Raw genomic sequence first — 57,671 nt, 5'->3', positions numbered from 1 at the left:
AAAGACCGAAGACGCCGCCTGGCGCAAGATGCTCGCTCAGCCTGGCAAGACCCGCCGTTGAATAAAACGCCGCATGCGAGGGGCTGAGAAGCTTGTCAGGCGCGTGATCGATATCGACCAGAATGGCGTCGACGCGTTCGCGCCCGTCCGGCGAGGAAAAGATCCCGGCTGGTTCGCCCGCGAGCGTGAAGAAATCGCCATGCAGCAGGCGGCAACGGGGATCGTCGACGAGCGCCGCGCCGAGCGGCAGGATTCCCTGTCTGTGCCAGTCGATGACGGCGTCAAGCGCCTCGATCACCGTCAGGCTTCGCACCGCCTCGTTCTTCAGGGCGGCGTGCGCCGTATACCCCAGGCCGAGGCCGCCCGCGACGACGGCGAGGGCGTCCCGGCCGGCCAGCGCCGCCAGGGCCAAATCGGCGAGCGCGACTTCCGAAGCCGTGTGCAGGCTCGTCATCAGGAATTCGTCGCCGAGCTTGATCTCGTAAACGTCGACCCCTCGCGACAGGTCCCGCCGCCGGCGCAGGCTCAACGCCCCCATCGGCGTCGGCCGATAATCGAGTTCTTCAAAAAGCCGTCCCATCGGGCGCGGTATAACGCGGCTGAGCGGAAAAACCACCTCTCGGCGCTGGCCATGTCGCGGGCATGCTCCCGCCGGGGAGAACAGGATGCCTGGAGCGCGCCCCTGCGGGATTTTGCTCAGTTTACGGAGCCGGGTCGTTCCGGCGCGCGCCAGCCCCGCGCGATCAGCTCGCTTTCCTCGGCGCGGCTCAGCGGTTCTCCGGCGATGGCCGCGTCGATATAGGCTTCGATGACAGGATCGCGCGCCCCGGACGCGGCGGCGTATGTTCCTTCGGGCGCGGTTGCGAGAGCCGGCGAAAAACTCGACGCGGCGAGGCGCCAGCCGTCTTCTCCCGTCCTGCAGGCGACGTTCCGCGCGCGGGCGCGCGCGGTTTCAAGATCGAAGACCCGGCACAATGCGCCTTCTTCGGTGCGGAAGGAAAGCCGGGCCACGAACGTCGCGCGCGCGTTCACCGCGGCCGGTTCGCCGCTCAGGCGGGTCTCAAGCGCGCGCGCGAGCTGACTCCGGGAGACGATTCGTCCGTCCTCAGACCATATAGCCGGCGCCGCCGGCGCGGAAAGGAAATGCGCAAGGCTGAAACCGGCCGCCAGAGCGGCGACGCTCGCCGCGAAGGCGCGATGCTCCGTCGCAAAGCGCCTGGCGCGTCGCCAAAGCGGAAACGCAACCACGTTCGATGAGGCGAGCTTCCCGCCGGCCTCGCCCTCCAGCCTATGCAACAAGGAGGCGAGAGGCCGGGACATGGGCTGCGCGTCGATGCGCGCCGCCTCCGCGCGCGCGCGCTCGTCGGCGTCGCGCAGCGCCTCGAGTCGCGCGGCGAAAGCCGGCTCTTCGGCCAGGCGGTTTTCGACCGTCCGCGCCAGCTCCGGCGAAAGAGCGCGGTCGATATAGGCGCTCAACAGTTCGTCGTCCGTCGATCTACAATCCTTGCTCGCCATATTTCACCTCTTCGGCCAGCGCCGCGCGCGCGCGCGCGAGCCGGCTCATGATCGTGCCGACCGGCAGATCGAAAGCGCGCGCCGCCTCCTGATAGCTGGCCCCGCCGATGACGATCATCGCCAGCACCTCGCGATGAATTTCGGGAAGGGCGTCGATCGCCCGCGCGGTCCGCTCCAGCATCATCCTGTCTTCGATTTGCTTCTCGGCGGGCGGCGCCGACTCGCTCATGGCTGCGACGGACGGTTCGGCTTCTCGCCGGATCTTGCGCGCGCGCACCGTGTCGATCCAGAGATTGCGGCATATGCGATACATCCACTTTATCATCTCGACATCCGCCGGCGCGCCTTTGGCCAAGACCCTTTCAATCGTCGATTGCACGAGGTCGTCCGCGTCCGCAGGGTCGCGGGCCAGCGAATAGGCGAAGCGCCTCAGTCGGGGCGCGGCTTCTACGATTTCGCGCCGCAAGCGCGCTTCGTCCCTCGTCATGCGCCTTCTTCACGGTTGGGGACGGGAAATATTCCCGGCGTCATGGACTTTTTTTACCCCTCGGCCGTAAATTCTTAAGAAACCGGCCTTCGGAAGGATCATGGATTCGACTCGGCGCAGGAAGAGATCGATGCGGAGGGGCGGGCGCGGCGCGCGCCAGGGACGGCTGCAGGCGGTCGCCGGCGCGCTGATCCTGGCGGCGGCGTTCGCTGTATCGGCGCGCGCTCAGCCGCCTGGCGGGCTGCCGGACCTTGACGATATGATTGACGCCGCCATCGAGGACAGGGTGGAAGAGGCCGTCGCCGAGAGCATCGAGGCGCAGGTCGAAGAGACGGTCGTCAATTCCGTCGAGCGGAATGTCGCAAGAAACGTCGAGCAGGCCGTCGAGCGAAGCGTCGCAGCCGGCGTCGAGCAGACCGTCGAACAGGCCGTCGAAGCCGCGGTGGAAGGCGACGTCGCCGGAATGATCGAAACCGCCGTGGAATCCCGCGTCGTCGACAGGCTTGAACTTGACGCTGCGCGCGCGGTGGAAACCGGGCTGGCGGTCGCAGCGGAAAATGCGTCCATTCCCCGAGAGATCGCGGAGGAAGCGACCGCGCCCTCCCGCGCGCTCCTCGGCGGAGAAGAGGCGGAAGGCCGCCGGCGAGAGCCGATCATCGAAATCGTCGATGGCTGGCCTGCGATCCGCCATGAATGGGTCGCGGTGGTCGCGGAAGCGGACGCTCAGGCCATTGAAGCGCTCGGCGTGGAAATCCTTGCGCGAGAGCCGCTCGCCGCTTCGGGCGAGGTGATGTTCGTGCTTCGCGTATCGGACGCGGATTCGAAGGCCGGCGCGATCGAAACGGCGCTCGCCCGGCTCGGCCGCGGCAGGCTCGACCGCAACCATATCTACGATCCAGCTTTCGCGCCGCGGCCCGGCATCGTGCGCGGCATGGAAACGCCGGCAGAGGAAGCGCGCGCGGATGCGGCAGGCGCCGGCCGCGCCGTCAGGATCGGATTGATCGACACCGCGATTGACGAGACCCACCCCGCGCTGGCCGGAAGCGAGATCGTCGCGCGCGATTTCGTCGCCCTCGGAAGCGTTCGCCCGCGCGCGCACGGCACCGCGGTGGCGTCGCTTATGGCCGGAGCGATCGGTCATTACACGGAGCCTTCCGCGCGTCTTGAGATTTCCGCCGCCTCCGTCTTCTTTGAGACGCGGGAGGGGCGGCGCGGCGCGACCACGGCGGCGCTCGTCCGGGCCGTCGACTGGCTTCGCGGGCGAAACGTCAAGGTCGCCAATGTCAGCCTCGCCGGCCCGCCCAACCGGGCGCTGGAGGCCGCGATCGCATCGGCGCGGGAAGCCGGCATGGTTTTCGTCGCCGCCGTCGGCAATGAAGGCCCTGCGGCGCGGCCGCTGTATCCGGCCGCCTATGAAGGCGTCGTCGGCGTCACCGCCGTCGACGGCGAGGGCGCGCTGTTCCGTTGGGCGCTGCGCGGGCCTCAGGTCGACATCGCCGCCCTTGGCGTCGACGTCGCCGTCGCCGCGCCGGGAGGCGGCATGAGAAGGGATTCGGGCACGTCTTTCGCCGCGCCGCTGGTGAGCGTCTTTCTGGCGGACCGGCTGGAGCCCGCCGCGTCGCCGAACGCCGCGCGCGCGGCGCTGCGCGCGGCGGCGGTTTCGCCGCCGGCCTGTCCGGCCGGTTGCAAGGATCTTTATGGGCTGGGGCTTCTGCTTCCCCTGAAAGCCGCCCGGCAGGCGACTAAAAGCTGAGCGCCAGCTTCATCTCCGCGACATGCTCCGTGAAGTCGGCGCTCGGCAGATTCGAGTCCCGATCGCGATAATCATAGCCGAGATGGATCGCCGCCGGGCCGGCGACGGGAAGCTCCAGGCGGGCCGCGGCGGAGAAGATCTCGTCCTTGCGCTTTTCGCCGATGGACGCCGTCACGTTCGTGAAATCCCTGCGTTCGAAGTCGGCGCCGGCGCGCAGCTTGGCTTCTCTGGCGAAAAGCCTGACGCGCTGGACGTAGCGCGCCTTGAAGCCCGCCATGTCGAGATCGAACTCGTCGTCGCGCGCGTTTTCCCCGCCGACCTTTCCGCCGACGATGAGATAGCGTTTCAGGCCGTTAAGAAAGACGAAGGCGTCTATCTGGCCTGAATGGCCTGTGCTGTCGCGACGATCGTCGGTCTTGAAGTTCTTGTCCGTGTACGCATAGGCGCCGCGCAAAAAAAGCTTCGCGCCGAACAGGCGCGAGACGTAGGGCGAAATCTGCTGGTAGTCGAGATAGGGATCCTCGTCCAGACGGGCGTGTACGAAGTTATAGAGCGCGCCGAGCTTGAACGCCTTGAAGTCGCGCTCCGCCTCGCCTGAGAGGCGGTGGGTCTGAAGATCGAAATCGCCGAAGTCCTGATAGAGAATCTGTGAGAACTCATACCCCGCGCGCAGAAGAAATGTCTCGCCTGGTTTGACTTCCGCGTTCAGCTTCGCGCCCAGGACTGCGGCCGCGTCTCCTTCGCCGGTGTTCTGGTCCAGATCCGAGACGTTGACGTTGCTGTCGACCAGCACGCCCGCGCTCGCTTCAAGGTCGATCTTCACCGGCCCGGCCGGCGATTGTCCGAAGGCGGCGTGCGGCCCTGCCGCCGCGATCGTCGCCGTCACGAACAGGAAAGCTTTCAAGCGCATGATTCCACTCCGCTGATGAACAAGCGCGGCCGGCGATGGATACGCCGGCCGCCGGTAAAGCATGGTTAACGCCCGAACGCGCCGGCGATGTCGCCGGCGATTTCCGCGCCCAGCTCGCCCGCCACTTCGCCGGCGATCTCAGAGCCGATTTCGCTGGCGATTTCCTGGCCTATTTCATTGGCGATCTCGCCGCCGATCTCCTGAGCGGCCGCGCCCGCGATCTCGCGGCCGACCTCGGCGGCGATTTCGCCGCTGACGGCGCTGGCGACCGCCTCGCGCGCTTCCGCGCCGATCTCGCCGGAAACGGCGTCGCCGGCCTCGCTCGCGACGATGTCGCCGACCGCTGCGCCGACGGTCGCCCTGATCTCGCCCGCCAGCGCGCCGGAGACGGCGGCGTCGACCGTATCGGAAATCTCGCTCGAGACCGCGCCGGTTGCGATGGCGCGCACGTCGCCGCCGATATCCAGCGCCGCGCCCGGCCGCGCGAGGTCGTCAGTCTCGTCGCGCGCGCGCGTTTTTCTGACCGCCGCCGCCGCGCGCTTGCGGGTCTCGGCGGCTTTCTCCGCGCCGGCTTGCGCGCCTTCGTCGGCCTTTTCTTTCGTCCGGGCCTTGCGCTCTTCTGCGCGCGCGGCCGCGTCATCAAGGCGCGTTTTCGCGCTGGCGAGGCCTTGGCCGGCGAGCGTCGCCGCCGCATCGAGATTTTCGTGGGCGATCGCATCCGCCCCGGCGGCGGCGTTCGCGGCCGCGGCCAAGGCCGTCTCGACGCGGGCGCCCGCGTCATCGACGCGCGCGCCGGCAGTCGCAAGGGCGTCCGTTTCGGCCCCGGCGCCGGCGCTGGCCTGCGCCCGGGCTTCGCGCCCGTCGGCCTGCGCCGAAACCGTCGCCGAGCCGGACGCGCGCGCGCCCGTCTGCGGCGAGTCCGTTTCCTGGGCGGCGAGCCCGGTCCATCCCAGCGCCGCCGCCGCGGCGAGCGCGGAGATGTTCAGTTGAATCGTTTTCATGCGAACCTCCTCTCGTGATCGAGACGTCGGTTTCACGGATGGGGCCCGTCTTTATTCCCATGAACGTTTCGTCATGGACGGCGCGCGCGCCGCCTCGCAAGCCGCTCGGCGATCGAGCCGAAGATCGGTTCCGCGGCAGCGACGCTGCGCCTCTGGACGCGGCGGGTCGGGCGGAACGACGGGCTATAGGCCCGGCCCGACGCGCGCGGAGGCGGCCCGGATCAAGGAACTGGAGCGCGAAAACCGCGCGCTTCGCCATGCCGATGAGATCCTGAAGAAAGCATGCGCCCGTTTCGCGAGGGGCGCACACTGCGCTGGGGCAAGCGCGATCAGGCATTGGAAAAAAGGAGGTCAGCCGTCTGTTCGATGAGAACTTGCGCGCCTGCAGCGTGCGCAAGGCGCGGCGGCAATTATTGCAGCGGGAGGGCTTCGATGTCGCATGCGAACGGGCTGTGGTTCGCCGACTTCACTTACTCGGCAGCTTGGGCCGGCAATGTCTATGCCGCCTTTGTCGCTGACGTTTTCGCCTGCGTTCAGCGGGAAATGGGTCTCCATCCCATTTCTTATCCGCCTCGCCGTCGACTGGCGCGACGCACGCTCGATAGAGACGCAGTCCGTTCCCGACGCGCTTGAGCAGGCCGCCGCGCAAAGATCGCCGGAAAGCGGGCTCATACGCCACAGCGACCATGGCGTGCAATATGTGTCGATTAAATATTCTGGGCGCCTCACCGGCGCCGGCATGCGCTTTCCGTCGGGTCGTTTGTTATTCCGTAGGCGGCTCAAAGTGTGACGCACACGTCGTCTCCTGAGGCTGATCAGGTAAGGCCGCGAATGTGAAGAATGAGTTCTTCGGAATCGAAAAGGAGCGTATTTCATATATCGCTTGATAGCGCTTCATCAATTAAGACATATCGCCGGCGATGTTGCTGGCCAAGAAGGCGCAAAACCGCATTTGTCGACGCAAGGGAGGCGGGTTGTCGGATTACAATGCGGAGCAGACCGGCAAGAAAGGAAGGCCTGCCGACCTCTGATGAGCTGGTCGCCCGCGTTTGTCTCACGACCCGTCAATCCGCCCGCGAATGGTTGAAGAAGAAACGAATTATCGGGTGGCAAGGCGTCAGGCGCGGTTACGTCTTTCCGGCGGCATGGCTTGATGAGCGCGGGCAGCCACTTGAAGGATTTGATCGCATCGTCGCGTCTTTTGAAGACGGATATGCGGGGTGGGCGTGGCTGACGGCGCCACGCGCGGGCCTTGAGGGCGCAACGCCCCTTGTCCTGCTTCGCTGTGGAGAAACAGAACGCGCGTTCGCGTCCGTCGCAGGAGGTGCGCACGGCGACTTTGCATGAGCGGCGCCTATGGTCTGGCGCGCACTTGCGGGCAGTTTCGCGCGTTGTGCGTCGAAGGATGTTCCGCCTGGCCCATAGAAATCATTGTCGCCATCCGCCATATTCGTGGGGCGGCTCGTTTCAGCGGCTTCTCGCAGCCGCAGGAATCGAGGCGAAGCCTCAGCGCGGCTCGAAACCCAAAATCATCCTATTCCAAGAATAATGACGCATCGCCGCCATTGGTCAAACCGGGGCGCGGAGCCATTATCGGAAATAGCAATAAATCAATTATATTGACTGCGCCAGCGTCGCGCCGTCCGGGCCAGCATTCTCGACGCGGGGGGGGGCCGGCAGCGGCTCCCCTCAAGCGGCGCGGGCTCGTTTTCTTCGACGATAGCGATCTATCAAAGCGCATTGGCGACCCCGTCAGCCGCCTTGACCGCAGGGTCAGGGCCGGGGAAGGGCGGCGAGGAGATGCTCGATATCGTCCATATCGTTGAACACCGACGGGGAGATTCGGAAGCGGTTTCTGGAGAGCGTGACGCTCGTGCGGGCCTGCTTGAGACTGGGGCCGAGCGTCCCGCGAGCGTCCGCCAGCGCGAATGCGACGAGAGGCGTTCTCGATTCGCGCGGAGTCATTAGATCATATCCGCGTCGCGGCAGTTCTTCCTTCAGGCGGTCGATCATCGGCTGCACATATGCCTGTATGGTCGTCGGCTCAAGCGCAAGAATATAATCGAGAGATTTATTGAGCGCAGCGATCACCGCGTGGGCGCGCGTGCCGATGGCGAACAGACCGGTAGCGTCGTCGCGGAAAGCGTACTCGACGATTCTTTCGCCGGGCGGATCGAGCGGATAAATATGGGACTGAAAGGCGCCGAGTCCATAATAGCCGGAATTCACCCGTTTGAGCGCCGGCTGGACGTCCTTGCGCGCATAGAGGAATCCGAGTCCGAACTCGCCCATCAGCCATTTGTAGGTCGCGCAAGCGGCGAAATCGACGCCGCTTGCGCGAAGATCGACTGGAATGCACCCGGCGGCGTGAACGATATCGGCGTACACATATGCGCCATGTTCGTGAGCGATGTCGCAGACGGCTTTCAAATCATGTTCGAAACCGTTGATCGTCGAGACCAGCGAAAGCGATACGAGCCGGGTGTCGGGCGTGATCGCTTTGCGAATGTCCTCAAGCGGAATACGCCCCTCGCGGGCGCGCACCCAGGCGACTGTCGCGCCGCGGCGGGCCATTTCTTCGTAAAGCGGCAGCGAGCCGAAAAAATGCAGCGTGTCCACGACGATGCGCCCGCCCGATTCGGGAAGGCCGAGAGATTTGACGACGATATGCTCGCCCGCTGTCGTGCTTTGCACATAGGCTATTTCCGCCGGGTCCGCATTCACGAGACGCGCGAATTTTTCGATGGGGCCGCGCTCGTCTAGTTCGTACTCGGCCGCCGCCGGATCGAGCATCCGCTTGGCGAAGTAGGCGTCGATCTCGGTTTTCGCAGCAAGGCTGATCGGATGCTGCGAACCCGAGTCGAGATAAACGACGTCGGAAAGCGCAAAGGAATCCTTGTCCGGCAGCGCGCGCGGCGGCTGCGCGCGCGCCGTGCGGGCAAGGCCTGAAAGGGGCGCGGTTCCAGCCGCGGCGAGCAGGTTTCGTCTGGTCAAACGCATCGGCGGCTCCTTCGTGCTCGGCTAATGTATCAGGGCGCGCGCAAAAGTCGTTTTCATGCGGCCCGGCGGGCGGTAAAAGGCGCATAGAATTGCGCGGCTGTTCTCTGCGCCGTGCATTATCAATCCAATAAAGCCGTCGCGCCTCTCCATACAGGCATGAATTGTTCCTCCGCGCGCGATATTACATCCCTGACGCAATGAGGCTGGCTCGCGATGATCAAGTCGTCGGTTTGCGCGCTCGCGGCAACGATTCTCGTCGCGGGGCTGTCGCCCGCCCCGGATACGAAGGCGGCGTCTGCCGCGCCGCGTCCGGAACCGACGCTGGTCGCGGAATCGCTGGTTCCGCCTGGCTCGGCTCGACACAGCCTGCGCCTGAAAGACAAGGAGATCGTCTATACGGCGCGATGGGCGGAGGCCGTTCTGAAAGACGAGATGGGAACCGCGCAGGCGACCATCTCCGCGACCAGCTATGTGCGTGAGGGCGTAGGCGATAGGACGACGCGCCCGGTGATTTTCCTGTTCAACGGCGGGCCCGGCGCGTCCTCCTCTCCCTTGCATTTCGACGCCTTCGGCCCGCGCCTGCGTTCGCGCGAAGGAACCGGGTCTACGCGAATAAAGGACAATCCGCATAGCCCTATAGACGTCGCCGATCTCGTCTTCATCGATCCTGTCGGAACGGGCTTCAGCCGGCCGTTGCGCGAGGGCGGCGGCGAGCCCTACTGGAGCGTGGACGGAGACGCGCGCGCAGCGCTGACGCTCATTCGAGAATGGCTGCGCGAGAATGAACGATCAAACGCGCCGGTTATTGTCGTTGGCCAAAGCTACGGCGGCCTCCGTCTCGCGCGGATGGCGAAAGACATGCACGAGCTTAACGTCGTCGGGCTGGTTCTTATTTCTCCAGTGACGGACAGAAGCGCGAATGCGGTCACGCAGGGAAACGACCTGCCTTACATCTTCAGTCTGCCCTCCATGGCGACGACGGCGTGGTTTCATGGGCGATCCGGCGATCCCGGCGTGACGGCGAGCGAGGTCTGGGAGAAGGCGCGCGCCTTCGCGCAAGGCGAGTATGCGTCCGCTCTCCAGGAGGGGGCGGCGCTGCCCGAGCGTCGCCGCAAGCGCATGGCCGAGAAAATTGCGCGGCTGATCGGTCTGCCGACTGCCGTCATCGAATCTGAAAAGCTGCGCGTCGACACGCAGCTTTTTCTGGAAACGCTGTTAGCGGATGAAAACAAGATCGTGGGTCGTCTCGACACGCGCGTGACAGCCGAGAAAGCCGCAGAACCTGACAGATCCGGCCGACCGCCTGCGGCGAATGATCCGGCGCTTGGCCTCGGCGAGAGCAATGTCATCAAGGCGCCGTGGGCGGCCGAGTATTTTCGCGAGGAGCTCGATGTCGAGACCGGTCGCGATTACTATTCGCTCACCCTCGATGTGAATTTCAGCTGGAACTGGCGCCCGGAAGAGACCGGGCCGCAGGCCTATTTCAATCTCACGCCGAATATCGCCGCATTAATGGAAAAAAAACCGCGCCTGCGCGTCTTGTTGGCGAGCGGGTATTACGACTTGGCCACGCCGATGCTCGCGCAACGATACGCTCTGACTCATGGCGGGCTGCCGCTCGACAGGGTGGAAATGGCGGCTTTCGAAGGCGGGCATTCGCCTTACGAGAATGAGAAAGATCGCGCCGCTCTCTCAGCGCGCCTTCGCGACATGGCGTACAGGGCCGCGGCGCAGGCCGACGCGAACTGAACGGCCGGAATCGAAATGCGAAGGGACGATTGAAGATGAATGAGGCTTTGCGCACGGGCGCCCGCATCATGATTGCGACGGCGCTGATTGCGACGATCGCGACCGGAGGTCCAGCGGCCCGAGCCGCGGAGACCCTGCGCTATTCCGTGATCGCGGGCGGGGAAAAAGTGGGTTTTCTTGAAGCCGTAATCGACGGGCGCGCCATCGAAATCGAATACGTCGTCAGAAACAATGGCCGCGGGCCAACCATTAGTGAACGGATCGAACTGAACAGAAAAGGCGTGCCGCTGCGCTGGACGATTCAGGGAAAGACAGCCTTCGGCGGCGCTGTAGACGAACTTTATGAATGGCGCGATGGCAGGGCGCGCTGGCGCAGTCAGGCCGACGCAGGCGAGATTAAGACGTCCGCGCCGGCGTTATACGTCGCCAATGATGCGAGCCCCTGGTCCGCCGGTCTTTATGCGAACGCGCTTTTGGAAAGCGGCGCGCGCGAGCTCGCGACGCTGCCCGGCGGAGCGTTGAGGCTGGAAGAACTCGGCCGCGAATGGCTTGGCGAAGGACTCGCCGCGATTCGCGTGCGGCTGTTTGCGCTCAGCGGCGTCGATCTGCATCCGGCCTTCATAATGATCGACGACGCGGGGCGTCTTGCGGCGGAGCTCGGCGCGCGCAGCATGGTCGTGCGCGAAGGCTTCGAGGATCAGCATGAGCGTCTTGCAGAGCTGTTCGAGACGCTGACCAGGGCGCGAGCAGCGGACTTGCAGCAACGGCTCGCCCGCCGCTTTATGGGGCCCGTGCGTTACGTCAACGCGCGCGTTTTCGATCCGAAGAGCGGCGCGATTAAGGGGCCGGCTGCGATAGTCGTCCACGGCGAGAAGATTACGGTCGTCGATTATGAAGGCGGGCTTGGCGCGCCAGGACCCGACGAGACCGTCATCGACGCGGAAGGAGGAGTCCTCGTGCCCGGCCTTCACGACATGCATTCGCATACGAGTCTGTGGTCGGGCTTGTTCTATCTGGCCGCCGGCGTCACCACGACGCGCGATCAGGGAAACGATCAGGAGAGGCTGCTTGATATCATCGGGCGCACAGAGGCCGGCGCGCTCGCAGGCCCGCGCATCATTCCGAACGGCATGATCGAGGGGCGGAGCGAGCATTCCGTACGCGTCGGCGTAATCGCCGACTCGCTGCAAGCTGCGCTCGATGCAGTGCGCCGGTATGCTGCGCACGGTTATTTTCAGATCAAGATCTACAATTCCATAAAGCCCGAATGGGTAAAGCCGATCGCGGCGGAGGCCAAGCGTCTCGGACTTGGCGTGACCGGCCATGTTCCGGCGTTCATGTCGCCGGACGAGGCGATCCTCGCAGGTTATGACGATATCGCTCATGTCAACCAGCTCATGTTGGGCTGGCTTATTAGAGAAGGCGAGGACACGCGCACGCCGCTAAGACTCACCGCCATGCGGCGCGCGGCCAGTCTCGACCTCGACTCGGCGCCGGTGCGTCGCACGATCGCGCTGATGAAGCAACATGGCGTAGCGCTCGATACGACCGCCGTGATTCTGGAGAGGCTGCTGTTGAGCCGCGCCGGGGAAGTTTCCGAGGCGGACGCCCCTTATCTCGACCACATGCCGATCGGCTATCAGCGTTATCGTAAACGCAGCTTCGTGTCGCTGGATGAACCGGACGTCGATGCGGAATATCGGCGAGCCTTCGCCGCACTGCTCGACACGCTCGCGCTTCTGAATGAGAACGGCGTGCAGCTGCTGCCCGGAACCGACGATGGTTCCGGCGTGAGCGTGCATCGCGAGATCGAGCTTTACGTCAAGGCGGGGCTTTCGAACGCCGAGGCGTTGCGATTGGCGACTCTGGCCTGCGACGAATATCTCGGTCGCGACCAAGCCTTCGGATCTATCGAAAAAGGGAAATATGCAGACTTTTTCCTGATACAGGCTGATCCGCTGGCTGATATAAGCGCGATCCGTCAGGTTCGGCTAGTGTCGCGCGGGGGCATGGTTTATTTCCCGAGCGAGATATATGAAGCGCTCGCAATCAGGCCCTTTGCGTCCCCTCCGCCTGTTGCCTGGCCATAAGCGCGAAAGGAAGCGCATGCTGTTCATCGACGGCGAAGAAGTGCGAAAGCGTCTTACCTTCGAACGGTGCATCCCGCTGATGCGTGAGGCGATGATCGCCTTCTCCATAGGAGAAACCCGTCAGCTTTTGCGCTCGATCCTGCCGCTGGGCGCCGGCCGGCTGCTCGGAATCATGCCCGGCGCGATGGGGGAACACGCCGTGTTCGGGGCCAAGCTCATCAGCATCACGCCGGAGAATTTCGAAAAAGGCCGTTCGTCGCATCAAGGAATTGTCGCATTGTTCGATCCGGAAGACGGCGCGCCGGTCGCGATCGTCGACGCCTCCGCCCTGACCGCGATCAGGACCGCTGCGGCGAGCGCCGCAGCGACAGACGCGCTGGCGCGGCCTGATGCGGGCCGGCTGGCCCTTCTGGGATATGGCGAGCAGGCGCGCGAACATGCCCAGGCGATCGCGCGGGTGAGAAGACTATCCTCCATCACGATCTGGGGGCGGCGTCGCGAGCGAGCCGAGGCGCTTGCGGAGCATCTCTGCGAGACGCTGGACTGCCCGGCGACTCCGGTCGACAGCGCGCGCGCGGCGGCGCGCGGGGCCGACATCGTATGCACCGTGACGTCGGCGCAGGAACCGGTTCTGGAAGGCGCATGGCTTGCGGCGGGCGCTCACGTCAACGTCGTCGGATCGAGCTATGCCGGCCCGACGGAAGTGGACAACGCGCTCGTGGCCATGTCGCGATTCTTCGTTGATTCGCGCGCAGGCGCGCTTGCCCAAGGCGCCGAGTTTCTGCGGGCGAAGGAAGCGGGACTTGTAGACGACGACCACATCGCCGGCGAGATCGGCGAAGTCTTCGCCGGCCGCATCAAAGGCCGTCAAATGCGTGAGGAAATCACGGTCTATAAATCGCTCGGTCATGTGGCGCAGGATCTCGCCGCGGCCTGGGCGATCTACCAGGACATTGCAGGCGAAATGAGCCGGCGTTGATCAGCGTCGGCACGCCGAGTCGGGAACGCCCGCGTCGCGAACCCAGCGATAGCTTCGACGCGCCGCTCCCTCCGGCCTGAAAGCGATTTCGGCGATTTCGCCGCCTCGGTCTATCTTCAATGTCAGCAGTTTCGACGGTTCTCCTTGTACGGCGTCGAGCACCATCGGATTGATAACGACGTCGCCTTCGCGCAAGCCGGCGCGCGCCGCAGGAGAGTCGGGATCAAGCCCTTTTATGACTCTCGGGGGCGTCATCAGGCTTGCAATGTCGAAGCCGAGTTCGAAAGCGGGCGCGTCGAAGGCCGTGCGTCGGAAACACGCGCCGAACGCATCCGAGGGCGGAACGATCATGGCGCCGGACATCATTGCAGCATGATCGGTGCGCGCAGCTTCTCCAAGATCGCGCTCAAGAATCGCGAGATACGTTTCGACATCCATCCTCTCCCCTTGGCGTTTACGCACGAGCATTTCGCGCAGGACGTCGTCGAGGCCGCGTGCGCCGTCGGTCGCCGCTTTGAGCTTGGCGTCGACCGACGCGAAATAAAAGGCGCCGCGATCGTATGGTAGAATGCGCCCACGCGCGTCAGACCAGAACAGGGCTTCGGCCTCCTCCATCGGCAAGCGGTTGCGGACATTGGCGTAGTAGCGCCGCGCCGTATCGTTGACGTCGGCGATGAATTGCTCCGGTCCGATAAGTCCCGCCATGAAGGGAACGCGCCGCTGATAATGAACGGCGAGTCCTTCGTTGAACCATGAGCCGGCGTCAGCAAGCCCCGCAAGAAACACATGCGCAATCTCGTGCGCTATCAGAAAATCCATCTCTTCGAGGGACGTGTCGCGCGACATGGTGGACATCAACGCTTCAGGCGCAGCGCCGCCGCCCGAGCCGCCGAAGGGATTTTCACGAACAAAGATCGTGAATGGCGGTTCGCTCGGCGCGTCGAAAAAATCGAGGAAGGCGTCATAGGTTCGCTTCGACCAGGCGAGTAACGCTTTCTGATCGATCGCGCCTTCAGCAGTCGAGGCCGCGCGGAAGGCTCCGGCCTTTTCGAGATCTTCGGGCCATGTGGTTAGCAGGCCCGCCATGAAAAAGGTCCGGCGCAGACGGTCGAGCGGCTCGGGTCTTCGCCCGCCGGAAGGGGGAAAACTCGTCAGCGCCTGCGCGCCATCAGGCAGGGCGCTCAGATCCCATGTAATTTCAACCGTATAAGGATCTGTCCCGATTGGAAGAACCAGGAAGCCTGCGCCCATGGCGCTTGCGCCTTTTGGCTCTGAGCGCAGCTCCCAGACGGGCCCCGTCGCCGTTTCGCGTGAGACGACGACCGTATATGCGTAAGAAAGCTCGTCTTGCGGCGCGCGTGCGAGGCGCCATCGTCTTTCGCTTATCGGAAAGGGGGTCGTTGCAATCTCGACGGTCTCGCTCGCCAATGCGATAGGCCCACGCGCATCTGCTGCGGAAAGCGCCGAGACGCGTGCGCCGATGCGCTTGAGCGGACCGAATTCGCCATAGATTGCAAGCGTCGGCGGTTCGTCCTGGAGCGCGCCTGCGATTACCGTCTCTATACGAATCGCTTCGATGACGCCGTCTTCGACGAGCGGGCGCAGCAGGAGCGATATGCGGCCTGACTTTTCGGCGCCCAGAGTCGGACCGGCGGCCGCGAGAAGCCAGGTCGCAAAAGCGACTGCAAGGGGTCCTATCGCGTCTACAGTTCGGCGCATCGACGTCCTCCGAGATTTCGTCCCTGTACGCTCCTGGATCTGCGCAAGCCGGCAGATTGTGGCGCGGGAAGCCTGGCATGTTTAGGACCGACCGCTGATGCTTTCCGCATAAATATGCCGGAATGCGTATGCGGGCGGGCGCGTGTGGCATGAAAAATCCTGCCGGAGAGAATAGGCTCGACCCCAGAAAGGCGCCGCGCTCGCCGCGGGGGCAGGGCAGGGAGGATCCCATGCGACCAGCGTATATAATTACGGCGGGTTTCATCGCCGCGCTTGCGATCGTCGCGATAGCGCTGCGGCCGCCGCCGCAGATCTTACAAGTCGCGACGCCGGCCGGAACGCCCGGAGCGCAGGACTCCGCTGCGGTCCGGCAAGCGCCGGCGCCGTTGCCGTTGCGCATCGTCACCGACCATGTCGCCGAGATCGGCGGCGAGCGAATCGACTATCGCGTGATCGCTGGAGAAACCGTCTTGCGCGATTTAGCCGGCGAACCGGTCGCGAGCGTCTTCTCCTTTGCGTACATGAAGACCAATCCGGCCGATCGGGCCCGTCCGGTGCTGTTCGTATTCAATGGAGGGCCGGGCTCGTCATCGCTATGGCTGCATATGGGCGCGATCGGCCCGCGCCGGGTGGCGTTGGACCAGGAGGTGAACCCCGGCAACACCCCGCCTTTTGGCGTGGCGAACAATCCTCACAGTTTGCTCGACGTCGCCGATCTTGTTTTCATCGATCCTGTCGGCACGGGCTTCAGCCGTGCGATCGGGAAGGGAAAGCCTGAAGACTTCTGGGGCGTCGACGAAGATGCGAACGCAGTCGCGCAGTTCATCGAGTTGTGGCTGACCGAGCACGGACGCTGGAACGCCCCAAAATTCATCATGGGCGAAAGCTACGGCAGCGCGCGCGCCGCCATGCTGCCGCGCGCGCTGATGGGCGGCCCGTTCTATACTGGGGTTATGCGGGGAATTACAGTGAACGGCGTCATTCTCCTGGGAACTACGCTGGAAGGGCGCGGCGAGAACGGCGCTCGGCTGGCGGCCGAAGACAAGGCGATGGAGGCGGCGCTCGTCCTGCCGGGACTCGCCGCGACGGCCTGGTTTCATGAAAAGGTCGACCGGCGCGGCCTTTCGCTGCCAGCCTTCTATGAAGAGGCGATGGCCTTTGCGAAAACCCGCTATGCGGAAGCCCTGCGGGCTGCGGAAGCCGGCGCGCTCGACGGCGATGCGCGCGCCGAGGTCGTACGAACGCTGGTATCGTATACAGGTCTTCCCGAAGAAGCTTTTGAGGAGGAACTCGGTCTATCCGCTTCCTCGTTCGCGAAAAAACTGCTCGCGGAGGAAGGGCTCGCAATCGGACTATACGATAGCCGTTATACTTTGCCGTTGGCGAACAGCGGCGGCGATCCGGTAGCGGACGATCCGGCCATGGGCCGCTATGTTCCTGGGTTCATCGCCGCCTTCCATCAAATGCTTCGCGATGATCTGAAAGTGACGCTCGACAGGCCCTATGGCGCCATCGTGTGGAAAGATCTGCTGCAAAAATGGAACTGGAGCCGCGCTGGCGTCGAGAAAGGACAGAGCTTCGCCGTTGATCTTGCTTGGGCGATGCGCCGCACGCCGAAACTGCGCGTATTGATCGCTTCAGGCTATTATGATCTCGTGACGACGCCTGCGGAAGCCCGCAGCGCGCTCGCCGAGGCCGATCTTCCGGCGGATCGAGTCGAATTCAGGATCTATGAGTCCGGCCACATGCTGTATCTGGGCGATACGGCTGAAAGCTTTGCAAACGACGTTCGAAGATTGATCGAGACGGCGCGATGACCGTCCCGTTTCGATCGGCGCCCGGCGTCCGGCCGTAAAAAAACGCTTGCTCGAAGCGACGGGGGAAGACGCTTCAAACAGAGGCGCGACTCAAGTTGGACAGAACGCCGGATCGGTCCGGAACTTCTGTGAAGCCGCCCCGATCCGGTCTTTTATGTTATTCCACGCGCCGCTCTCGTCAGGAAACGGCGCTAGAATCTCGCCGTGGCGCCGAAGAAGAAGCGCCGGCCGAGAATATCGCCATGGGCGAAGTTCGGATAGGACGGCGCCTTGTCGGTCAAGTTGGTCACACCCGCCCGCAACACCACCGGTCCGAAATCGTATTGACCCGAGACGGCGTGCGTGGCGTTCGCTGCGATCACCGGGTTCGGATTGTTCTCGATCGTCGCGTCGGGCCCCGCCAGGACTTTCGACAGATAGTTCGCCTGATAGGTAAGGCGCAGCGGCCCCTTTGAATAAACGGCGTTGAGCCTGCCCACCCAGTCGGGTTGCTGAACGGTGTTGTCCGTGCGCGTGAAGGCGGCGCCCGTAACCGAAGTCGTCAGCAGCGAAGTATGCGTCGCTTCGATGGATACCGAAAGGCGGCCGGGATCGCCCGACGAGAACAGGCGGTCAAGCGGCACGTCGTAATTCAAAAAATAGACTTCGCCGCGGAACTGCACCACGCCGGCGTTGAAAGTGGTCGTGCGCCCACGGATGACCGTTCCGGCGGGCCGCACGCCGTCGGATTCGGCCAGTCGTTCGAACTGGCTGCAGATTTCGGCTGGTTGCGGCGAGGAGTCATAGCAGGTCGCCATGAAATCCGCCGTGGTGAAAGGCGAAAGGCCGTCTGTGAGGTCGATCTCCAGCCGGTCGAAAGAGAAGGTGAGGCCCGGAATGAAGCGCGGCTCGAAAACGAATCCGTAGGTCCACGTATCCGAGATCTCGTTTCGCAGGTCCGGATTGCCGCCCTCCGTCACCTCAGTGTGTACGAAGTTCTCTGCCGGATCCTGAAATGTGGCGAGATCGCCGTACTGAGGATTGGCCGCCCACTCGGCTTCGCAGTTGGCGCGGCGAACCTCCGGATTCGGCCCGCTGTCGATGCGGTCCGCGTCGCAGGGATCGATGCCGGCCTGGGTCAGGATGACGTTGTTGGGCGCGAGCAATTGAGTGAGCGTCGGCGCTCTGAAATTGCGGCTGCGCGTGGCCCGCACGGTGAGGTCGTCTACGACTTGCCAGCGCGCGCCGGCGCTCCACACGCTTTCGCCGCCGGCGATGGAGTTGTCGACATATCGATAGACGCCGTTGAGTTCGATGAGCTGCGCGAAAGGCAGCGTAACGCGATCGCCGATCAACGGCAGCAGCGCTTCGACGGAGATTTCGTCAGTGTTGTAACCGCCCGAGTCCGGCGCGACGGTGTTGCCCGTTCCGGTAAGTCCCAGCTGGTTGGCCGGAAGGGGAACGAACTTCGCCTGCTCGTCGCGGTGCTCGTAGGCGAGAACAGCCTTCACCTCGCCGGTCGGCAGGGTGAAGAGGGTCGCGCCGATCGTCGCAAGCACATCGATCTGCTCGTTGGTGAAATCCTGGCCCGTGTCGACCATTACGTAGTCCCGCGCCGCTTGGCTAGCCCGATTGAAGCCGAAAGGATCGAGCGGCGCGCAGGCGGGATCGTCGTTTGTCGGATCGGCGTCGGCGTTGATCGCGCACACGATCTGCCCGCCGCTATCGACGGCGGCGAGGGCGTTGGAGAAATGGGCGTTATGCACGCCAAATCCGCGCTCCTGACCTTCGACGCGGCCGTAGCTTGCGGAAACGGACCAATATAAGTTCCGGTCGCCGAGATCAAAATCGCCTTCAAGCGCCGCGAGCGCGCGGTAGGTGTCGGTCTTCGCCTCGACGGTGGCGGGGAAGAGGTCGAAATAGAAGTCCTTCGACAGAAAGAGCGGCGCTCCGAATGCGAATCCGGGGCTCGCCGCGGTCAGCGCGTTGATCGCTTCGGGCGTGAGAAAGGGATTGCTGATAGTGAAGGGAATCGCGTTGAGCGGCGCGGGGCTCAATACCGTGCGCGCGAATCCCTGCGGCCGGAAAGAGCCGGTCGTTCGGGCAAACAGAAGCTCGGCGGAGAAGCGAACCCGGTCAGTGATGTCATAACGCCCGATCGCATTGGTCGCGACGCGCTCGACGCCCGTACGCAGCCCGGCGAGATCGCTGAATCTGAACCCGTCGCCGCCCTTAGCGAAGGGGATGCCCATGATGACGCCAGGATCATAGGGAACGACGCTTCCATCCGGAGAGAATTGCAACGGCTGGCCGTCCTGTCGCAGGAAGCATATCTGTCCCCCGCAAGGCGGCAAAGGCGCTGGCGCGGGAATAGTGTAAATCACCCCGTTGCTGTTGAACGGCCAGAAATGCGCCGGCATCACTTCCCGCACGGAGGGAATTCCGTCGTTCGGCCCGGTATCTTCAGGGTTGCCGGTGGTTATTCTCGACAAATTCGTCAGCGGCCGGTCGCGAAATTCGAGAATCGGCGATTCCGACCATTCGGCGTTGAGCGCTGCATTCCCGCGCCCGTCGGCGAAGTTGAGCCCGAACGTGCCGCGCAGGCTCTTCGTCCAGTAGTCGCCGCGATCGGAAACGCTCGTCAGGCCGTCGATCTCGATCCCTTCGAAGTCGTCCTTGAGGATATAATTGACGACGCCGGCGATGGCGTCAGAGCCATAGACGGCGGCTCCGCCCGCCTGCACGACTTCAATCCGTTCGATGAGGCCAACTGGAATGATGTTCGCGTCGACTTGGGCGTCGCCGAGGCCGCTGGACGAGGTGACGAAGCGCCGGCCGTTCACCAGCGTCAGCGTACGCCCTGTTCCGAGACCAAAAAGAGAAGGAAACTGCTGGCCGGGCCCGCTCGACGCGCCGCTGCCGGGCGCCTGGTTGAGTTGCGGGTCTAGCGCAGTGATGTCGTTGAGAGCCTGGGCGGCGCTGACATAGCCGCGATCGCTGATGTTCTCGGCGCCGAGCGTGGTGACCGGCGCGGGCGTGGACGCGACGGAGCGACGAATTCGCGAGCCGGTGACGATGATCGTATCGCCATCATCGGCAGTTGCGTTCTGCGAGGCGGGCGGGATCGGTTGCGTCGTCTGGCCGGCGGCGGGTCCGGCGAAGGCCAGACAAGCCGCGCCCGCCAGCGTCGTCGTCGCCAGCAGTCCTGCGCGCGCTGTCGTTTTTTTCATTGATCGTCCCCTCGTCATCCTCGATCCGATAGGCATAATGCGCCCCCTCTACGACGCGCCGGCCGCCGCGGCGGTGCGGCGGAGGGCTAAGCTGATGCGCATTCATGGTATTGCGCGCCAAAGGCATTTCTAGCTGATTATCTGCCAGACGGCGGGCGTCCGGACATTTCCTATTCTTTGGCGTCTCTATTCCTGCAAACTTGTTTCTATACGCACGGCGAGCGCCAGAAACCCCGGATCGCCCGCCGCGTGCGGCGGGGCGGCTCCATTCCGTCGGCACTGGCTTCGCCGCCCGCCGCGAACAGCGTGTATTTTAAGCGATCAGCGGGCGGCGCTTTCCGCGTTGACAAAGCTCCTCAAGTCTTCCGCAAGACGTGGGAAGACCGCTTCGTCAGCGTAAAAATCATGCCCGCCTTCGTACTCCGCGCTCTCGACGCGATCACCGGGAAAATGCACGTTCGATGCGAGCATGCGCGCAGGACCGGTCGTCGTCAGCAGGTCGTAGACGCCTGTCGCAATAAAAACCCGAAACGAAGGATTCGCAGCAAACGCTTTTTCAAGCTCGCCCGTCCAGTCGAAGTCGGAGAACACCGACCGCACCGCGCCAGGCGCGACAGGCTTTCCGTCGAGGGTCGAAGATCCGCCATAATCCCAGCTTGCCGTTTCCGGCGCCTGGAAACGATAGGCGTCGAGAGGGAAGGTCGCGCCAAACAGAGACGTAAGATGAGTCTTGAGCGCCTTCATTTCTATTCGCTCGGACCCTTCGCCGGACGGCGGCGCGTCTTCGCGATAGGCGTCTCGGGCGTCATTGGCGGCGAGCACGAGTCCTTTTTCCTTCAGCAGATTGCGCCGGAAATCGGTTTTGTTCACCAGGAGATCGCGCGTGAGATATTCGCCAGCCGCAAGGCCGGTCAGCGCCTCAAGTCGACGCGCGATCGCTTCGCGCTCGGCCTTCGGTATCGCGCGGCCCTTGGCGATGGCGACCAGATAGTCGCTCATGGCGAACGCGTAGGCTTCATCGACGACGTCATGGACGGTCGTGTCCGGGCGCGCCGTCAACCCGTGGAACCAGCCGACTGCGGCCAGTTGAGAGAGATTGCTTGCATAGCCGACGAGATTGTGGCGGCGCTGCGTCGTCTCGACAAGATTGACGCCCTGACTGAGAAGGATGACCCCGTCGAGCGGCGCGCCGGCTTCCGCCATCGCCCCAGCGACGATCGCAGCGCGGATGCTGCCATAGCTCGATCCCATGACGAACACGGGAGAGTGCGAACGGTCGTGCGCGTCGAGCCATTTGCGGATGAATTGCGCGACCGATTCTGCGTCGCCTTGCGCGGAATAAAAATAATCCCGCGAACCACCCGGCAGGATTCGGCTGAAGCCCGTTTCCGCCGGATCGACGAAGACGAGATCGGCGACGTCGAGCAGAGTGCGTTCGTTATCGATGAGACGGACAGGCGCGTCGGCGCCCAACCGTCGCGGCGCGAGCCGTTTCGGACCGAATCCGGTCATGTGAAGAGGGACGGCGGCGACGCTTGGTCCGCCGTTCCAGATGAAGATCACCGGTCGGACGCGCCGGTCGGGACCGCTTTGCGCGAGATAGGCGGTGGAATAGAAACGCGCGGCGGGCGCGTCGTCGTCGTTCGTGATGAGCGTCTCCTCCAGGCGCGCCTCATAGTCGACGCGCACGCCGTTGAAGACGCCGGTCATGCGCGCGACATATTCTCGGCCCTCGAGCCCGGAGTGCGGCGCGCGTTCTTCCGCGCGCGTCGCTCCGGCAAGAAGCGCGGCGGCCAGAACGGTTGCGATCAGCCGGAACGGCGTCGAAGCGATCTTAGCTGCCGATGTCATCGATGCTCTCCCTCTGCTCAATAGTTCCGACAGATGGAGTCAGGAATGGTTTCGACGCGCCGCCACTCATAGCCTGCGATCTCGCCCCGGTCTTCGGTCTCGAATCTCGTCTCGCGCCGCTCGAAGCAAGGTCCGAAAGCATTGGAGACGGGAATGATGGTTTCGCCGCTCAGCACGATCCGCTCGAACGCTGCAGCTGCGCCGTCGCCGATTTCAGCTTCCACGAGGGCCTTCCACGCGGCGTGATCGAACACGAACCCTTCCTCGGTTTCGCGACGAACGAATATCTCATGCATGAAGTCGTGCAGCGTCCGCGCTCCGCTCGATGCAGCGCGGATGCGCGCGTCGAGGTCGGCGAAATAAAGCGCCCCGAGCTGATAAGGACGATGGCGAATCGTTCCGTCGCGAAAGCCCACCTCAACGATCTCGTGCGCCGTCCAGTTGCGCGCAGGGTTGACGTAATAGGCGCGGGCAAGCGCGTTGATCCGCTCGCCATATTTGTCGACGGATTCGAAGCCGCCGCGCATCGGAAGCAATGCGGCATAATAGGTCGTCAGTCCCTCGCTGAACCAGCTCGTCACGCCCTGCGGGCCTTCGATGCCGCCGACCCAGCGATGGATCATCTCGTGAAAGAACACGTCTCGCGGACCTTCCGCGCCGATCTCTTCGGGCCTTGCGGGGCCCCGCGACAGCATGAAAGAATCGCCGAGCGCCGTGCCTCCGCCATAGGGCGGGGTCTCCACGAGCCGCATGAACACCCGATAGCGCGGCGCAGGATCGAGGTATCGGAAAAACTTCGCAAGATAGTCATACGCTTCGCCCGCCCAAGCCATCTCGGCGCGCGCGTCGAACGGAAACGCGCCGAGCCAGTGCGCGCTGAAGCCGCCGACGTCTCCCTTGTCGGGATAGCGCTCGATCGGGCCGGCCATGTACCAGCCCTGGCGGAGTCCGTCGGCGGGACCTTCGAGGATGAATACCCCTTCGCCGAAAGTCGTCGCAGCGCTTGCATTCTTCTCGAACCCGCTCAGATCCCAGCGCACGCGGGACTTGGCGACCTCAACATTCTCGGGCAGAACTAGAAAGCCGGACCCCGCGCCGCTCACGCCGCCCGCAGAAGGGCGAATGCCGAAGGGCGGGCCGCCCGGGCCGCCTGCGGGCTGTACGCGCGACCGGTACCTGATCCGTACGGGGAAAGTCACGGCGCGCTGCGCCGTCCATCTCCGGTAATGAGGAAAGCCGCCGGGATGAGGCTCTTCATCCGCCGCCGCGAAGGAAATAGCGCCCTTCGCGTCGCTTGCGCGCAAGTCCTCCACCCTGTCGGCGATTCCATAGACGCCGGCATAAACAACGGGCGTATCGAGGACGAGCGCCTCGGCCCCTGGCTGCAACGCGCCGCGAAGGACCGCGTCGACGTCGATCGCCGAGACGACGCCGGCGGCGTCGCGCACCGGGCGCAGCACGATTTCGAGCATTCCTGCGGCGGTTTCCTGCGAAGGCCGAGGCGGCGCGCCCTTGCGCGCCGTCGCGCAGCCCGCCGCGCCGGTCAGGAAGGCGGCGGCGATCATGATCGCGCGCAGGCGGCGCGCTGCGCAACGAACGTCTGCTGACAAGGCGAAACTCCTTACCTTCGGCGCGGCGCCGTCCGCATCAGGATATAGCCGCCGCTTCGGCAAATTTTTCCCGATATCCCGCCAATCGGCTTCGCGCGGGCATAATTCGCCGCCCTGCGCCGGCGACGTCGGCGAAAACAATGCGGTTCCCTTACTCTTGTCCGCGCCGCGCACGGAAGGTTAAAACTCGCGTTTTGGGCGGCCATTCTTGTTAAAATTATGTGACGGCATGATATTCTCGGGATATGTTTTAGCGACAGAGGGCCGAAATAGAGGAGCGTATGCCGGCAGAGCTTTCGACGATCGATCTAAAGATTCTTGAGCTCGTCCAGCGCCGAGCGGATCTGTCCACCGGCGAGATCGCCGAGGCGGTGGGCCTGTCGCAATCGCCCTGCTGGCGGCGCATACAGCGGCTGAAGGACGAAGGCTACATCAGCAAGCAAGTGGCGCTGGTCGATCGCGAAAAGCTGGGGGAGAGCTTTTTCATCTACGCCTCGCTGAAGATGTCGCGCCTGACAGACAAGGAACGCGCGGAGTTCATCCGGAAGGTGGAGAACATCCCCGAGATCATGGAGTGCTACACGCTTTTCGGCGAGATGGACATCATGATCAAGGTCTATGCGACGTCGATGAACTGGTATCAAAGCTTCATTTTCAATGTGCTGATGAAACTTCCGGGCGTCGAGGACATCCGATCGAGCGTGACGATCGCCGAGTTGAAATACACGACCGCCTTGCCGGTGCGCTGACAGGGAAACCGCTTCGCCAGGCCGTTGCGGGGAAAATTTATGCTTGCTTTGCAGGCCTGTCCGGGAAAATCGCATAACAATTCTGCTACCGGCCGGCATACTTCTCCTGGCGCGGCTTCAGTCGGCGTCGTTCGCCGCCGGCCTTGCGCAAAACCGTTTTCCAAGGCCTTTGCATTCGAACCGAGTGATCCGTTGATGGCGAACGACCACACTTACGCTCAGTGGGTGCGCGCGGCGACGCGCCGGCTAACCGAGGCGGAAGGCGAAGAGATCATCTCGCTATTCGACAGTTCGGTCGCTGAACCTGTCGAGCTCGTGCGTCGTCTTATCGAGGAGAACTTCCGTCCGCCTATCACCACGCGCTATGCAAGCGTATTTTCCGAATGCAATCCGTTCGTGATCGACGCGCTTGCGGCGCGGTACGACGTCTCGCCTGAGAACATTCTTTGCACGACGGGCGCGACCAACGCCATTACGCTTCTTTATCGCACGTTTTTGCCGTCGGGGGGCCACGTCGTCGTCGAAAGGCCCGGTTTCGATATTTTCGCTGATATGGCTGAGGCGCAAGGCGCGAGCGTGGACTTCTTCGATCGGCCGGCGCCGGATTTCGCCCTCGACCCGGAGCGCGTCGCTGCTGCGATAACGCCCGCCACTCGTCTCATCGTTCTATCGAACCTGCATAACCCGTCTGGCGCTCTTGCCCACGATGACGCGCTCCATGCGATCGCGAAAATCGCCGCCGCGCGCGGCGCGATGGTGGTCGTCGACGAGGTCTATCGCGACTACGCCGGCGTCGAAGCGCGCAAGCGGCCGGCCGCCAAGCTGCACGCATGCGTGCTTTCAATAAGCAGTCTGACGAAAGTGTTCGGGCTGAGCACGTTGCGCTGCGGCTGGATCATCGCCGCGCCGGAAACACTGCAGCCTGTGCGCGCGTTCAGCGAGCGGTTTGAATTCAACGCCTCCAAGCTGGCGCACGCCGTGGCGGCGCTGACCCTGGAGCACGGCGCCCTTTTCGACCGTTACGCAGAAAACATCATCGCTGCGGCGCGTCCAGTGATGCGCCGGCGCTTCGATGCGCTCGTGTCGGCGGGGCTTCTGGCTGGGCGTTTGCCCGACTACGGCTGCATCTGTTTTCCTCGGGTGGTCGGTGTCGATGACACCCGCCGGCTTTCCGACTGGCTCGCCGGAGAGTATGGCGTCATCGTCGTGCCCGGCGAATGCTTCAGCGCGCCTGGTCACGTGCGTATCGGTTTTGCGCTCGAGCCTGAAATCCTGGACGCGGCGCTGACGCGTCTCGGCCAAGGGCTCGAAGCGCGCCGGCGCGCCGGATCGACGCGAGCGCTCGCCGGATGAGCGTCGGCGCGCCGCCGCCGTCCGGCGCGTGACGGCGCCGGATCCCGCCTGAGGGAAGGGCCTCGATGCAGACGACTAATAAGTCCTCGCTCAGAAAGGGCGTTTCTCTGCCCGACATCGTCTCGCTCGGCGTTGGAGCGGCTGTCGGCGTATCCATCTTCTCCGTTCTGGCTCCGGCGACGGCGCTCGCCGGGCCGGCCATGCTGATCGCGCTTCCCGTGGCGATGACGCCGATGATCATATTCGCCGTCGTTTACGGCTTCATGGGATCGGCGCTGCCTGTCTCAGGCGCGTCATATGAGTGGCCGCGGCGGTTCATTCACCCATTCGCAGGTTTTTTCATTAGCTGGCTTCGCATCGCCGGCAGCGCGGCGGCGCTGGTCGTCCTCGCTTTCGTGCTGGTCTCTTATCTCTCGATGGTCGCGCCGCTGCCGCAGAAACCGGTCATGTTCGGGATCTTTTCGGTCGTCTTCGTCATGAATCTGCTTGGCGTTTCGATTGCGGCGAAGGGTCAGACGATCATGCTGACGGTTCTGCTCGCAACCTGCGCGGCGCTCGCTGTCACGGCTGCTCCCGCGGTTGATCCCGGAAACTTTGATCCGTTCCTGAGCAAAGGCTGGAGCGGGGTGATGCTCGCTGCGCCGCTCATGATCACGCTTTTCCTCGGCATAGAGACGGCGACGGAGGTCGGCGAGGAAGTAAAAAATCCGGGCCGGAACATTCCGCTCGGCATTGGACTTGCTATCGCGTTGACGACGTTGCTTTATCTGTCCGTCGCGGTCGTGTCGGTAGGCGTGCTCGGCGAAGAGGCGCTTGCCGGATCCTCCGCCCCGCTGCTTGATGTTGCGCGCGCCGCGATGGGACGGATCGGAACGCCGCTGATCGTCCTGAGCGCGACGGCGGCCATCGGCACGTCGATCAACGCCATCTTCATCATATTCACGCGCTATCTCTTCGCCATGGGGCGCTCCGGCGCCTTTCCAAGCGCGATCGGCGCGGCGCATCCGGGCACAGGCGCGCCGCACGTCGCCTCGGCGACGGCCTATGCTCTGTGCTGCGCGGGGCTCTTTCTGCCGACTGATCTGATCTTTCTGTTTCTCGCCGTGAACATTCCGACGTTGTTGAAATACGCCGCGACCTCGATCTCGGCGACGCGGCTGATCGATCGCGAACCTGGCCTGTATGAGGCCTCCGCGTTTCGCCCGCCGCGACCTGTCGTGCGCTTTCTCGGCTATCTCGGCGCGGTCGCGGCGCTCGCGCTCATCGCGATCGGCTTTTCTGCGGACTGGCGGCCGTATGCGTTGTTGGCGGGATGGGCCGCGCTCGGCGCGCTTTACTATTTTCTGCGCGCGCGTCGGCGAGCGTCGTCGGTCGAAAAATCAGGCGTCGCCGCGCCGCCGCGCCGCGCGTGAGCTCCGACGGCGGGATGGAAAACGCCATGCGTTCGCCCCGTCTTGAACGGCGCGTCGCGACGGCGTCTAATCGGCGCAGCCCCAGCGCGTTCGGCGCCGGGGCGAGGGAGGCTTTCGGAAAGCGCGGCGCAATGACGGCCAAGGGCGGCGACGATCGAAAGGCGCTCGACGGGCTCGCGCGCAGATACGCCGAGCCTTTGCGACGATTTTTCTCGAGAAAGGGACGAACACTCGACAATTCCGTCGACGATCTCGTCCAGGAGGTTTTCCTACGCCTGCTGCGCAGGGCGAACCTTCAGAACATCGCAGAAGCGGAAAACTACGTCTTCCGCACGGCCTCCAACGTTCTGATCGACCATCGCCGCCGCGGACGGGTCCGCCGCGAAGCCGATCATGATCAGTTGGTCGAGTTCGATCATGCAAGTGAGGAGCCTTCCGCCGAGCGCGTCTTGATAGGTAAGGACGACGCACGGCGCGTCGCCAAAGCGCTGGCGATATTGCCGGAGCGGACAAGGACGATCTTTATTCTCAACAGATTCGAAGGCATGAGCTATTCGCAGATCGCGCTTGCGCTCGAAATTTCAACGAGCGCTGTGGAAAAGCACATGATGAAGGCGATCGCGCATCTCATGCGGCGAATGGAGCAGGACTCGTGAGCGCTGCGCCTTTCGTCCGTTCGCCGCGCGCCCCGGAAAAGGCGGCCGCCTTTTGGCGCGCGCGGAGATTGTCGGACGGGTGGACGCCCGCCGACGAAGCGCGGTTTCAGGCCTGGCTCGATGAAGACCCGGCGCATGCGGCGGCGTATCGGCGCGCCGAGCGCGCCCTTGCCCAGGCGGAAGGACTGACGCGCTACGGCGCATTGGAGCCGTTTCGGCGGGCCGCGCGGGAAGCAGCGAGCAGGGGCGGATCGCGCCTCGCCGCGCCGGGGCGCGCGCTCGTTGCCGCCTCGCTCCTTCTCCTGGTCGTCGCCGTCGGCGTGGCGACGCGCGGGTTCTTCGCCGAAGACGCCGATCGTCTCGCCCAATCCGATGATCGCCAGGAAGAGACGGTCTACGCAACGAAGCTGGGCGAGCAGCGCGCGGCGGTCCTGCCTGACGGGTCCCGCATTGTGCTGAACACCGAGACAAGGTTGCGATGGGCGGCTTCAGGGGACGAGCGTCGCGTCGTTCTCGACGCAGGACAGGCGGCGTTCGACGTAAATGCCGATCCCGACCGGCCGTTCGTCGTATTCGTCGGAGACCGAAAAATCACGGTCGTCGGCACGCAATTCGACGTGCGCGCCGATGGCGATACGTCCCGGATCACGCTCCTGGAAGGGCGTCTTTCCGTAGAAAGCGCCGCCGCATCGGAAGGCGCCGCACGTGTGTATCTGCAGCCCGGGGAGCAATTCGTCTCCTCCCCCTACGACGAGCCGATCATACGCCAAGTCAATGTCAATATCGTTACAGCGTGGCGTCATGGACGGCTGATTTTCGACGAAGAGCCGCTCGAGGCCGCAATCGCCGAGGTCAACAGATACAGTAGCAAGAAGCTCGTGCTTCAAGGGGAAGGTTTGGATTCGTTTCGGATAAGCGGCGTGTTCCGGATCGGCGAGCCGGACGCCTTCGCCGCCGCCCTCACGACCTATTTTCCGATCGAGATCGCAGAACAGACCGATAGCGCCGTCACGATTCGCAAGATCGAAACCGCACGATAGCCGCGCCGCCGCAAAAAATCAGCTGCGTGGTGAGGAGACGCCGCGCGCCTGCGTCTTGCCTTGTGAGGCCATGACGCAGAGGGGCGAAAAATGCAGGGCAAGGCAGCGAATATGCTCAGGAATGGAATCGCCGCGCTTGCGATAGCCAGCGCGTGCTGGGGCGCGGCCGGCGGCGCGGACGCGCAGCCGCGATCGGCGCGAACCGAGGCCGCATCGTTCGACATTCCGGCCCAACCGCTTGGGGCGGCGCTCAATCAGTTTGCGATTCAGAGCGGCAAGGACGTTCTATTTTCGCCCGACGTGACCCGGGCGAAGACGTCGCGAGCCGTGCGCGGCGTCTATTCGCCGGAAGACGCGCTCGCGGCCCTGCTGCCGGACGATACGCTCGTCTTCCGCAAGTCAGACGACGACACCTTCCTGATCGAAGCGGCGGCGACCTCCGGGACAGATGCCGCCTGGCGCGGCGAAGACCGCATCGTCGTCACCGCCCAGCGGCGCGAGCAGCAGATTACGGACGTGGGCATTTCCATGGCTGTGTTTCAGGCCGGCGAGATAGAAGAAAAGCGCATCGGCGATCTGTACGACATCGCCGACGCCACGCCTTCTCTCGATGTCGTGCTCGGCAATGGTTCAAACAACCCGACCATAACGTTGCGCGGCGTCGGGACGACGAACCCCTGGCTCAACAACAATCCTTCCGTGGCCATTTACGCCGACGATCTCTATTTGCCGTCGAGCGTGCTGCTGACATTTCCCGTCTTCGATCTTGAACGCATCGAAGTGCTCAAAGGGCCGCAGATCGGCCTTTACGGGCGAAACTCGACCGCAGGCGCGGCGAACTTCATTTCCGCTCGACCGACTGATGAATTCGAAGGCTATGCGGATGTTTCCTACGGAAACTACGACGCAGTCGATGCTCGGGCGGCGATCAGCGGGCCGCTCAACGATCAGTTGCGTTTCCGCATCGCCGGACTGCTCCAGAAGGGCGGCGGGTACATAGACAGAGCGGGGACGGAAGGAACGACCGCCGGCTTCACGCGCGTCCCGGGCGTCATTCCGGGCGTCGCATCCGTTCCTGCGGAAGAGGGATTCGGCGACAAGGACATCGCCGCCATTCGCGCGTCGCTTTCATGGACGCCCGGCGACGGCGTCGAGTTCTTGCTGATCGGCCATTATGGAAAGGATGAATCCGAATATATCGGCTCGACCAACACCAACGGCGACAGACTCGGCGTGTTCGCGCCGCCCTCGGATGAGCCGTTCGTCGATTACGACGACGCCCATCTGTTCGCCGACGCCGAACAGTATGGCGCCGTTCTGCAGGCGAGAGTCGCGCTCGGCGATCGCTATGAACTGGTTTCCGTAACCGGCTATACTGAGCTTGATCGCCTGTACGCGATCGGCGATTTCGTTCCGACGCGGATAGCAGAACCGACTTTCGACGAAAAAGTCAGCACATTCTCGCAAGAGCTCAGACTCTCTTACAATGCGGACCGTCTCTACTGGCTCCTCGGCGCGTCCTACTCAATGGATGATATCGACTACCGCCGCGAGATGATCAGCTATGACTTCCTTCTCGGCACGCTGGGAACGGCGTTCGATCAGGATGATCGGGCCTATGCGGCGTTCGGCCAGGCGGAATTCGAATTAGCGCCGAAATGGAGCGTTTCCGGATCGCTGCGTTACACCAATGAGCGTAAGGAATATGCAGGCGGATCGTTCGATATCGATCCTTTTGGAACTTCGCTAATCACCGTAGCATTTCCCAATCTGGCGGGCGGGGGAATTTTCCTCGAGCCGACTTACGACGACGAAGACCTTTCCGGAAACGCGACAGTGAACTGGAAGCCGGTCGATGATACGCTGGTCTACGCTTCCGTCGGCAGGGGCTTCAAAAGCGGCGGCTTCGACGGTTCCGGCATTACGGACGAGTCCTCGCTTACCCCGTTCGGCCCCGAGAAGTTATGGGCTTATGAAACAGGCGTGAAGACGGCGCTATCGGGCGGCGCCTTTTCTTTGGCAGCTTCGTTTTTTTACTATGACTATACGGACAAGCAGGTTCTCGCGCTCGTCGATCTCGGCGCCGGTTTCAACGAAGCGATCATTCAGAATGCAGCGAGCTCCCGGATCTTCGGCGGCGACGTGCAGGCTGACTGGCGGCCGGTCGATACATTGCGGTTCTCGGTCAGCGCGACGTTTCTCGACTCCAAGGTTACGAAATGGGTCAGCGCCGACCCGGCCGAAACGGCGGCGCGAATCGGCAATGAGCTTCCCGGCACGCCGGAAGCCTCCGTCACCGGCGCCGTCGCGCATAGTCTTCCATTGGGCGCGGCGTGGACCCTTAATACGACTGTTTGGGCGACCTATGCGGACAGCGTGTTTCGAGACATCGAGAACTCGCCGAACCTCAAATCCGACTCTTACGCTTTGCTAAACGGCCGTCTCGAACTGACGCAAACTGAAGGCGGTTTGTCGGTCTATCTTTTCGCCAAGAACGTGCTCGACGAGGAGTATGTGACTGCAGTCAGGAGCCTTGTCGGCATGGAAGGCAATTTCTACGGCGCGCCGCGCACCTTCGGCGCTGGTCTTCGCTATGCGTTCTGAGATGCTGTGCAGATTTCGACGGCGCGGCGCGGAGGAGAACGAATGGCGGAAGCGGACGAAACCCGGCGAGATTTTCTGAACCGCCTCGCCGCAGGGGCATGGGCGCTTTCAGTCGCGCCGGCATGCGCGCCGCCGGCTCGCTCGTCCGGATTCGACGCGAGCCGGCTTCCGTCGGCGGAGGATGTGTGGGACTGGCAGCTCTGGATGAACAGCCTCGGCCCGCGATACACCGGCGGCGAGGCGCACGCGACCTTTGTCGAGTTTTTGGCGCGTTCGCTGGAAGAGACGGGACTTACCGTCCGACGCGACGGTTTCCGCTTCACGCGATGGGAGGCGCGTCGCTGGGCGCTTGCGGTTTCCGACGGATCAGGCGGAGGCATGGTCGAGACGCCCGTCGCGTCCTATTATCCGTATTCGGGTCTGACCCCGCCAGGCGGCGTTGAGGGCGATCTCGTCTACGGCGGGCGCGCGCCCGATCTGAGCGTCCCATCCGATGTCGCCGGCAAGATCGTCTATCTCGAAAGCCCGACGCCGTCGCTGGATTTCGCGCGATGGTACGCTGAGGTCGGCGCGTTGCCGGGCGCCGCAGGACTGCCGGACCGGTCGAAATCGGCGGCCGCTCAGACGCTCTCCGCTCCCGACCTTCGTCCTTTCGCCGAGGCAGGCGCCGCAGGCGTGGTGCTGGGCTGGACGGATGTGTCGGACGAGCGCGCCGCCGGGCAGTACGTACCCTTTTCGCGTCCCTTTCAGGGAATTCCCGCGCTTTGGATCGGCCCAACGGCCGGGGAGCGTTTGCGCGCGTCGTGCGCTGCGGGCGGACGGGCGCGTTTGACTCTCGAAGGCGCGCTTCACGAGAATACGCCGACGGACACCCTCTACGCGCTCGCCGAAGGCGAGACGGATGAGATCATCATTGTCAATACGCATACGGACGGACCGAATGCGGTGGAGGAAAACGGCGGGCTGGCGCTTCTGGCTCTGGCGCGATATCTGAATCAGTCGCCGCCGGGAATGATGAAGCGGTCGGTGTTGTTCGTGCTGACCACCGGCCATTTCGCGCGGCCTTACGTGCCGTCGATAGGCGGATTCGTCAAAGCGCATCCTGACCTGATAGAACGGACGGTCGCAGCGCTGACCATCGAGCATCTCGGCGCGCTAGCGTGGGAATCCTCTGACGACGTGAAGCATGCCGCGCCAGCCGACGTCGAGATCGGACTGGCCATATCGGCGCGCGGCGCGCTAAGCGCGCTTTTTCTCGAAAGCGCGCGCGAGGAGGCGTTCGAGCCCGTGGTCGCCGTCAAGCCCAATCATGTCGAACGGTTCTTCGGCGAAGCGCGCCAGCTTCATCTGGCCGGCGCGCCCGCCTTTGGATATATTCCGCTTCCAGAGTATCTTCTCGCCGAAGCGCCGCACGGCCATATCGACAAGGTCGACAAGCACCGGCTGCACCAGGAAATCCGAATGTTCGCGCGAATGCTCCACAAGCTCGACGGCGCGCCGGCCGCCGCGCTTCGGCGCTGAATCGCTCAACGGAGGCCTGTTCCTTCGCCGTTTTTTTCGGAGGCTCTCGTCCGGCAGCGGCATCGGCGGCCTTGTCTGCGACGGCCGCGGTTCTGCGAGAAGAAATTCGGCGCGCCTGCCGATTATGCCGTCGATCGCGTGCGATTATGATTGCGCCGCCGAAGGCGTCGATGGGTCCGCCGGCCTTCCTCGCCGCCGACGGAGACGGCGCCAAGGCGGGGCGCGCGAATTACCGAGGACCGCAAGATCGTTATCGAATTCTTAACCGACGCTCCCCAGCCTTTTGCGGAACTGTCCGGGACGAACCGCAATGGGCGCGAATCCGATCCGTATCCTGTGCGTGGACGACGATCCCTTCAGCCTCGAACAATTGCGCAGGGCGCTGACGCAGGTCAGGGGCGACTTCTTCGCGCGGTGCCTCGACTCGCCGCGCCAGGCCCTCGCCAGCCATCTCGAACGCCCCGCCGACATCGTCATCTCCGACCTCAGAATGGACGAGCCGAACGGCATTGAACTGATTGCGCAAATGAGCGCCGCCGAACCCGATTCCATATACATTCTCTTGTCAGGCGACGCCGATCTCGAGGCGGCGCTGGCTGCGGTTAACGAAATCGAAGCGTTCCGATTCCTCCTCAAACCGGTCGACGGGCAATTGCTGCAGCTCACGCTCGACGCCGCCGTCGCTGAGCTCAATCTGCGTCGACTGCGGCGGATATCCATGCTGTCCCATTCGGCCATTCAACGCCTGCGCGCCGGCGTGATCTTCTTGAGCCCGGATTTTCGCGTCGTCTTCGCGAACGAACCCGCTCAGGAGATTCTTCGCGATAGCGGCGTCTTCGAAATGGCGTGGGACGGCGCGCTGCGCGCCGCGACAGCGAACGAAACCCGGCGGCTTCACGATTTTCTGCGCGCTCTGCAGTCTGCCGGCGAGACTGAGGGGGACGGCGCCGTATACCGATTTCCGGCGGCGGGGCCGGCAAGATATGTGGCCGCGTCGATCCGATACCATTGCGGCGAGCACGGCGCCGACGGATCGTTCAGCCTGGTCCTGCGCGATCCCAAGCTCGCGCGCGCCAGCGAGGAAGCCATCGCAACCGCGCTCAGCATTTTGCCGAGCGAGGCGAAGGTCGTTCGGGGCGTCGCCGACGGCCTTTCGGTCGAGGAGGCCGCCAGCGAAGCGGGCGTGTCGGTCAGCACTGCGCGCACCTATCTCAAGAACGTCTTTCTGAAGACGGGCGTCAGCCGGCAAAGCGAGCTTGTCCGGCTTGTAATGTTAACAACCGCTTAAAGTCAGCCTTCCAACTTTGAGGATATGACCCGGCCTCGCCGACGACTATTTTGCGGGTGCTAGCTCGCAGAAGTCGGAGAGGGCGATGGAACAGTTCAAGGAAAGGCGCGCCGCGCCGCGTTTCGCGCTCACGGCAGACGTTCGATACCTGCTGCGCGGCGAACTCGAAGGCCGCGGCCGGCTGCTCGACATTTCCGAAAAAGGTCTTGCGCTGCTCGCCGACATGGACGCCGAAAACGGAGACGATATCGTCATCTACGCGGACAATATCGGCCGCCTGACAGGCAAGGTGGCGAGATGTTTTCATGAAGGCGTGGCCGTCCTTTTCACGCTCTCGCCTGCGCAGCGCGATACGATCGGCGCGCGCATCCGCGCCGCGCTGCGCGGCGCGCCGTATCTGCGGCTCGTCGAAAATCGTTCATCGATCCGTATACGATATAATCTGGAGACGCGCGCGCAGGTTGTAGGCGAAGACGCCCTCATCGACTGCACCATCGTCGACATGTCCCGCACCGGCTGCCTCATTCGATCATCCGTGAAGCCGCGAATCGGCGCGAAGGTGCGCGTCGGCGCGCTCAAGGGCGTCGTCTGCAGACATTCCAATGACGGCTTCGCCGTCGAGTTCGCTTATCCCGCGCAACCGGTTCGCGCGGCGGCGGCGCAGGCGGGAGGCGCGGCATGAGCAATCCGGGCCAGCCGCGCAGCGCCGGCGCTGCGGCGCCGTTCGCCGAGGCCGCGCGCCTCGACGCGCTGCGCGCGCTCGACATCCTCGACACGCCGCCCGAAGAAGCGTTCGATCGGATCGCGGCGCTCGCCGCCGACATCTTCCGGGCGCCGATTGCGCTCGTGTCTTTCGTCGACGCCGATCGGCAATGGTTCAAGGCGGCGGTCGGCGCGGACTTTCGGCAGACCCCGCGCGAACACGCGTTCTGCGTTCACACGATTGGCGGAGCCGACGTATTCGTCATTGAAGACGCATGCGCAGACGCGCGATTTCGCGATAATCCGCTCGTCGTCGGCGCGCCGGGCGTGCGATTTTACGCGGGCGCGCCGATCCTCGACGAAAACGGCACGAAGCTCGGCGCGCTCTGCGTGCTCGATCGCGTCCCAAGATCGTTCAGCGCCGACAAACGCCGCCGGCTCGCCGCGCTCGCCGAATGCGTCGCGTCCGAACTCAAGCTGAGGGCGGCGAGGACGCGCGAGGCGGCGGCGCGCGCGCTGGCCGAGGACGCGCTCGAAGCGCGCCGGCGCCTCGTCTCTACGCTGAGCCACGAAATGCGCACGCCCCTGAACAGCATCCTCGGCTATCAAAGGCTGCTTCGCGAAACGGCGCTGTCGCCGGAGCAGCGCAGCTATCTCGACCAGCTCGCGACGTCCGGCCGCGCGTTGCTGGGCTATGTCTGCCAGCTCATCGAGAGCGCGGACATGCGCAGCGCGGGGCTCGTCGTCGCCGAGCGCCCGTTCGCGCTGGCGGAGGTCGTCCAGGAAGCGCTGGAGACGGTGGAAGGCGCGCTCGAAGAAAGGGGCTCCACGGTCGCGGTCGACATGCCGGCGCCGTTTCTTGAAGCGACGACGGATCCGGATATTCTGCGGCGCGCGCTGTCCTATGTGATCGCCAGCGTCGCGGCGCTCGGGCGCGCAGACGACATCCGGCTCGACATCGCCGCGGACGCGGCGCGCGGGCTGCTCGAGCTGAGAACTTCCTTCGTGCTCGCAAAAAAAACGGCGGGCGAGCGCGTGCGAAAGCCGGCCCGTCCAGCCAGCGGCCTGCGCGTCGCGCGCCGCCTGCTCGCCGCGCTCGGCGGCCGGCTCGTCGCGTCCCGCGCGCCGTGCGGAAGGTTAGCCATCGACATGGCTATTCCCTGCCGGCTTGAGCAGCCTAGGGCGCGCGCGGCCGCGCCCGAACGGCTGAAAGTGCTCGTCGCCGACGACGTGCCCGCCAATCTCAAGCTCCTCGAAGTCTATTTGCGGCGCATGGGACACGATCCGATCCTGGCCCAGGACGGCCAGGAAGCGGTTGATCTCGCCATGCGCGAACCCGTCGACGTCGTGTTGATGGACCTTCAGATGCCGCGCCTCGACGGCGTGGAAGCGACGCGAAGAATCCTCGCCGCCCGCGCCGATGACGCGCCCCGTCATTATCGCCGTCAGCGCCAGCGCCTCGACCGAAGAGCGCCAGCGCTGCGCGTTGAACGGATTCTTCGATTTCTTGCCGAAGCCCGTGTCGCCTCACGCCGTCGCCGCCTGTCTCGAACGCGCCATGCGCCGGCGCGCGACGGGCGGCGCGGCCGCCAACGATTCGCGACAGGAACGCAGGTCTGCAGCATGAAAGAAGGCCGGGAAAATCCGCGCCGCGATCGCGCCGGCGCCGGCGGCGGACCGTCCCCGCCCGCGCGCGCCCGTGCGGACATCGTTCTTTATGAGGAGCCCGGCGAGATCCTGGTCGTCCTGGAGGACGAGCCGGCGGAATCGACGCCCCCTGCGATCGAGCTCGACGCCATCGACGTCGAATGGACCGAAGCCGACTCTCCGGAGGGCGAGCCGCCCTATCTTGAAGCGCGCGGCCGCGGCGAAGACATGCAAAGAGACGGAGCTTCGTTCGATTGCGCCCCGTCGCTGATTCGCACGCTCGACGAAGCCATCCGGCGGCCAGCATGCGCCGCTGCCCGGTACAGCCGCAAGGTATAGCCGCGCGCGGGCGCAGGCGGCCGTATCATCCAACGAAAAAGGATGAACCGCATTCGGCACTTGACCATCCCCGGCGCGCGTTTAGCAATGCCGGAATCGCGCCCGCCGAACGCAGCCAAGTCGCGCGCCCGGCGGACCCGGGCAGAAAGGCCGGCTCACGATGGGGGACGACGATTTCATGGCGGCGCCGGATGCGGACGTCCTCGAGAGACTCATCGAGCTCATTCCTGAACCTGCGTGGATTTACGACGCCTCATCGCTGCGCTTCCTCGCCGTGAACACCGCCGCGCTCGCGCGCTACGGCTACGCGCGCGAGCAGTTCCTCGCCATGACCATCAAGGACATCCGGCCGGCGGAAGACCGCGACCGCCTCGTCCGGTTCCTGGCCAAGCCCAGGCCGTCCTACTTCCCGGCGGGCCGGTGGCGCCATCTGGCGGCGGACGGCCGCGTGCTTCAGGTCGAGGTGGTCTCCACGGACGTACGCTTTGGCGGGGTCGACGCGCGCCTTGTTCTCTCTCGCGACGTGACCGAACGAGAGAGCCTCCTCGATCACCTCGAACTGCAGAAAAGCCTTTTCACGATCGCCGAAAACATCGCCCGCATGGGCAGCTGGGAGTACGATATCCGCGCCGATCGACTCGTCTGGTCCGAAGGCGCGCTCAGGATCTTCGGCGTCAGCCCCGACGCGTTCGAAGGCGGCATCAAGGCGCTGTTCAAGCGGGTCCATCCGGAAGACCGGGATCGGTTGCGGGCGGCCCAGGCCGCCGCCGACGCGCGAGAGGCGCCGCTCGACGTCAGCTATCGCATCCTGCGCCCCGACGGCTCGATCCGCCTCGTTTACGAGCGCGGCGAGGTCAGGTTCGACGAGGCGGGCGCGCCGATCAGGCGCGTCGGCGTCGTGACCGACGTGACGAGGCAGGCGGCGGCGGAAGACCGAATCCGGCAGAGCGAAACGCTTCTGAGGATCGCCGAGGAGACGGCGCATATCGGCGGCTGGCGAATCGATCTGGCGACCTCGATCGTCGAATGGTCCGACGAAGTCTGCCGCATCCACGACATGCCGCCCGGATCCAGAGTGACGGTCGAACAGGGCATCGCCTTTTATGCGCCCGAATATCGCGGGCGCATTCGCCAGCTTTTCGACGCCTGCGCCCGAAAAGGCGAGCCTTATGACGAAGAGCTGCAAATCGTCACCGGCAAAGGGCGGCGCGTCTGGGTGCGCTCGATCGGCCGGGCGGTGCGGGACGCGCAGGGACGCATCACCCATGTGCAGGGAGCGTTTCAGGACATCACCGGGCAAAAGGAAGCGGAGCGCACGCTTGAGGCGAGCCGGCTGCGCTTCCGCCGCCTCGCCGAATCCATGCCCCAGATCGTATGGACCGCCGATCCGGACGGTGCGGTGGATTACGCGAACGCGGCCTTTTACCGCTATATCGGTTCAAGCCCCGAAGAATTCGACCTGTCGCGCTGGATCGACGTCGTCCACCCCGAAGATCAGGCGCGTTGCCGGGAGGCGTGGGCCGAAGCGGTCGGAACCGGCGAGTTCTATGCGATAGAGTTCCGCATTCGCCGCGCCGACGGCGCCTATCGCTGGCACAGCGTAACGGCCACGCCGGTGCGGGAATTCGGCGACGCCGTCACGAAATGGTTCGGCGCGGCGGTCGACGACCATGATCGCTGGGCGGCCGAAGAACGCGCCCGCCGCTACGCCGAGCGGCTTGAGGCGACGCTTGAAAGCATCAGCGACGGCTTCTACGCGCTCGACGAGGATTGGCGCTTCACCTTCATCAACAGCGCGGCCGAAGCGATCATCCAGCGCAGCCGGGAAGATCTGATCGGCCGTCGGTTGTGGGATGAATTCCCCGACCTCTCTGGCAGCGAAGTCGCCGCACGCTTCAAGCGCGCGCGGCGTCGAAAGAAGCCGGAGCGTTTCGTCTTCAATTATGAGGAATGGGACGCCTGGTTCGACATCAGCGCCTATCCGTCCGCCGAAGGGCTTGCCGTCTATTTCCGGGACGTCACGAAGGAACGCGCCGCCGAAGCGCAGATGCGCCTGCTTGAAGCGAGCATAGCCCGCACGAACGATCTCGTTCTGATCACGGAAGCCGAACCGCTTGACGAGCCGGGGCCGCGCATCGTCTTCGTCAACGACGCCTTCGCGCGGCGCACCGGCTACGCGCCCGAGGAAGTGATCGGCGCGAGTCCGCGATTTCTGCAAGGGCCGGGCACGCAACGTAAAGAACTCGATCGGCTGCGCGCCGCGCTCGTCGCGCGTCAGCCGTTTCGCGGCGAGTTGATCAATTACACGAAGTCGGGCGAAGAGATCTGGCTCGAGCTCGATATCGCCCCCGTCGCCGGCGCGAACGGCGAGGTCACGCATTTCGTCGCCGTGGAGCGGGACATCACTGAGAGGGTGCGGGCCTCCGCCGCGCTGCGCCAGAGCGAGGCGCGCTTCCGCGCGGTCGCCAACGCTACGGCTGACGTCATCTGGGATTGGAATCTCAAAGACGGCGCGGTCTGGTGGAGCGAAGGATTCGAAACGAGATTCGGCCATCCCGTCACGGACGAACCCAGCCCGGTCGAATCGTGGACGGATCATCTCCACCCGGAAGACAAGGATCGCGTTCTTGCGAAGATTCATGACGCCATTGAACGCCGGCGCGTGTTCTGGCAGGACACCTACCGGTATCTTGACGCAAAAAGCGAGGTGCGGATCGTCGAGGATCGCGGGTATCTGATTCTCGACGACGACGGCGAGCCGGCGCGCTTCGTCGGCGGCATGAGCGACGTGACGGAGCGCGAACGCGCCCGCGAGGCCCTGCATGAAAACGCCGAACGCCTCGCCAGGCAAATCTCGATCCTGCAGGATCTCACGCGCTCGACGGCGGAAAACGGGGACGACATCCTCGAGCGGATCGTGGCGTCCGTCATCGCGCTGCTCGGCTGCGACGGCGCGGCGCTGGCGACGATGCGCGAACAGTCACTGGTTTATGCGGCGGCGGCGGGCTCTGCGGCGGCGTCGTCGGGGCGCGTCTCGTGGATCGCTGAAAGCCTGGCGGGCAAGGCGCTCGAGACCGGGCGAACGCTGGTGAGCGACGATGCGGAATCCGACGCCCGCGTCGATCGCGACGCGGCGCGCGCGATCGGCGCGCGATCCGTGATCGCGGCGGTGCTTCCAGGCGCCGACCGTCCCGCCGGCGTGCTGGAGGCCTACGCCTGCAAGCCGGGCGCCTTCGCCGAAGCGGACGCCCAGGCCTTGACGCTGTTCGCCCAATCCGCGGGCGCGGTTTTGCAGCGCCATGAGCTGGAAGAACGCATGCGCCGCTCCCAGCGCCTCGAAGCCATCGGCCAGCTCACCGGCGGAATCGCCCATGACTTCAACAATCTGCTCACGGTCATTCTCGGCAACGCCGAGACGCTCGCCGTCGAACTCGCCGATGATGAGGCGCGCCGGCCGCTCGCCGAATTGACCCGGACCGCGGCCGAACGCGGGGCGGAACTCACGAACCGGCTTCTTGCTTTCGCGCGCAAGCAGCCGCTCGATCCGGCCCCTGTCGATCTTAACCGCCTTGTGGCGGACATGGATGCGCTGCTGCGGCGGACATTGGGCGAGCATATCGAGATCGAAGTGGTGCGCGGCGCCGGCCTGTGGCCGGCGCTCGTGGACGCCGCGCAGCTTGAAAGCGCCGTCCTCAACCTGTGCCTGAACGCGCGCGACGCCATGCCGGACGGCGGCAGACTCACTATCGAGCTTGCGAACACATATCTGAGTCAGGATTATGCGGATACGGAAGAAGACGTGAAGCCCGGGCAATATGTGATGCTCGCCGTGTCCGACACCGGCGTCGGCATGAGCGCGAACGTGCGCGCGCGGGCGTTCGAGCCGTTCTTCACGACGAAAGATCCGAACAAGGGAAGCGGGCTCGGTCTCAGCATGGTGTTCGGCTTCGTCAAGCAGTCGAACGGGCATGTCAAAATCTACTCTGAGGAGGGGCAGGGCGCGACGATCAAGATCTATCTGCCGAGAGCCTACGCGCTCGACGGGGAGGCGGCCGCCGGCAGGGCCGGCTCGAGCGCAAGCGGCGGCGACGAGCGGATCCTCCTCGTGGAGGATGACGATCTCGTGCGCGGCCACATACTCTCCCAGCTGCGCACGCTCGGCTATAAGGTCATCGAGGCGCGCAACGCCCGCGAAGCGCTCGAAATCGTGCGCCAGGTGTCCGACATCGATCTTCTGTTGACGGACATCGTCATGCCGGGCGGCATGAACGGGCGCGAACTCGCGCGCGAGATCGGGAAGCTGCGCCCGGAGATCAAAGCGCTCTATACGTCGGGCTATACGGAGAACGCGATCGTCCATCACGGCCGGCTCGACGCGGGGGTGAACTTCATCAGCAAGCCGTTCCGCCGCGAGGAGCTCGCCCGAAAGGTCCGCATGGCGCTCGCGTCCGGCGCCCGTGCGGGCGATCCGGGCGAGAAGTGACGGGCGCCGGCGCGCGCGGCCGGCGGGACCGTCAGGCGGCGCGCCGTCGGGCGTACAGGCGCGCCGCGCCCTTGCCGGCCCGTTTCGCCTCGTAAAGCGCCTGATCGGCCCGGGCGAGGATGCAGGCCATCTCCTCGCCGGATGCGAATTCGGCCGCGCCGGCGCTCGCCCCGACGCCAGCGCGGGCCCCGCCAGATGTCCTCAAGCCTTTCACGGCGCGAATGATCCGCCGGGCCAGCGCGCGAGCACGGGCCGGACAGGACCCCCGGCATAGCACCGCGAATTCGTCGCCGCCGAGGCGCGCGGCGAAATCATCCGGGCCGAGACAGGCCGTGATCAGCGCCGCGCAACGCTGCAGCAAAGCGTCGCCGGCCGCATGTCCCCAAACGTCGTTGACCTGCTTGAAATCGTCGAGATCGAGCAGAAGAAGAACGTTCCGCTGCGGACCCGCCGCGCCGGCGCAGGCGAGGGCGTTCAGCATTTCGCGCAATGCGGCGCGATTGGCGAGTCCGGTCAGCGGATCCTGCCGGGCCTGCCGCTCGAGCTCTTCGGTCCGCATGCGTCGCGCCGTCACGTCGCGCTCGATCGCGGCGAAGTACTTCAGCGCGCCGTGGGCGTCGAAAATGGGAACGATGTGGATGTCGAGCCAATAGGCGTAGCCGTCCTTGCCGTAATTGAGGATCTCCTCGCGGCATTCGCGCCGCTCGCTCAGCGCCGTTCTGATGCGATCGAGCGCGTCCCGGTCCGTTCCCGGCCCTTGCAGCATGCGCGGCGAGCGCCCGATCGCTTCGGCGGCGCTGTAGCCGGTGATGGCGGTGAAGGCCGGGTTCACATAGAGGATCCGCGGCTCCGGCGCGTCGACTCCGTCTGCTGACGTTATGATGATTGCGTCGTTCACACTCTCGACCATCTCGGCGAGAATTTCGATCGGAATCGTCGCTTCGCCCGTCATCGCTCGTCGTCCCACGCTTCGTGCTGACGGGGATTCATAATCGCCCGCCGATTAAGCCGACATGAAGCGGGACCTTCCTCATTTGGGGAGGCGAGACGCGCCCTCGACAGGCTTCGCGCCCCCGGTCTCGCCGCAAACAAAGCGGGGGCTCCCGACGCTGATCGGGAGCCCCCGGCCGGCGCGGTCAAGAGTCAACGGTTGGGGGAGTGACGCTGACGCTCCCGACCGCCGGCCGAAGCGGCGCAGCATCCATCGCGCGGAACGGCCTGACCGATCGGCAAGCTAGCCCGAAAAGGCGGCTGCCCTCCATCCGCAAATGAGGAGGTCGAGACGAAATAGATCGTTAAGAATCGTCCGCCTTTTCCGGAGGGCCCGCAAAGGTCGCATGAAAAGGAGCTGAGCGATTTCAGAGCCTTCCGTCTGACCCGGTTTACGAAGACTACGGAAGATGGAATTGCCTGGAGCGAAATCGCGTAGTCGCGGCGCGACAGACGCTCGCGACGTCACGCGAGCGACTGCAAAGATAAGGAACAGGCGCTGATGCCGGCCTTCATCCCCCTTGCTGTCCTGGCTTGTCTCGCAAGATGGCCGCTGTTGTTTAGGGAATGTCGTCCAACCTTTCGGCGCTCTCGCTAGTGCTCGATCGTCAGTTGCTCGCCCTGCGGTTTATCCAGATCATTTCATACGCCGCGCCGATCCTGTTTCAGCCCAGCGCCTTCCAGGCGAAGGACATCAATCCGTAAACGGCGAAGGCCGTCAGAAGAAAAATCAAGATCAGGATCAGCAGGGCGCGCATGGCGACGCGGCGGCGGTCGTCCGGCCTTCTTGGCGCGGCCCGCGCCGTCCGGCAAGGCGGGCGAATGGTTAACAGCCCGCGGGCGCGGCAAGGGATGAATGAGGGCGAAAGGGCATGAAGACTGCATGAGCGCGCGTTCGCCCGGCGTCGTTCGCCGCGCCGGAGACCGCCCGCTCGTGGTCGAAACGCCGCTTTGCCCTTGACGGGCGGCTCGCGTATGCAGAGCGGCGAAACGCAAGCCGCAGGCGTACTGGGGCCGTCGACGGCCGCATTTCCGGGGGACGGAATGAACTTGGCCTTTTACGCGCCGGGCTGGCCGGCGGCTACAGCGCAGAACGGCATCGCGACCTATGTGGAAACCATGGTCGACGCGCTGCGCGCGCGCGGCCACCGCTGTTTCATCATCCTGCCGGCCTATTACAAGGGCGAGACGACGCAGGAGATCATCCGCACGGACTGGAGCCTTCTGACCCGCGCCGATCGGCTTCGCACGGCGATCGCCGCGCGCGCCGCGCAGTTTACGCAAGGAAAGCGCATGAGCTTTCTGCGAGCCGGCGTCGCGTTGGGCAAGACCGTGCGCCGCCTGCACGAGGAGGTCGGCCTCGACATTCTGGAAATGGAGGAGACCCACGGCCTCGCCGGCGCCGTGCAGGAGGCGGTCGATTTCCCCGTCGTGACCCGCCTGCACGGACCGGCTTTTCGCACGAGCGCCAGCGCGCCCAGCCTCGCCCAGCGCGGTCGGATAGCGGCGGAGGGCCGCTCGCTGAAAAAGATCGACGCGATCACCTGTCCCTCGCGCGGCGTGCTGCGCGATGCGATTTCGCATTACGGCCTGCGGCCGCGACACGCCGCGACGATCCCGAATCCGATCGCGATTCCCCCGGCGGCGCTTCGGTGGCGGGCCGACGATCATGACGGGAATATGCTGTTATTCGTCGGCCGGTTCGACGAGACGAAAGGCGCCGATATCGCGCTTGAAGCGTTCGCGCGGCTGGCGGTCAAATATCCGGAGCTTCGCCTCGTCATGGCCGGAGATGATCGCGGGCTGCCGCTGGCCGGCGGGGCTTCAGCCGGCTTTGAAGAGTATGTGCGCACACGATACGGCGCCGGTCTGCGCGCCCGGATAGATTTCCGCGGACGGATTCCGCGCGCCGAAGTCGAGGCGTTGATGCGCGAGTGCGTCGCTTATGTTTCGACATCGCGGCTAGAATGCTTCGCCTATACGGTCGCAGAAGCGCTCGCGGTCGGCTGCCCCGTCGTCGCCTCGCGCACCTATGGCGCGGCGGAGGAGCTCGTCGACGGGGAAGAGATCCTGCTCGCAGACATCGAAGACGCCGAAGGCGTCGCCGCACAGGTCGGGCGCCTTGTCGAGGACGCGAATTTGCGCCGGCGCGTCGCCGCCGCGGGGCGCGCGGCCGCGGAGCGGCTTCTCTCTCTCGATCGGATCGTCGATGATACGCTGGCGTTTTATGCGCGCGTCCAGGCGGGGCGGGCGCGGCAATGACGCCAGCCGCCGCGCGGTCGGCATGAGGAAGATATGGGTCTGGGTCCCCTGATCGCCGGTTTGGCTTTCGCCTGTTTCGCTATCGGCGCGGCGTATCTCGCCAAACCGATGGGGCCCGCGTTCGCGGGCTTCGAGCGGATCTTTCTCGGCTGGCTGGCGGCGAGCCTCGTTGCGTTCCTCATCCCGAACAATCTGCATGGCTTCGCTCTTCTCGCCGTGGCCGTCATGCTGCTGGCGCCGATGAAGCCTGCCGAACGCGTGTGCTACTATCTCGCGACTTTTCCGGCGCTGCCAGTCTATCATGCGACCCATGTGCCATTTCCCGGCATCAATTATCTCATCGATCTCAATCACGCGAAGCTCGCCGCCATAATCGTGCTAGCCCCGCTTTTCGTCATGTCCTTTTTCAGGGCGGGCGAGCGGCGCGGGCGCGCGGCAGACTGGCTCATCATCGGCTATTATCTGCTGACCAGCGCGCTCACCATCCGCTTCCTGCCGGTGACAAGCGTCGTCAGGGAGTTCATCGACGGCGCGTTGTTGTTTCTGGTTCCCTTCTTCGCCATCAGCCGCAATCTCAGGACGGCTGAGGAGGTCGACCGGGCGATAAGGGCGGTGTTCGTCAGCGCGCTCATCCTGTGCATGCTCGGCCTCGTGTCCGCCTGGAAAAGCTGGAATTTTTACACCATTCTGCTTGAGCATCGCTCGCTCGCCGCCTTCGCCGACACGCGCGGCGGTTATCTGCGCATCAGCAGCACGCTGATGACGGGCCTGCTCGGCTACATGATGGCCGTCGGCATCATCATCGCGCTCGAACTGCGCCGTCGGCGGCTGATCGGTCTCATCAGAATGGCCGCGTACTGCGTAATCTTCGCCGCCGTCTGCTATCTGAGCGGATCGCGCGGCGCCTGGCTAGCGGCGTTCGCGAGCGTTTCGACCTATCTCGTTTTCTCAAGACTTGGGTCGTCCATGCGCCGTCTTTACCTGACGGGAGCGGCGCTGGCGGCGATCGCGATTCCTATTGTCGTCGACCAAATCGATTTCTCGCGCATCGACCCGTATGGGTCTTTCGACTATCGCGCCGAGCTGATGACGACGGGCATTCGCTTCATCGTCAACAACCCGCTGTTCGGCGCGGTCAACGCCGCCGCGCGGCCGGAATTCGCCCATCTCGTTCAGGGGCAGGGCATCGTTGATTTCGTCAATACCTACCTTCAGATCGGCGTGCATTACGGGTTGACGGGACTATTGATATTTCTCGCGGCGATCCTGCGCCTGATCGCCGCCGGCGCCGGCGCGCTCGACCGCAACGCGCGCGGCGCGCCCGATTATGAATCGCGGCGCGGCGCGGGCGGCGTGCTCATGGCGGCGATATTCGGGATCCTGGCGTTGATCGCCACGGTGAGCGCCGTGAGCTATGTCTGGCCTTACATCATCGCCATGCTGGCGCTGATGCGCGCCTACGCGCAGCTCGCTCCCGCGCTGCAGCCGCGGTCCAGGGCCGAGCCCTCCGCTTCTTCTTCTTCTTCTTCTTCGCCAGCGCGCGATCAACAGGCGCCGCCGCCTGCCGGCGGCTGGCGCCCGCCGAAGCATCTGGCGCGCTTCGCGCCCAGGGAATGACATGGTCGAGCCCGGCGAGAGCAAGAGCGCAAGCGACGCCATAAGGACGATCGCCGACCGGCTTCCGGCGCCTGTGCGCGCCGTGACGCGCCATGGCGCGACGATGATGATTTCGTTCATGGGCGCGCGCAATGCCGTCCGTCTGGGGAGCAATCTTGTCCTCACCCGTCTGCTGACGCCGGAAGCGTTCGGCGTCGTGGGCGTGATCGTCTCGGTCAATTACGTGCTCAACATGCTCTCGGATATGGGCTTCACGGCCTATCTCGTCCGCCACAAGCGCGAGGACCCGCGCTTTCTCAGCGTCATCTGGACAATCCGCCTGGCGCGCAGTCTCGTAATGTCCCTCATTCTGCTGCTGGGCGCCGGCCTGTTCGCATCTTTTTTCAACGACCCTCAGCTCGCGCCGGCCATCGCCGCCTCGGCGGGATTGCCGGTTCTGGGCGCGCTGACCTCGCTTGCGCCGACGGTGGCGCTGCGCCATCAGCGCGTGCCGCGAATCTCTTTCATCGAATTCGTCGAACATGTGCTCGGCGTCCTCGTGACGATCGCGGCCGCCGTCTGGCTGCGCAGCTACTGGGCGATCATCCTCGGCATGTACTTCAACGTTCTTGTAAGGATCTATGCCAGCTACCGGCTGTTCGACCCGCTCCGCATCGGGCTGGCCTTCGATCAAGAAATCGCGCGCGACATGTGGCGATTCGCTCGCATCATCATTCCGTCAAGCATCATCACGCTCATTCTGATGCAGACGGACAAAATATTCATGGCGCGGTATTTCCCGATGGCCGAGCTCGGCCTGTTCATGCTCGCGGTATCGCTCGCCGAGATGGCGACGCAGGTGACGGGCCAGTATAATGCGCGCATCCTGTATCCGCTTCTGGCCAAGGCCGAACGGCGCGAGGGGGACGACCCGGCGCGGCATTACTACGCCTCGCGGCGCCGGCTGTTCCTGTTCTTCGCCTTCGGCCTCGGCGGGCTTATCGCCGGCGGCGAGCTGGTGATTCGCCTGCTGTTCGACGATCGCTATCTCGGCGCGGCCTTTTACCTGTCGATCGTCGCCATTCGACCGCTGCTGAAGTTGACGGTCGCGCCGGCCGAACGTTTTCTCGTCGCCAAGGGCTATGTGAAGGCGACCCTTCACGCAAACATCGTCCGTCTCATCTGGTTCGCCGCCCTAGGGCCGGCCGCTTACGTCACGCTCGGTCCGGTCGGCGTCGTGGCGGCTCTGATGACCGCCGAAGCGCCGGTGGCGGTCTACAACTGGATCAGGCTTCGCCGATACGGGGCGCTGAACTGGCGCGAGGAAGGCTGGCTTGCGCTCGCCGCGGCGCTGGGCGCGGTCCTCGGCTACGCGGCCAACGCCGGCGTGAATGCGCTGATCGGCCGCGGCGTCATCCCCGCCTTCTAAGGCGTCTTGCGCGCGCCTGACCGAAAATTAAGCGGCGCCGCCCATATGGGCTTAACTAGTTAATGGTTTGTCAAAGACCGCGGCCTAACGCTTCGCCAGTTAACCATGGCGGCTCGGGCCGTCCATGAACCAACGAACCGGGTGAGGGCATGCGGCGATCGGGCCTGTGGGCGATGCTGGCGGCGACGACGTGCATGACGGCCGCGCCGCCCGTCGCCGCTCAGGAAGGGTCCGCGGCGAAGGAGGCGCCGCCAGGCGCGCTCTATCCGCCATCGCCGGAGGCGGCCGTTCAGGGTCCGCTGGGCGAGGCGCTGGGGCCGGCGCGCTATCTTTTGCGAGACGTCGGCGTCGAAGAGACGTTTGCGACGGCGGTGCGTCGCGCTGTGGGCCGTCATCCCGCCTTTCATCTGGAGCTGTCGCGGCGCGACGAGGCGCGCAGCCAGCTACGCGCCGAACGCGCCGCGCTCTATCCGCGGCTTTCTGCCAGCGTCACGGGCGACTATGTGATCGCGCGCGAATTCGGCGCCGGCACGGACAACGTCGTCGAATCGCTGCAGCCGGAGCGGCGCCTCAATGCGGGACTTTCGGTTTCGCAGCTTCTCTTCGACGGCGGCGCGACCTTTCAGCGAATCAAGGGCGCGAAAGCGCTGGCGCGCCAGCACGACGAGTCGATCAGCGCACGGGTGAACGAGCTTGCGCTCGCCGTTCTTTCCGCCCATGTCGATCTCGCCGCCCATCAGGCGATCGTCGCGCTCGGGGAGGCGTTCATCAGCCGGCACGAGGCGCTGCTCGCCGACGTGAAGGAGCGCGAACGGCTCGGCGCCGGTTCGCGCGCCGACGTGATGCAGGCCGCGGCCCGGCTCGCGGCGGCGAAGGCGCGCGTCGCGCAGATTCGCGAAAGCCTGCGTTTCGCCGAAATCCGCTACGAGGAATATTTTCGCCAGAAGCCCGGCCTGCTGACGCGCGCATCCTTCGACGCGCTTGCCGTCGACTCGCGCGAGGAGGCGATGCGTCTTGCCGTCGAGCGCAATCCGGCGCTCGCCGCCGCAGCGGCGAACGCCGATCGCGCCACCGCCGAATACAAGGCCGCCCGCGCCGCCCGCCTGCCGGAAGTGCGGGCCGTCGTCAACGCGACGAAATTCGATCTCATCGACGGCGGCGACGATTATGACGTGCGCGCCGGCGTCAATCTCAACTACGACATCTTCGCCGGCGGCGCCCGCGGCGCGTCGATCGCGCGCGCCGGCGCGGCGGCCAGGCAGCAGAAATACGACCAAGAGCGCGTGCGCCAGGAAATCGAGCGCGACGCGGCCATGGCCTATGAGCGCCGCGCCGCCGCCGAGGAACGGCTCGCCGCCCTCGCTGACGCCGTCACAGCCAATCATCAGGCGCGCGCGCTCATCGCCGAGCGGTTTCGCGTCGCGCGCGGCCAGCTCATCGACCTGCTTCAGGCGGAGAACGACTATTTCGAATCGGGCGTGGCGTATCTCATCGGTCTGGCCGATTACGACATGGCGACCTACGAGATGATGGAGCACACGGGCGATCTGCTGCGGTATTTCTCGCCGCAGGACGAATACGCCGCGGCCGCCGCCGTCGAGGCCGTTCAATGAGCCGGCGGAAATCTTTCCTGCGCGAGCTCGCGCCGACCTCGCACTGGCTGTTCGGGCCCCTGCGCGACAATATCGGCGTGTACGGGCAGACCGTGCTCGCCGCTTCCATCGTGAACTTTCTCGGCCTTGTCTCGTCTTTCTTTATCATGACGGTCTATGACCGCGTGCTGCCGAACCAGGCGGTCGAGTCGCTGATCGCGCTCACGATCGGCGTTCTGATCGCCCATGTCTTCGATCTCGCTTTGAAGTCGCTGCGCGGCTATTTCGTCGACATCGCCGGCCAGCGTCTCGACGCCACCGTGGGCGCGCGGGTGTTCGACAATCTGATGGCCATGCGACTCGACGCGCGCCGCGGCGCGACCGGCGCGACCGCCGGCCTCATCAAGGAATTCGACAACCTTCGGGATTTCTTTTCTTCGGCGACGCTGGTCGCGGTCGTCGATTTGCCTTTCATCTTTCTGTTCATCGGCGCGATCGCGCTGGTCGGCGGGCCGCTCGCCCTGGTGCCTTTGATGGGCGTTCTCGCCGCGCTCGCCGCCGGGCTTCTCATTCAGCCGTTCATCATGCGGCACGCGCGCGACGCGATGAACGAGGGCCATCTAAAGCATGCGGTGCTGATCGAAACGCTGGCCGGCCTCGAAACCGTGAAAAGCGTCGCCGCGGCCTCGCTCATGCGCGAGCGCTGGCGGCGCGGCGTGCTGCGCCAGGCGCGCATCTCCACGATCGGCCGCTTCGTCAATCAGGCTGCGGTGAATTTCGCCGGCTTCGCCCAGCAGATCTCGCAGGTCGGCGTCGTCGTCATCGGCGTGTTTCTGGTCGGCGACGGGCAGATCACCACCGGCGCGCTCATCGCGAGCGTCATTCTGACCGGGCGGGCGATGGCGCCGCTGGCGCAGGTCGCCGGCCTGCTCGGCCGGATGAGCGGCGCGCTCGCCTCCTATCGCGCGCTCGACCGGCTTATGGCGACCAGGCTCGAAACCGATCCCAGGCGCGAATATCTGCGTCGCGACAGGCTCGCCGGCAGGATCGAATTTCGCGAGGTCAGCTTCGTCTATCCCGGCGCCAAGGCGCGCGCCCTCGACGAGATCTCCTTCGTCATCGAACCGGGCGAGCGAGTGGCGGTTCTCGGCCGCAACGGTTCGGGCAAATCCACCATCGTGCGACTCATCACCGGCGTGTACGAACCGAACGAAGGCTCGGTGCTCGTCGACGACACCGACATCAGGCAGATCAGGCCGGCGGACCTGCGCGCCAATGTCGGGGCGGTGCTCCAGGACGTCTGCCTGTTCAGCGGCTCGATCCGCGAGAACATCGCCCTCGGCCTCGACAATATCAGCGACGAAGACGTGCTTGCGGCGGCGAAAATCGCCGGCGTTCATGATTTCGTCGGCGCGAGCGAGGCCGGCTACGATCAGACGCTCGCCGAGCGCGGAGAGGGGTTGTCGGGCGGTCAACGTCAGGCCATCGCTCTCGCGCGGGCGCTCGCGCCGAAGCCGTCGATCCTCCTGCTCGACGAGCCGACAAGCGCCCTTGACGCACAGGCCGAGGCGCATCTTGTCGCGCGGCTCGAAAGGGCCACGCGCGGGCGCACGCTTCTTCTCGTCACCCACCGCACGTCGCTTCTGCGGCTCGTCGACCGCGTGATCGTGCTCGATCAGGGGCGCGTCGTCATTGACGGCGCACGCGACGAGATCGTCCGCAGCATGGCCGCCGCGAAAGCCGCGCGCGCGGCGCCTGCGCCGACCGAGCCGCGGCCGATCGGGGCGGCGCTCGCTGGAGAACGCATCAGGGCGGTGAAATGACGCAAAGGGAAGACCTAGCCGTCGAAGAAGTCTTGCCGATCGAACCGGCGCGCGCCGCGCAGATTCTGCTCTATGTCATCGCCGGTCTGTTCGTCGTCGCGCTGCTATGGGCGGCGACGGCGAAGCTCGACCGCGTCACCAGAGGCGAGGGCCGCGTCGTGCCGTCGAACCAGCTTCAGGAGGTGCAGTATCTCGAAGGCGGCATCATCAAAGAGATTCTTGTCGCCGCCGGGGATGAAGTGAAAGCCGGCCAGGTGCTCGTCCGGCTCGATCCCACCCAGTTCAACGCCGAGTTCCTGAAAGGCCGGGAGGGCTATCATGCGCTCGCCGCCCGCGTGCGCCGTCTCGAAGCGGAAGTCGCCGGCGGGCCTTTCGTCGTTCCGCCTGACATCGCGCGCGCCGCGCCCGACGTCGCGGCCGACGAACAGGCGCTCTACGCGGCGCGTCGGGCCGAACGCGCGGCCGCGCTCGAGGTGGAGCAGGCCAAGCTCGCACAGCGCGAACAGGCGCTTGAAGACGCGAAAGCCGCCGAGAAATACGCGCGCGAAGCGCTGAAGCTGGCGGCCGAAGAAGCGCAGATGATGGACGCGCTTGTGGAAAAGGGCATCGAGCCGCAGATGGAGCGCCTGCGCGCCCGTCAGCGGGAAGCGACGGCGCGCAGCGAGCTCAAGCGAGCCCAGATCGCCGTCGAGCGCGCCGCGCTCGAAGTGGGCGAGGCGCGCAATCAACTCCTCCGCATCGAAAGCGGTTTCTCCGCCGCAGCCGCCGACGAACTCGCCAAGGCGAAGGCAGAACTCGCCGAACTGTCCGGCGGCCTTCCCGCCCTCGAAGACAGGGTGGCGCGCACCGACGTGAGGGCGCCTATCGGCGGCGTGGTCAACCGCGTGCTGGTCTCCACGATCGGCGGCGTCGTGCAGCCGGGCCAGACCATCGTCGAGATCGTGCCGTCGGAGGACACTCTGCTGGTCGAGGCGCGAATCAAGCCGGCCGATATTGGTTTTCTGCGCATCGGACAGGAGGCGCGCGTGCGCCTGACGGCTTATGATTCTTCCCGCTACGGCGCGCTCAAGGGCCGCATCGAACATATCAGCCCCGACGCCATCGCCGACGAGGAAAAGGGCGAGCGCTATTACCTGATCAAGGTGCGCACCGACAGCAACGTCATGACGACGCGGGACGGCGAGCTCAGAATTCTGCCGGGCATGGCCGCCGAAGTGGACATCCTGAACGGCAAGCGCACGGTGCTGGCCTATCTGTTAAAGCCGGTCGCAGACGTTCAATCCAAGGCTTTGCGAGAACAATAACGCCTGCGCTGCAAGCTCACGCCCGTCGCAAAAGCGGATCCTCGCCGGCGCGGAACCAGCCGGTGATCGAATACCGCGCTCCGCCCGCGAAGGGCGCCACGACGCTCACTGCATGACGTTGCGGCACAAGGAAAATGCTCAGCGTGTTGAATTTCGGCGCAAAGGCCTCCTCGACGCATCCGTGTTCATCAAGGAACAGCGTGAGGCCTCCCCAATCAGGTCTCCATTTCGCCGTTAGACTGAGCACATAGGCCGCGCGACGATTCTTGCCGGCGACATTATCGTCGTGTTCCGTGAGAAAGTGTCCGGGCAGGTAGCGGGTCGCCTGCGCGTCCGCGAAGCCGATGTCATCGCAGCCGGTGACATGGCGCGCAAGCTCCAGCATTGGCGCGCTGTTGAGAAGCTCGTAAACTTCGTTAAGCGGATGACTTTGCGTCTTGCGATTGTGATAGATGTCATAGATCGGGATATTATTGAAAAGATAGCCGAAACCGTCGCGCGCCTGCTCATGCACAAGCGCCATGAATTGCGCTCGGTCTTTGGCGGGACGGGCCTCCATGCCCTTGGCGTCGAGATCGACATGGCGGCCGGCGCAGTCGGCCGCCAGATTCCAGCGCGGCGCCATCTCCAGCCTCGTCAGGATCCGTTTGGCCGCGTCAGGTTCGAGGACGTCAGGGATCTGCGCGCGGCCGCGCGCGGCCATCCTCTCCCGCCACGGCGTGAGATCAAGCGCCTGGTTGAGCCGAAACGGAGACGGGCGGGACATGGCAGACGGATTTAAGCGACGCAGAGCGAGGAAAAGCTCATGAGCGAATCAAGAGATTCGGCGCGAAGGAGAACATGGTTCTTCGGCTTCCTGAAGTCGCAATTCGGCAAGGCGTTCACAGCGGACGGCAAGCCGGGAGCGCCCGTTGCGGGAGACTGACGCGTCTGCTGCGCCCGTACGCTTCGGGCGCAGTCTGGGATTCTTCCCCAATACAGCAAGTTGGGCTTGGAGCGGTTAAAGTTACAGGATATTGTGCCCATTGGGCCGAGCCTGAACCTTGGCCTCCAGCTCCCGATGTCTCGAATCACGCAAGGATCAGCGCCCTATGCCCGATGCTTCCGACATCGCCGCCGCGGCCCGTTCTGCGCCCGGCCTGCTGACGCCGTCCTACGCCTACAAGCCGTTCCGCTACCCGTGGGCCTATGACTTCTGGAAGCGCCAGCAGCAGATCCACTGGATGCCGGAGGAGGTGCCGCTCGGGGAGGATTGCAAGGACTGGACGGGCAAGCTCTCGGACGCCGAGCGCAATCTGCTCACGCAGATCTTCCGCTTCTTCACCCAGTCCGACGTCGAGGTGAACGACAACTACATGGAGCGCTACGCGCGCGTGTTCAAGCCGACGGAAATCAAGATGATGCTGTCGGCCTTCTCCAACATGGAGACGATCCACATCGCCGCCTACGCGCTGCTGCTCGAGACCATCGGCATGCCGGAAACGGAGTTCTCGGCTTTTCTCGATTACCAGGCGATGCGCGACAAGCACGACTTCATGCAGAAGTTCGGCGTCGACACGCATGAGGACATCGCGCGCACCCTCGCCATGTTCGGCGCGTTCACCGAGGGGCTGCAGCTTTTCGCCTCCTTCGCGATGCTGATGAACTTCCCGCGCTTCAACAAGATGAAGGGCATGGGCCAGATCGTATCCTGGTCGGTGCGCGACGAGTCCCTGCATTGCGAAGGGATGATCCGGCTCTATCACGCCTTCGCGCGCGAGACGGGCTGCGTGACGCGAGCGGTCGCCGACGACATCGTCGACTGCTGCAAGACGGTCGTGGCGCTCGAAGACAAGTTCATCGATCTCGCCTTTGAGATGGGCCCGGTGGAGGGCATGACCGCGGAGGACATCAAGCAATATATCCGCTACATCGCCGACTGGCGGCTCGGCCAGCTCGACCTGCCTAAAGTGTACGGCGTCGAAAAACATCCGCTGCCCTGGCTCACGGCCATCCTCAACGGCGTCGAGCATGCCAATTTCTTCGAGGCCCGTGCGACCGAGTACTCCAAGGCCGCCACCCGCGGCGAATGGCATGGGCCTGACGGCGTGTGGGCCGCCTTCGACGCGCTGCAGGCGAAACGGCGATTGGAGGCGGCGGCGCAGCCGGCTGAGTAACGCGGCGCGGCGAAAATCCTTCCCCTTCCGTCTGGAGAGGTGGCCGTCCCGCCGCGGGAGGGGCGAGGCGCTCCCCCAAACGCCTCTTGACGCCTTGGGCGCGCGGCGGGACGGCCGACCCTCCGGCGCCGCGAGGCGGACGCAAGACGCATGCGCCGGCTGCAAGGGGCGCGAACGGCGCCGGAGGACGTGGATAAAGCCTGCCTCAGGCCGGCCGCGCCGTCATGTCCGGGAATTTCCGGACGCGCCGCCTGCGAGCGCCGCCGCCGCCGCGCGGCGTTTGACGCCGCTGCGGCGGACCAAATCGACGAGGCCAGCGAAATTGAAAAGCCGCGCCAAGCTGAACGCCGCCATGCCCGTGATCCAGCACGGCCCGCCGAGCGCGAGCAGGAGAGAAGATTTTGTCATGTCGGCGTCTGGCGCTCCGTTTCGGGGCTGTTCATTTCGGCGGGACTGCCCCACTACTGCTGCGGCGTCGCGTCGGCGTCCGGCGGTTTAAAAGCCTCCTCCGAAGCTGCAGCGGCTTCCTGCGCGGCGACGATGGTTTTGAGCTGTTCGACGGCATCCTCGATGGCCTGATAGGTCTTTTTGTCGAGCGGTTTGATGCGCAGAACAAATTCCAGATCGTCCAGCGCGCCGGCGTAGTCCGCCTTTTCCAGACGCGCGCTCGCCCGCAAGTGATGAAAGGAAACGAGCTCGGTCGGCGTGAACTCGTTTCCGAATTCGGCTTCCAGATCGGCGAGATCCGCCAGAACGACCGCCGCAGAGCGCTTCTTGCGAATGTCCTGCTGAATTGAAACCAGCCGGCGCCAGACTTTCGCGCGCGCGGCCGGCGACGGTTTCCCCCAACCGTCATTTACAAGCTCGAATGTGATAGCGGTTTGCACGCCGGGTCGCGGCGCGGGCCTCCCGTCGACGGTTTTCGGATGATAAATCCATGCTTCGACGGCCTTCAGCGCGGCTTTTTCGAAACAGACATTGGTTGAGTCGACAACCCGGATGTTGTCGGTTCGCCCTTCGGAGGTGACGTCGAATTCGATAAAAACGCTTTCTCTAGACTGGGCTTTTCTTATGCATTTATCGGGGTAATCAGGCGGCTTGCGATCGAGCGGGCGGGCGTCGATATCGTCGATCGCCGTTTCTTCATTCAGGACGAAACGGAACGTCGTCTCCATATCCAGCTGTTCGGCGGCCCGCCCTCTTATCTTGCGCGGCGAAAAATAAGAGGCGCGAACCGACGCGACCGCAGCCTCCTCGAAACAAGGGTCGGTGGACTCCCGCACGCGCACGTTTTGAGGATAACCGTCCTCCGACACGTCGTAGGCGATCGTGACGCGTTGGGCCGATCCGACCGGTTCGCCTGCCGCAGGCATGCAGGCGGCGGGATAAGCCGGGGCGACGCGGCGCAACGGCTTGGCCGAGGTTTCGTCCGGCGCCGTGTGGGCCCCCTGCGCGGGAAGAACCGCCAGCGTCAATGCGCTGATGATCGCAGAAAACCTCATTTCGCCTCCCCCTCGGCCGAGGACAGATAAGAGAGTTTAGCGAAACGTCCAGTGTTCGCAAAGATGAGATTCTTCGTTCGCGTCTGCAGGAGCGCGACTTTTTAGCCGTCCATTTTCAGCGCCTTGATGAAGGCTTCCTGGGGGATTTCGACGCGGCCGAACTGGCGCATCTTTTTCTTGCCCTCTTTCTGCTTCTCGAGGAGCTTGCGCTTGCGCGTGACGTCGCCGCCGTAGCACTTCGCGGTCACGTCCTTCCTCAGGGCGCTGATCGTCTCGCGCGCGATGACGCGCCCGCCGATGGCCGCCTGGATCGGGATCTTCAGCATGCGCCGTGGGGTGACCATCGAGTTTTAACCCTCACACGCTGCTGTCGCTTATAGGCAGGGCAGCTTCTGAAATGATCCGCCGGCGACATCCGGAACATAGTCCTGATATTTCCTTTCGAAATTGACTGTGACCAGTTTCATTCCGGCAGGCGTCCATTCGTAACGCAGGCGCATTCCCGCGACCTCGCCTCCAGCGAGCCGCAGCAGAACGAGATGTTCTTCCAGATCGTCGCCGAATTTGTTGAGCAGATAAACATTGCCGCCGGCGAAATCGAGCGCGCCGAGCAGTTCGGTCAATCGATTGATAAGACCTTCGCGGTTCTCTTTCGGCCAATGGGCGCCAAGATCGGCGAACAGCGGCGCCAAGCCGTCCGTGCGGTCGGTTCCGATAACGTCGAGCACGGCGCAGGACTTGGCGAGCGGCGTCGACGCGGCGCTGGAATTCGCCAAGCCGGCTGGGATCAGGGCGATGGCGGCGAATACGACGCCGGCGCCGAGCGTCAAACCCATGTTTTTCACGGCCATGAGGTTTCTCCTTAGCTGAAAAAGCGGCCGCCCGAAGGACGGCCGCTGGTACAGATGATGCGCTGCGCCATCGGCGGCGTGTCAGATCTTGCGCAAGCCGCGCAAGGTCAGCGCGCCTAGGCCGGTCAACATCAGAAGGCCGCCCGCCGGGAGAGGGATTTCCGGCGTAGGCGTAATGCCGCCGCCTGTGGCGGTGCCCGCCATCAGACCGCCGAAGAACACGCCCGAGTCGAAAATGGTGTCGGAGGTGTCGGCGATCGCGATGACGATCATGTGCGTCGTCAGCGATAGATCCAGAAGGCCGGTAACGGTCAGCACGCTGAGGATGCCGTCATACTGAATTGCGTCGCCGGTATTGGTGACGAAAGGCGTTAGACTGCCGACATCGTTGTCATTGAAAAAGCCGGCGGATATCGAGCCAAGCTCAAAGTTGATCACAGAACCGTCGGAAAACTCCGCATAGTTCACGCCATCGACGAAAACGCCGAAAATATCGGTTACTGACTGATCGGGATATTCATCGGTGCCGAAGACGAAGCTCGCGGAGACCGACGTCATGCCCGGTTCGACGGCGAACTCGAAGCTCAAGACGTTTGCGTCAAAGGTCGTCGACGGCGTCAGCGTTTCCAGCAAGGCGTTGCCAGGCGTTCCAAGAGAGCCGTCGAAAGACGGATCGGTGTTC

General features: G+C 64.5%; 40 protein-coding genes and 1 pseudogene (2 of these 41 cut by a window edge). 24 read left to right on the top strand and 17 right to left on the bottom strand.

Annotated elements, in window-relative coordinates; genetic code table 11:
• The 3 genes from CHB64_RS10150 to CHB64_RS10140 form a co-directional block, all read right to left on the bottom strand.
• A protein-coding gene (locus CHB64_RS10150) for a polyamine aminopropyltransferase (RefSeq protein ID WP_089412516.1) crosses the window boundary here: on the bottom strand, positions 1-580 show its 5' portion. The gene continues 149 nt to the left of window position 1, outside the view; only the first 580 of its 729 coding nucleotides appear in the window; its start codon is at positions 578-580; the stop codon falls past the left edge of the window.
• Between the two features lie 116 nt (positions 581-696).
• On the bottom strand, positions 697-1,515 hold the full coding sequence (locus tag CHB64_RS10145) for an anti-sigma factor (RefSeq protein ID WP_143265996.1): 819 nt from the start codon (positions 1,513-1,515) through the stop codon (positions 697-699).
• Entirely contained in the window at positions 1,496-2,002 is a 507-nt protein-coding gene (locus tag CHB64_RS10140; protein ID WP_089412514.1) for an RNA polymerase sigma factor, read from the bottom strand. Before CHB64_RS10140 ends, CHB64_RS10145 begins: the two co-directional genes overlap by 20 nt.
• Positions 2,003-2,132: 130 nt before the next feature.
• Here CHB64_RS10140 and CHB64_RS10135 point away from each other — a divergent pair, with 130 nt between their 5' ends.
• The gene (locus CHB64_RS10135; RefSeq protein WP_159462478.1) at positions 2,133-3,755 is read left to right on the top strand and encodes a S8 family serine peptidase; all 1,623 of its coding nucleotides are present in this window, start codon (positions 2,133-2,135) and stop codon (positions 3,753-3,755) included.
• On the opposite strand, the gene CHB64_RS10130 is transcribed toward CHB64_RS10135, so the two are convergent.
• The 3 genes from CHB64_RS10130 to CHB64_RS10115 form a co-directional block, all read right to left on the bottom strand.
• Positions 3,745-4,665, bottom strand: coding sequence for a porin family protein (locus CHB64_RS10130; RefSeq protein WP_159462477.1), 921 nt, complete (start codon positions 4,663-4,665; stop codon positions 3,745-3,747). The genes CHB64_RS10135 and CHB64_RS10130 overlap by 11 nt on opposite strands.
• A 65-nt stretch (positions 4,666-4,730) precedes the next feature.
• Positions 4,731-5,666: a hypothetical protein gene (locus CHB64_RS10125; protein ID WP_089412511.1), complete on the bottom strand. Its 936-nt coding sequence runs from the start codon at positions 5,664-5,666 to the stop codon at positions 4,731-4,733.
• A gap of 1,773 nt (positions 5,667-7,439) precedes the next feature.
• Positions 7,440-8,666 (bottom strand): aminotransferase class V-fold PLP-dependent enzyme, encoded by a 1,227-nt coding sequence (locus CHB64_RS10115; RefSeq protein ID WP_089412509.1) that lies wholly within the window; start codon positions 8,664-8,666, stop codon positions 7,440-7,442.
• 213 nt (positions 8,667-8,879) lie between these two features.
• Here CHB64_RS10115 and CHB64_RS10110 point away from each other — a divergent pair, with 213 nt between their 5' ends.
• Genes CHB64_RS10110 through CHB64_RS10100 form a run of 3 tightly spaced genes read left to right on the top strand, consistent with a single transcriptional unit; the run spans position 8,880 to position 13,484 of the window.
• A complete protein-coding gene (locus tag CHB64_RS10110) occupies positions 8,880-10,415 on the top strand; it encodes a S10 family peptidase (protein WP_089412508.1) in 1,536 nt (511 codons plus the stop codon).
• A 35-nt stretch (positions 10,416-10,450) separates the two neighbouring features.
• The gene (locus CHB64_RS10105) at positions 10,451-12,505 is read left to right on the top strand and encodes an amidohydrolase family protein (protein WP_089412507.1); all 2,055 of its coding nucleotides are present in this window, start codon (positions 10,451-10,453) and stop codon (positions 12,503-12,505) included.
• A gap of 16 nt (positions 12,506-12,521) precedes the next feature.
• Positions 12,522-13,484, top strand: coding sequence for an ornithine cyclodeaminase family protein (locus CHB64_RS10100; RefSeq protein WP_089412506.1), 963 nt, complete (start codon positions 12,522-12,524; stop codon positions 13,482-13,484).
• On the opposite strand, the gene CHB64_RS10095 is transcribed toward CHB64_RS10100, so the two are convergent.
• Positions 13,485-15,203 carry a M61 metallopeptidase family protein gene (locus CHB64_RS10095; protein ID WP_089412505.1) on the bottom strand — a complete coding sequence of 573 codons (1,719 nt, stop codon included), beginning with the start codon at positions 15,201-15,203 and terminating at the stop codon, positions 13,485-13,487.
• Between the two features lie 230 nt (positions 15,204-15,433).
• Here CHB64_RS10095 and CHB64_RS10090 point away from each other — a divergent pair, with 230 nt between their 5' ends.
• The gene (locus CHB64_RS10090) at positions 15,434-17,020 is read left to right on the top strand and encodes a S10 family peptidase (RefSeq protein ID WP_089412504.1); all 1,587 of its coding nucleotides are present in this window, start codon (positions 15,434-15,436) and stop codon (positions 17,018-17,020) included.
• A 191-nt stretch (positions 17,021-17,211) separates the two neighbouring features.
• Here CHB64_RS10090 and CHB64_RS10085 read toward each other — a convergent pair whose 3' ends face one another.
• The 3 genes from CHB64_RS10085 to CHB64_RS10075 all read right to left on the bottom strand — a co-directional run bounded on the left by CHB64_RS10085 (position 17,212) and on the right by CHB64_RS10075 (position 23,690).
• The gene (locus tag CHB64_RS10085; protein WP_089412503.1) at positions 17,212-20,229 is read right to left on the bottom strand and encodes a TonB-dependent receptor domain-containing protein; all 3,018 of its coding nucleotides are present in this window, start codon (positions 20,227-20,229) and stop codon (positions 17,212-17,214) included.
• Positions 20,230-20,550: 321 nt separating this feature from the next.
• Entirely contained in the window at positions 20,551-22,080 is a 1,530-nt protein-coding gene (locus tag CHB64_RS10080) for a S10 family serine carboxypeptidase-like protein (RefSeq protein ID WP_089412502.1), read from the bottom strand.
• 17 nt (positions 22,081-22,097) lie between these two features.
• Positions 22,098-23,690 carry a M61 family metallopeptidase gene (locus CHB64_RS10075; protein WP_159462476.1) on the bottom strand — a complete coding sequence of 531 codons (1,593 nt, stop codon included), beginning with the start codon at positions 23,688-23,690 and terminating at the stop codon, positions 22,098-22,100.
• 281 nt (positions 23,691-23,971) lie between these two features.
• Between CHB64_RS10075 and CHB64_RS10070 the strand changes: the two genes are divergently transcribed.
• The 11 genes from CHB64_RS10070 (at position 23,972) to CHB64_RS10020 (ending at position 41,484) form a co-directional block, all read left to right on the top strand.
• A complete protein-coding gene (locus CHB64_RS10070) occupies positions 23,972-24,439 on the top strand; it encodes an Lrp/AsnC family transcriptional regulator (protein ID WP_089412500.1) in 468 nt (155 codons plus the stop codon).
• Positions 24,440-24,634: 195 nt separating this feature from the next.
• Positions 24,635-25,792: a pyridoxal phosphate-dependent aminotransferase gene (locus tag CHB64_RS10065; RefSeq protein WP_159462475.1), complete on the top strand. Its 1,158-nt coding sequence runs from the start codon at positions 24,635-24,637 to the stop codon at positions 25,790-25,792.
• 65 nt (positions 25,793-25,857) lie between these two features.
• Positions 25,858-27,204 (top strand): APC family permease, encoded by a 1,347-nt coding sequence (locus CHB64_RS10060; RefSeq protein WP_089412498.1) that lies wholly within the window; start codon positions 25,858-25,860, stop codon positions 27,202-27,204.
• 131 nt (positions 27,205-27,335) lie between these two features.
• On the top strand, positions 27,336-27,860 hold the full coding sequence (locus tag CHB64_RS10055; protein ID WP_089412654.1) for an RNA polymerase sigma factor: 525 nt from the start codon (positions 27,336-27,338) through the stop codon (positions 27,858-27,860).
• Positions 27,857-28,900, top strand: coding sequence for a FecR family protein (locus tag CHB64_RS10050; RefSeq protein ID WP_089412497.1), 1,044 nt, complete (start codon positions 27,857-27,859; stop codon positions 28,898-28,900). The genes CHB64_RS10055 and CHB64_RS10050 overlap by 4 nt, the downstream gene beginning before the upstream one ends.
• A gap of 111 nt (positions 28,901-29,011) precedes the next feature.
• Positions 29,012-31,504, top strand: coding sequence for a TonB-dependent receptor domain-containing protein (locus CHB64_RS10045; protein ID WP_159462474.1), 2,493 nt, complete (start codon positions 29,012-29,014; stop codon positions 31,502-31,504).
• Between the two features lie 42 nt (positions 31,505-31,546).
• Entirely contained in the window at positions 31,547-33,025 is a 1,479-nt protein-coding gene (locus tag CHB64_RS10040) for a protease-associated domain-containing protein (RefSeq protein WP_089412495.1), read from the top strand.
• 310 nt (positions 33,026-33,335) lie between these two features.
• Positions 33,336-34,313, top strand: a complete 978-nt coding sequence (locus tag CHB64_RS10035) for a DNA-binding response regulator (protein ID WP_089412494.1) — start codon at positions 33,336-33,338, stop codon at positions 34,311-34,313.
• 85 nt (positions 34,314-34,398) lie between these two features.
• Complete coding sequence (locus tag CHB64_RS10030; RefSeq protein ID WP_089412493.1) at positions 34,399-34,995, top strand: PilZ domain-containing protein; 597 nt, start codon at positions 34,399-34,401, stop codon at positions 34,993-34,995.
• Positions 34,992-37,001 (top strand): GAF domain-containing hybrid sensor histidine kinase/response regulator, encoded by a 2,010-nt coding sequence (locus CHB64_RS10025; RefSeq protein WP_089412492.1) that lies wholly within the window; start codon positions 34,992-34,994, stop codon positions 36,999-37,001. Before CHB64_RS10030 ends, CHB64_RS10025 begins: the two co-directional genes overlap by 4 nt.
• Before the next feature lie 160 nt (positions 37,002-37,161).
• Positions 37,162-41,484 (top strand): PAS domain S-box protein, encoded by a 4,323-nt coding sequence (locus CHB64_RS10020; protein WP_089412491.1) that lies wholly within the window; start codon positions 37,162-37,164, stop codon positions 41,482-41,484.
• A 31-nt stretch (positions 41,485-41,515) separates the two neighbouring features.
• On the opposite strand, the gene CHB64_RS10015 is transcribed toward CHB64_RS10020, so the two are convergent.
• Entirely contained in the window at positions 41,516-42,436 is a 921-nt protein-coding gene (locus tag CHB64_RS10015) for a sensor domain-containing diguanylate cyclase (RefSeq protein ID WP_089412490.1), read from the bottom strand.
• 605 nt (positions 42,437-43,041) lie between these two features.
• Here CHB64_RS10015 and CHB64_RS15265 point away from each other — a divergent pair.
• The 7 genes from CHB64_RS15265 to CHB64_RS09985 all read left to right on the top strand — a co-directional run bounded on the left by CHB64_RS15265 (position 43,042) and on the right by CHB64_RS09985 (position 52,480).
• A complete protein-coding gene (locus CHB64_RS15265; RefSeq protein WP_159462473.1) occupies positions 43,042-43,179 on the top strand; it encodes a hypothetical protein in 138 nt (45 codons plus the stop codon).
• 339 nt (positions 43,180-43,518) lie between these two features.
• Positions 43,519-44,736, top strand: a complete 1,218-nt coding sequence (locus CHB64_RS10010) for a glycosyltransferase family 4 protein (RefSeq protein WP_159462472.1) — start codon at positions 43,519-43,521, stop codon at positions 44,734-44,736.
• 33 nt (positions 44,737-44,769) lie between these two features.
• Positions 44,770-46,353 (top strand): O-antigen ligase family protein, encoded by a 1,584-nt coding sequence (locus CHB64_RS10005; RefSeq protein ID WP_089412488.1) that lies wholly within the window; start codon positions 44,770-44,772, stop codon positions 46,351-46,353.
• Position 46,354: 1 nt separating this feature from the next.
• The gene (locus CHB64_RS10000) at positions 46,355-47,761 is read left to right on the top strand and encodes an oligosaccharide flippase family protein (RefSeq protein WP_089412487.1); all 1,407 of its coding nucleotides are present in this window, start codon (positions 46,355-46,357) and stop codon (positions 47,759-47,761) included.
• A 149-nt stretch (positions 47,762-47,910) separates the two neighbouring features.
• Positions 47,911-49,374: a TolC family protein gene (locus CHB64_RS09995; RefSeq protein ID WP_089412486.1), complete on the top strand. Its 1,464-nt coding sequence runs from the start codon at positions 47,911-47,913 to the stop codon at positions 49,372-49,374.
• Entirely contained in the window at positions 49,371-51,176 is a 1,806-nt protein-coding gene (locus tag CHB64_RS09990) for a type I secretion system permease/ATPase (protein WP_089412485.1), read from the top strand. The genes CHB64_RS09995 and CHB64_RS09990 overlap by 4 nt, the downstream gene beginning before the upstream one ends.
• A complete protein-coding gene (locus CHB64_RS09985) occupies positions 51,173-52,480 on the top strand; it encodes an HlyD family type I secretion periplasmic adaptor subunit (protein ID WP_089412484.1) in 1,308 nt (435 codons plus the stop codon). The genes CHB64_RS09990 and CHB64_RS09985 overlap by 4 nt, the downstream gene beginning before the upstream one ends.
• Positions 52,481-52,496: 16 nt before the next feature.
• Here CHB64_RS09985 and CHB64_RS09980 read toward each other — a convergent pair whose 3' ends face one another.
• Positions 52,497-53,183 carry a 2OG-Fe(II) oxygenase gene (locus CHB64_RS09980; RefSeq protein WP_159462471.1) on the bottom strand — a complete coding sequence of 229 codons (687 nt, stop codon included), beginning with the start codon at positions 53,181-53,183 and terminating at the stop codon, positions 52,497-52,499.
• 388 nt (positions 53,184-53,571) lie between these two features.
• On the opposite strand from CHB64_RS09980, the gene CHB64_RS09975 reads away from it, so the two are divergent.
• On the top strand, positions 53,572-54,636 hold the full coding sequence (locus CHB64_RS09975) for a ribonucleotide-diphosphate reductase subunit beta (RefSeq protein WP_089412482.1): 1,065 nt from the start codon (positions 53,572-53,574) through the stop codon (positions 54,634-54,636).
• A gap of 222 nt (positions 54,637-54,858) precedes the next feature.
• Here CHB64_RS09975 and CHB64_RS09970 read toward each other — a convergent pair whose 3' ends face one another.
• The 5 genes and pseudogenes from CHB64_RS09970 to CHB64_RS09950 all read right to left on the bottom strand — a co-directional run.
• Positions 54,859-55,044 (bottom strand): hypothetical protein, encoded by a 186-nt coding sequence (locus CHB64_RS09970; protein ID WP_089412481.1) that lies wholly within the window; start codon positions 55,042-55,044, stop codon positions 54,859-54,861.
• 53 nt (positions 55,045-55,097) lie between these two features.
• Entirely contained in the window at positions 55,098-56,138 is a 1,041-nt protein-coding gene (locus CHB64_RS09965; RefSeq protein WP_089412480.1) for an energy transducer TonB, read from the bottom strand.
• A 101-nt stretch (positions 56,139-56,239) separates the two neighbouring features.
• A pseudogene (locus CHB64_RS09960) lies at positions 56,240-56,473 on the bottom strand (elongation factor 4); the annotation flags it as partial.
• Positions 56,474-56,512: 39 nt separating this feature from the next.
• Entirely contained in the window at positions 56,513-56,989 is a 477-nt protein-coding gene (locus CHB64_RS09955; protein WP_089412479.1) for a hypothetical protein, read from the bottom strand.
• A gap of 81 nt (positions 56,990-57,070) precedes the next feature.
• Positions 57,071-57,671, bottom strand: the 3' portion of a protein-coding gene (locus tag CHB64_RS09950) for a choice-of-anchor L domain-containing protein (RefSeq protein WP_089412478.1). The gene runs 305 nt beyond the window's last position; 601 of the gene's 906 nt are visible here — the last part of the coding sequence; its start codon lies off the right edge, out of view; the stop codon is at positions 57,071-57,073.

The sequence above is a fragment of the Amphiplicatus metriothermophilus genome (assembly GCF_900199215.1).
Lineage (GTDB): Bacteria > Pseudomonadota > Alphaproteobacteria > Caulobacterales > Parvularculaceae > Amphiplicatus > Amphiplicatus metriothermophilus.
The sequence above is the reverse complement of the archived record's forward strand: the minus strand, read 5'-3'. Positions and strand labels throughout refer to the sequence as shown.

Excerpts from the sequence above, each read along its gene's own strand:
- CHB64_RS10145 (WP_143265996.1), bottom strand. The coding sequence starts at position 1,515 with ATGGCGAGCAAGGATTGTAGATCGACGGACGACGAACTGTTGAGCGCC.
- CHB64_RS10140 (WP_089412514.1), bottom strand. The coding sequence starts at position 2,002 with ATGACGAGGGACGAAGCGCGCTTGCGGCGCGAAATCGTAGAAGCCGCG.
- CHB64_RS10135 (WP_159462478.1), top strand. The coding sequence starts at position 2,133 with ATGCGGAGGGGCGGGCGCGGCGCGCGCCAGGGACGGCTGCAGGCGGTC.
- CHB64_RS10130 (WP_159462477.1), bottom strand. The coding sequence starts at position 4,665 with ATGCGCTTGAAAGCTTTCCTGTTCGTGACGGCGACGATCGCGGCGGCA.
- CHB64_RS10125 (WP_089412511.1), bottom strand. The coding sequence starts at position 5,666 with ATGAAAACGATTCAACTGAACATCTCCGCGCTCGCCGCGGCGGCGGCG.
- CHB64_RS10115 (WP_089412509.1), bottom strand. The coding sequence starts at position 8,666 with ATGCGTTTGACCAGACGAAACCTGCTCGCCGCGGCTGGAACCGCGCCC.
- CHB64_RS10110 (WP_089412508.1), top strand. The coding sequence starts at position 8,880 with ATGATCAAGTCGTCGGTTTGCGCGCTCGCGGCAACGATTCTCGTCGCG.
- CHB64_RS10105 (WP_089412507.1), top strand. The coding sequence starts at position 10,451 with ATGAATGAGGCTTTGCGCACGGGCGCCCGCATCATGATTGCGACGGCG.
- CHB64_RS10100 (WP_089412506.1), top strand. The coding sequence starts at position 12,522 with ATGCTGTTCATCGACGGCGAAGAAGTGCGAAAGCGTCTTACCTTCGAA.
- CHB64_RS10095 (WP_089412505.1), bottom strand. The coding sequence starts at position 15,203 with ATGCGCCGAACTGTAGACGCGATAGGACCCCTTGCAGTCGCTTTTGCG.
- CHB64_RS10090 (WP_089412504.1), top strand. The coding sequence starts at position 15,434 with ATGCGACCAGCGTATATAATTACGGCGGGTTTCATCGCCGCGCTTGCG.
- CHB64_RS10085 (WP_089412503.1), bottom strand. The coding sequence starts at position 20,229 with ATGAAAAAAACGACAGCGCGCGCAGGACTGCTGGCGACGACGACGCTG.
- CHB64_RS10080 (WP_089412502.1), bottom strand. The coding sequence starts at position 22,080 with ATGACATCGGCAGCTAAGATCGCTTCGACGCCGTTCCGGCTGATCGCA.
- CHB64_RS10070 (WP_089412500.1), top strand. The coding sequence starts at position 23,972 with ATGCCGGCAGAGCTTTCGACGATCGATCTAAAGATTCTTGAGCTCGTC.
- CHB64_RS10065 (WP_159462475.1), top strand. The coding sequence starts at position 24,635 with ATGGCGAACGACCACACTTACGCTCAGTGGGTGCGCGCGGCGACGCGC.
- CHB64_RS10060 (WP_089412498.1), top strand. The coding sequence starts at position 25,858 with ATGCAGACGACTAATAAGTCCTCGCTCAGAAAGGGCGTTTCTCTGCCC.
- CHB64_RS10055 (WP_089412654.1), top strand. The coding sequence starts at position 27,336 with ATGACGGCCAAGGGCGGCGACGATCGAAAGGCGCTCGACGGGCTCGCG.
- CHB64_RS10045 (WP_159462474.1), top strand. The coding sequence starts at position 29,012 with ATGCTCAGGAATGGAATCGCCGCGCTTGCGATAGCCAGCGCGTGCTGG.
- CHB64_RS10040 (WP_089412495.1), top strand. The coding sequence starts at position 31,547 with ATGGCGGAAGCGGACGAAACCCGGCGAGATTTTCTGAACCGCCTCGCC.
- CHB64_RS10035 (WP_089412494.1), top strand. The coding sequence starts at position 33,336 with ATGGGCGCGAATCCGATCCGTATCCTGTGCGTGGACGACGATCCCTTC.
- CHB64_RS10030 (WP_089412493.1), top strand. The coding sequence starts at position 34,399 with ATGGAACAGTTCAAGGAAAGGCGCGCCGCGCCGCGTTTCGCGCTCACG.
- CHB64_RS10025 (WP_089412492.1), top strand. The coding sequence starts at position 34,992 with ATGAGCAATCCGGGCCAGCCGCGCAGCGCCGGCGCTGCGGCGCCGTTC.
- CHB64_RS10020 (WP_089412491.1), top strand. The coding sequence starts at position 37,162 with ATGGGGGACGACGATTTCATGGCGGCGCCGGATGCGGACGTCCTCGAG.
- CHB64_RS10015 (WP_089412490.1), bottom strand. The coding sequence starts at position 42,436 with ATGACGGGCGAAGCGACGATTCCGATCGAAATTCTCGCCGAGATGGTC.
- CHB64_RS15265 (WP_159462473.1), top strand. The coding sequence starts at position 43,042 with ATGTCGTCCAACCTTTCGGCGCTCTCGCTAGTGCTCGATCGTCAGTTG.
- CHB64_RS10010 (WP_159462472.1), top strand. The coding sequence starts at position 43,519 with ATGAACTTGGCCTTTTACGCGCCGGGCTGGCCGGCGGCTACAGCGCAG.
- CHB64_RS10005 (WP_089412488.1), top strand. The coding sequence starts at position 44,770 with ATGGGTCTGGGTCCCCTGATCGCCGGTTTGGCTTTCGCCTGTTTCGCT.
- CHB64_RS10000 (WP_089412487.1), top strand. The coding sequence starts at position 46,355 with ATGGTCGAGCCCGGCGAGAGCAAGAGCGCAAGCGACGCCATAAGGACG.
- CHB64_RS09995 (WP_089412486.1), top strand. The coding sequence starts at position 47,911 with ATGCGGCGATCGGGCCTGTGGGCGATGCTGGCGGCGACGACGTGCATG.
- CHB64_RS09990 (WP_089412485.1), top strand. The coding sequence starts at position 49,371 with ATGAGCCGGCGGAAATCTTTCCTGCGCGAGCTCGCGCCGACCTCGCAC.
- CHB64_RS09985 (WP_089412484.1), top strand. The coding sequence starts at position 51,173 with ATGACGCAAAGGGAAGACCTAGCCGTCGAAGAAGTCTTGCCGATCGAA.
- CHB64_RS09980 (WP_159462471.1), bottom strand. The coding sequence starts at position 53,183 with ATGGCCGCGCGCGGCCGCGCGCAGATCCCTGACGTCCTCGAACCTGAC.
- CHB64_RS09975 (WP_089412482.1), top strand. The coding sequence starts at position 53,572 with ATGCCCGATGCTTCCGACATCGCCGCCGCGGCCCGTTCTGCGCCCGGC.
- CHB64_RS09970 (WP_089412481.1), bottom strand. The coding sequence starts at position 55,044 with ATGACAAAATCTTCTCTCCTGCTCGCGCTCGGCGGGCCGTGCTGGATC.
- CHB64_RS09965 (WP_089412480.1), bottom strand. The coding sequence starts at position 56,138 with ATGAGGTTTTCTGCGATCATCAGCGCATTGACGCTGGCGGTTCTTCCC.
- CHB64_RS09955 (WP_089412479.1), bottom strand. The coding sequence starts at position 56,989 with ATGGCCGTGAAAAACATGGGTTTGACGCTCGGCGCCGGCGTCGTATTC.